The 56,086-nt window shown below is 40.0% G+C and carries 59 protein-coding genes (1 of these 59 cut by a window edge); 31 read left to right on the forward strand and 28 right to left on the reverse strand.

Annotated elements, in window-relative coordinates; genetic code table 11:
- Positions 1-60 precede the first annotated feature (60 nt).
- Positions 61-735, reverse strand: a complete 675-nt coding sequence (locus tag IQ264_RS02740; protein WP_193978361.1) for a DUF1361 domain-containing protein — start codon at positions 733-735, stop codon at positions 61-63.
- Between the two features lie 213 nt (positions 736-948).
- On the opposite strand from IQ264_RS02740, the gene psbA reads away from it, so the two are divergent.
- Positions 949-2,031 carry a photosystem II q(b) protein gene (gene psbA, locus IQ264_RS02745; protein WP_193978363.1) on the forward strand — a complete coding sequence of 361 codons (1,083 nt, stop codon included), beginning with the start codon at positions 949-951 and terminating at the stop codon, positions 2,029-2,031.
- Positions 2,032-2,304: 273 nt separating this feature from the next.
- On the opposite strand, the gene IQ264_RS02750 is transcribed toward psbA, so the two are convergent.
- Positions 2,305-2,961, reverse strand: coding sequence for a TetR/AcrR family transcriptional regulator (locus IQ264_RS02750; protein ID WP_413470328.1), 657 nt, complete (start codon positions 2,959-2,961; stop codon positions 2,305-2,307).
- A gap of 235 nt (positions 2,962-3,196) precedes the next feature.
- Between IQ264_RS02750 and IQ264_RS02755 the strand changes: the two genes are divergently transcribed.
- The 3 genes from IQ264_RS02755 to IQ264_RS02765 are packed head-to-tail and all read left to right on the forward strand — an operon-like array spanning position 3,197 to position 6,516.
- On the forward strand, positions 3,197-4,621 hold the full coding sequence (locus IQ264_RS02755) for an ABC exporter membrane fusion protein (protein WP_193978365.1): 1,425 nt from the start codon (positions 3,197-3,199) through the stop codon (positions 4,619-4,621).
- On the forward strand, positions 4,618-5,793 hold the full coding sequence (gene devC, locus IQ264_RS02760) for an ABC transporter permease DevC (protein ID WP_193978367.1): 1,176 nt from the start codon (positions 4,618-4,620) through the stop codon (positions 5,791-5,793). Before IQ264_RS02755 ends, devC begins: the two co-directional genes overlap by 4 nt.
- Before the next feature lie 15 nt (positions 5,794-5,808).
- Positions 5,809-6,516: a DevA family ABC transporter ATP-binding protein gene (locus tag IQ264_RS02765; protein ID WP_193978369.1), complete on the forward strand. Its 708-nt coding sequence runs from the start codon at positions 5,809-5,811 to the stop codon at positions 6,514-6,516.
- Between the two features lie 151 nt (positions 6,517-6,667).
- Here IQ264_RS02765 and hemJ read toward each other — a convergent pair whose 3' ends face one another.
- The 4 genes from hemJ to IQ264_RS02785 all read right to left on the reverse strand — a co-directional run bounded on the left by hemJ (position 6,668) and on the right by IQ264_RS02785 (position 10,595).
- Positions 6,668-7,234: a protoporphyrinogen oxidase HemJ gene (hemJ, locus tag IQ264_RS02770; protein WP_193978371.1), complete on the reverse strand. Its 567-nt coding sequence runs from the start codon at positions 7,232-7,234 to the stop codon at positions 6,668-6,670.
- Positions 7,235-7,506: 272 nt separating this feature from the next.
- Complete coding sequence (hetL, locus tag IQ264_RS02775) at positions 7,507-8,274, reverse strand: heterocyst differentiation pentapeptide repeat protein HetL (RefSeq protein WP_322744587.1); 768 nt, start codon at positions 8,272-8,274, stop codon at positions 7,507-7,509.
- Positions 8,255-9,109 carry an alpha/beta fold hydrolase gene (locus tag IQ264_RS02780; RefSeq protein WP_193978373.1) on the reverse strand — a complete coding sequence of 285 codons (855 nt, stop codon included), beginning with the start codon at positions 9,107-9,109 and terminating at the stop codon, positions 8,255-8,257. Before IQ264_RS02780 ends, hetL begins: the two co-directional genes overlap by 20 nt.
- A gap of 79 nt (positions 9,110-9,188) precedes the next feature.
- Positions 9,189-10,595, reverse strand: a complete 1,407-nt coding sequence (locus IQ264_RS02785) for a Rieske 2Fe-2S domain-containing protein (RefSeq protein WP_193978375.1) — start codon at positions 10,593-10,595, stop codon at positions 9,189-9,191.
- Between the two features lie 158 nt (positions 10,596-10,753).
- Between IQ264_RS02785 and IQ264_RS02790 the strand changes: the two genes are divergently transcribed.
- A complete protein-coding gene (locus tag IQ264_RS02790) occupies positions 10,754-10,957 on the forward strand; it encodes a hypothetical protein (protein ID WP_193978377.1) in 204 nt (67 codons plus the stop codon).
- Between the two features lie 117 nt (positions 10,958-11,074).
- Here the strand turns inward: IQ264_RS02790 and IQ264_RS02795 are convergent, their stop codons facing one another.
- Both IQ264_RS02795 and IQ264_RS02800 read right to left on the reverse strand, forming a co-directional pair.
- Entirely contained in the window at positions 11,075-11,224 is a 150-nt protein-coding gene (locus IQ264_RS02795; RefSeq protein WP_193978379.1) for a hypothetical protein, read from the reverse strand.
- A gap of 276 nt (positions 11,225-11,500) precedes the next feature.
- Positions 11,501-11,911, reverse strand: coding sequence for a hypothetical protein (locus IQ264_RS02800; RefSeq protein WP_193978381.1), 411 nt, complete (start codon positions 11,909-11,911; stop codon positions 11,501-11,503).
- Positions 11,912-12,106: 195 nt separating this feature from the next.
- On the opposite strand from IQ264_RS02800, the gene IQ264_RS02805 reads away from it, so the two are divergent.
- The 3 genes from IQ264_RS02805 to dprA all read left to right on the forward strand — a co-directional run bounded on the left by IQ264_RS02805 (position 12,107) and on the right by dprA (position 14,854).
- A complete protein-coding gene (locus IQ264_RS02805) occupies positions 12,107-12,895 on the forward strand; it encodes an SAM hydrolase/SAM-dependent halogenase family protein (RefSeq protein ID WP_193978550.1) in 789 nt (262 codons plus the stop codon).
- A gap of 55 nt (positions 12,896-12,950) precedes the next feature.
- Positions 12,951-13,613 (forward strand): DUF2301 domain-containing membrane protein, encoded by a 663-nt coding sequence (locus tag IQ264_RS02810; RefSeq protein ID WP_193978383.1) that lies wholly within the window; start codon positions 12,951-12,953, stop codon positions 13,611-13,613.
- Positions 13,614-13,699: 86 nt separating this feature from the next.
- Entirely contained in the window at positions 13,700-14,854 is a 1,155-nt protein-coding gene (dprA, locus tag IQ264_RS02815) for a DNA-processing protein DprA (RefSeq protein ID WP_193978385.1), read from the forward strand.
- 31 nt (positions 14,855-14,885) lie between these two features.
- On the opposite strand, the gene IQ264_RS02820 is transcribed toward dprA, so the two are convergent.
- Positions 14,886-16,838: a serine/threonine-protein kinase gene (locus tag IQ264_RS02820; RefSeq protein WP_193978387.1), complete on the reverse strand. Its 1,953-nt coding sequence runs from the start codon at positions 16,836-16,838 to the stop codon at positions 14,886-14,888.
- Between the two features lie 89 nt (positions 16,839-16,927).
- Between IQ264_RS02820 and IQ264_RS02825 the strand changes: the two genes are divergently transcribed.
- Complete coding sequence (locus IQ264_RS02825; protein WP_228061240.1) at positions 16,928-17,563, forward strand: hypothetical protein; 636 nt, start codon at positions 16,928-16,930, stop codon at positions 17,561-17,563.
- A gap of 267 nt (positions 17,564-17,830) precedes the next feature.
- Here the strand turns inward: IQ264_RS02825 and IQ264_RS02830 are convergent, their stop codons facing one another.
- The 3 genes from IQ264_RS02830 to IQ264_RS02840 form a co-directional block, all read right to left on the reverse strand.
- Positions 17,831-18,493: an EAL-associated domain-containing protein gene (locus tag IQ264_RS02830; protein WP_193978389.1), complete on the reverse strand. Its 663-nt coding sequence runs from the start codon at positions 18,491-18,493 to the stop codon at positions 17,831-17,833.
- A gap of 282 nt (positions 18,494-18,775) precedes the next feature.
- Entirely contained in the window at positions 18,776-20,872 is a 2,097-nt protein-coding gene (locus tag IQ264_RS02835) for a M3 family metallopeptidase (protein WP_193978391.1), read from the reverse strand.
- A 172-nt stretch (positions 20,873-21,044) separates the two neighbouring features.
- The gene (locus IQ264_RS02840) at positions 21,045-21,362 is read right to left on the reverse strand and encodes a carbon dioxide-concentrating mechanism protein CcmK (RefSeq protein ID WP_193978393.1); all 318 of its coding nucleotides are present in this window, start codon (positions 21,360-21,362) and stop codon (positions 21,045-21,047) included.
- A 222-nt stretch (positions 21,363-21,584) separates the two neighbouring features.
- On the opposite strand from IQ264_RS02840, the gene IQ264_RS02845 reads away from it, so the two are divergent.
- On the forward strand, positions 21,585-21,755 hold the full coding sequence (locus IQ264_RS02845) for a DUF29 family protein (protein WP_193978395.1): 171 nt from the start codon (positions 21,585-21,587) through the stop codon (positions 21,753-21,755).
- Here IQ264_RS02845 and IQ264_RS02850 read toward each other — a convergent pair.
- The 4 genes from IQ264_RS02850 to IQ264_RS02865 form a co-directional block, all read right to left on the reverse strand.
- A complete protein-coding gene (locus IQ264_RS02850) occupies positions 21,752-22,210 on the reverse strand; it encodes a DUF29 domain-containing protein (protein ID WP_193978397.1) in 459 nt (152 codons plus the stop codon). The two genes, IQ264_RS02845 and IQ264_RS02850, sit on opposite strands and share 4 nt — an antisense overlap.
- An 83-nt stretch (positions 22,211-22,293) precedes the next feature.
- Positions 22,294-23,304, reverse strand: a complete 1,011-nt coding sequence (locus tag IQ264_RS02855) for an NAD-dependent epimerase (protein ID WP_193978399.1) — start codon at positions 23,302-23,304, stop codon at positions 22,294-22,296.
- A 9-nt stretch (positions 23,305-23,313) separates the two neighbouring features.
- Entirely contained in the window at positions 23,314-25,491 is a 2,178-nt protein-coding gene (locus IQ264_RS02860; RefSeq protein ID WP_193978401.1) for a Tex family protein, read from the reverse strand.
- Between the two features lie 103 nt (positions 25,492-25,594).
- Positions 25,595-26,335: a DUF3891 family protein gene (locus tag IQ264_RS02865; protein WP_193978403.1), complete on the reverse strand. Its 741-nt coding sequence runs from the start codon at positions 26,333-26,335 to the stop codon at positions 25,595-25,597.
- Positions 26,336-26,518: 183 nt separating this feature from the next.
- Between IQ264_RS02865 and IQ264_RS02870 the strand changes: the two genes are divergently transcribed.
- The gene (locus IQ264_RS02870) at positions 26,519-27,139 is read left to right on the forward strand and encodes a hypothetical protein (RefSeq protein WP_193978405.1); all 621 of its coding nucleotides are present in this window, start codon (positions 26,519-26,521) and stop codon (positions 27,137-27,139) included.
- 96 nt (positions 27,140-27,235) lie between these two features.
- Here IQ264_RS02870 and IQ264_RS02875 read toward each other — a convergent pair whose 3' ends face one another.
- Positions 27,236-27,730, reverse strand: coding sequence for a DUF4385 domain-containing protein (locus IQ264_RS02875; RefSeq protein ID WP_193978407.1), 495 nt, complete (start codon positions 27,728-27,730; stop codon positions 27,236-27,238).
- A gap of 164 nt (positions 27,731-27,894) precedes the next feature.
- Between IQ264_RS02875 and IQ264_RS02880 the strand changes: the two genes are divergently transcribed.
- Positions 27,895-28,236, forward strand: coding sequence for a DUF433 domain-containing protein (locus IQ264_RS02880; RefSeq protein WP_193978409.1), 342 nt, complete (start codon positions 27,895-27,897; stop codon positions 28,234-28,236).
- The gene (locus IQ264_RS02885; RefSeq protein WP_193978411.1) at positions 28,205-28,540 is read left to right on the forward strand and encodes a DUF5615 family PIN-like protein; all 336 of its coding nucleotides are present in this window, start codon (positions 28,205-28,207) and stop codon (positions 28,538-28,540) included. The genes IQ264_RS02880 and IQ264_RS02885 overlap by 32 nt, the downstream gene beginning before the upstream one ends.
- An 18-nt stretch (positions 28,541-28,558) precedes the next feature.
- On the opposite strand, the gene IQ264_RS02890 is transcribed toward IQ264_RS02885, so the two are convergent.
- Entirely contained in the window at positions 28,559-30,004 is a 1,446-nt protein-coding gene (locus IQ264_RS02890; protein WP_193978413.1) for an alpha/beta hydrolase, read from the reverse strand.
- 58 nt (positions 30,005-30,062) lie between these two features.
- On the opposite strand from IQ264_RS02890, the gene IQ264_RS02895 reads away from it, so the two are divergent.
- Together IQ264_RS02895 and IQ264_RS02900 are read left to right on the forward strand one after the other, a co-directional pair.
- Positions 30,063-32,219: a DNA phosphorothioation-associated putative methyltransferase gene (locus tag IQ264_RS02895; protein WP_193978415.1), complete on the forward strand. Its 2,157-nt coding sequence runs from the start codon at positions 30,063-30,065 to the stop codon at positions 32,217-32,219.
- A 236-nt stretch (positions 32,220-32,455) separates the two neighbouring features.
- Entirely contained in the window at positions 32,456-34,177 is a 1,722-nt protein-coding gene (locus tag IQ264_RS02900; protein ID WP_193978417.1) for an adenylate/guanylate cyclase domain-containing protein, read from the forward strand.
- On the opposite strand, the gene IQ264_RS02905 is transcribed toward IQ264_RS02900, so the two are convergent.
- A complete protein-coding gene (locus IQ264_RS02905; RefSeq protein WP_193978552.1) occupies positions 34,172-34,750 on the reverse strand; it encodes a hypothetical protein in 579 nt (192 codons plus the stop codon). The two genes, IQ264_RS02900 and IQ264_RS02905, sit on opposite strands and share 6 nt — an antisense overlap.
- Before the next feature lie 16 nt (positions 34,751-34,766).
- On the opposite strand from IQ264_RS02905, the gene IQ264_RS02910 reads away from it, so the two are divergent.
- From IQ264_RS02910 to IQ264_RS02920, 3 genes are all read left to right on the forward strand, one after another.
- The gene (locus IQ264_RS02910; RefSeq protein ID WP_193978419.1) at positions 34,767-36,413 is read left to right on the forward strand and encodes an ABC transporter substrate-binding protein; all 1,647 of its coding nucleotides are present in this window, start codon (positions 34,767-34,769) and stop codon (positions 36,411-36,413) included.
- A 239-nt stretch (positions 36,414-36,652) separates the two neighbouring features.
- Positions 36,653-37,663, forward strand: coding sequence for an ABC transporter permease (locus IQ264_RS02915; protein WP_193978421.1), 1,011 nt, complete (start codon positions 36,653-36,655; stop codon positions 37,661-37,663).
- 304 nt (positions 37,664-37,967) lie between these two features.
- Positions 37,968-38,801 carry an ABC transporter permease gene (locus tag IQ264_RS02920; protein WP_193978423.1) on the forward strand — a complete coding sequence of 278 codons (834 nt, stop codon included), beginning with the start codon at positions 37,968-37,970 and terminating at the stop codon, positions 38,799-38,801.
- A gap of 56 nt (positions 38,802-38,857) precedes the next feature.
- Here the strand turns inward: IQ264_RS02920 and IQ264_RS02925 are convergent, their stop codons facing one another.
- A complete protein-coding gene (locus IQ264_RS02925) occupies positions 38,858-39,172 on the reverse strand; it encodes a hypothetical protein (RefSeq protein ID WP_193978425.1) in 315 nt (104 codons plus the stop codon).
- Positions 39,173-39,501: 329 nt separating this feature from the next.
- Between IQ264_RS02925 and IQ264_RS02930 the strand changes: the two genes are divergently transcribed.
- The 3 genes from IQ264_RS02930 (at position 39,502) to IQ264_RS02940 (ending at position 43,397) form a co-directional block, all read left to right on the forward strand.
- Entirely contained in the window at positions 39,502-41,049 is a 1,548-nt protein-coding gene (locus IQ264_RS02930; protein ID WP_193978427.1) for an ABC transporter ATP-binding protein, read from the forward strand.
- Positions 41,050-41,402: 353 nt separating this feature from the next.
- Positions 41,403-42,317: a COX15/CtaA family protein gene (locus IQ264_RS02935; protein ID WP_193978429.1), complete on the forward strand. Its 915-nt coding sequence runs from the start codon at positions 41,403-41,405 to the stop codon at positions 42,315-42,317.
- Between the two features lie 96 nt (positions 42,318-42,413).
- The gene (locus IQ264_RS02940; RefSeq protein WP_193978431.1) at positions 42,414-43,397 is read left to right on the forward strand and encodes a heme o synthase; all 984 of its coding nucleotides are present in this window, start codon (positions 42,414-42,416) and stop codon (positions 43,395-43,397) included.
- Here the strand turns inward: IQ264_RS02940 and IQ264_RS02945 are convergent.
- Positions 43,372-43,590 (reverse strand): hypothetical protein, encoded by a 219-nt coding sequence (locus tag IQ264_RS02945; RefSeq protein ID WP_193978433.1) that lies wholly within the window; start codon positions 43,588-43,590, stop codon positions 43,372-43,374. The two genes, IQ264_RS02940 and IQ264_RS02945, sit on opposite strands and share 26 nt — an antisense overlap.
- Here IQ264_RS02945 and IQ264_RS02950 point away from each other — a divergent pair.
- Positions 43,582-44,646: an NADH:flavin oxidoreductase/NADH oxidase gene (locus tag IQ264_RS02950; RefSeq protein ID WP_193978435.1), complete on the forward strand. Its 1,065-nt coding sequence runs from the start codon at positions 43,582-43,584 to the stop codon at positions 44,644-44,646. The genes IQ264_RS02945 and IQ264_RS02950 overlap by 9 nt on opposite strands.
- A gap of 293 nt (positions 44,647-44,939) precedes the next feature.
- Positions 44,940-45,317: a hypothetical protein gene (locus IQ264_RS02955; RefSeq protein WP_228061241.1), complete on the forward strand. Its 378-nt coding sequence runs from the start codon at positions 44,940-44,942 to the stop codon at positions 45,315-45,317.
- On the opposite strand, the gene IQ264_RS33365 is transcribed toward IQ264_RS02955, so the two are convergent.
- Genes IQ264_RS33365 through IQ264_RS02980 form a run of 6 tightly spaced genes read right to left on the reverse strand, consistent with a single transcriptional unit; the run spans position 45,314 to position 47,604 of the window.
- Positions 45,314-45,445, reverse strand: coding sequence for a hypothetical protein (locus tag IQ264_RS33365; RefSeq protein ID WP_265583017.1), 132 nt, complete (start codon positions 45,443-45,445; stop codon positions 45,314-45,316). The genes IQ264_RS02955 and IQ264_RS33365 overlap by 4 nt on opposite strands.
- Positions 45,445-45,645: a type II toxin-antitoxin system HicB family antitoxin gene (locus IQ264_RS02960; RefSeq protein ID WP_193978439.1), complete on the reverse strand. Its 201-nt coding sequence runs from the start codon at positions 45,643-45,645 to the stop codon at positions 45,445-45,447. The genes IQ264_RS33365 and IQ264_RS02960 overlap by 1 nt, the downstream gene beginning before the upstream one ends.
- Positions 45,646-45,676: 31 nt before the next feature.
- Complete coding sequence (locus IQ264_RS02965; RefSeq protein ID WP_193978441.1) at positions 45,677-45,919, reverse strand: type II toxin-antitoxin system HicA family toxin; 243 nt, start codon at positions 45,917-45,919, stop codon at positions 45,677-45,679.
- On the reverse strand, positions 45,916-46,125 hold the full coding sequence (locus IQ264_RS02970; protein WP_193978444.1) for a 2-oxoisovalerate dehydrogenase: 210 nt from the start codon (positions 46,123-46,125) through the stop codon (positions 45,916-45,918). The genes IQ264_RS02965 and IQ264_RS02970 overlap by 4 nt, the downstream gene beginning before the upstream one ends.
- A gap of 26 nt (positions 46,126-46,151) precedes the next feature.
- A complete protein-coding gene (locus IQ264_RS02975) occupies positions 46,152-46,346 on the reverse strand; it encodes a type II toxin-antitoxin system HicB family antitoxin (RefSeq protein WP_193978446.1) in 195 nt (64 codons plus the stop codon).
- 58 nt (positions 46,347-46,404) lie between these two features.
- Positions 46,405-47,604 (reverse strand): pentapeptide repeat-containing protein, encoded by a 1,200-nt coding sequence (locus IQ264_RS02980; protein ID WP_193978448.1) that lies wholly within the window; start codon positions 47,602-47,604, stop codon positions 46,405-46,407.
- Between the two features lie 214 nt (positions 47,605-47,818).
- Between IQ264_RS02980 and IQ264_RS02985 the strand changes: the two genes are divergently transcribed.
- The 4 genes from IQ264_RS02985 (at position 47,819) to IQ264_RS03000 (ending at position 51,296) form a co-directional block, all read left to right on the forward strand.
- On the forward strand, positions 47,819-48,610 hold the full coding sequence (locus IQ264_RS02985; protein ID WP_193978450.1) for a 3'-5' exonuclease: 792 nt from the start codon (positions 47,819-47,821) through the stop codon (positions 48,608-48,610).
- Positions 48,611-48,780: 170 nt separating this feature from the next.
- On the forward strand, positions 48,781-49,800 hold the full coding sequence (locus IQ264_RS02990; RefSeq protein ID WP_193978452.1) for an ABC transporter ATP-binding protein: 1,020 nt from the start codon (positions 48,781-48,783) through the stop codon (positions 49,798-49,800).
- A 53-nt stretch (positions 49,801-49,853) separates the two neighbouring features.
- The gene (locus tag IQ264_RS02995) at positions 49,854-50,738 is read left to right on the forward strand and encodes an ABC transporter permease (RefSeq protein WP_193978454.1); all 885 of its coding nucleotides are present in this window, start codon (positions 49,854-49,856) and stop codon (positions 50,736-50,738) included.
- Between the two features lie 186 nt (positions 50,739-50,924).
- Positions 50,925-51,296: a hypothetical protein gene (locus IQ264_RS03000; RefSeq protein ID WP_193978456.1), complete on the forward strand. Its 372-nt coding sequence runs from the start codon at positions 50,925-50,927 to the stop codon at positions 51,294-51,296.
- A gap of 69 nt (positions 51,297-51,365) precedes the next feature.
- Here the strand turns inward: IQ264_RS03000 and IQ264_RS03005 are convergent, their stop codons facing one another.
- Entirely contained in the window at positions 51,366-51,803 is a 438-nt protein-coding gene (locus IQ264_RS03005) for a peroxiredoxin (RefSeq protein WP_193978458.1), read from the reverse strand.
- A gap of 167 nt (positions 51,804-51,970) precedes the next feature.
- On the opposite strand from IQ264_RS03005, the gene IQ264_RS03010 reads away from it, so the two are divergent.
- The 4 genes from IQ264_RS03010 to IQ264_RS03025 all read left to right on the forward strand — a co-directional run.
- The gene (locus IQ264_RS03010; protein ID WP_193978460.1) at positions 51,971-52,381 is read left to right on the forward strand and encodes an Npun_F0494 family protein; all 411 of its coding nucleotides are present in this window, start codon (positions 51,971-51,973) and stop codon (positions 52,379-52,381) included.
- Between the two features lie 135 nt (positions 52,382-52,516).
- Positions 52,517-53,989, forward strand: coding sequence for a cobyric acid synthase CobQ (gene cobQ / locus IQ264_RS03015; protein ID WP_193978462.1), 1,473 nt, complete (start codon positions 52,517-52,519; stop codon positions 53,987-53,989).
- Between the two features lie 27 nt (positions 53,990-54,016).
- A complete protein-coding gene (locus tag IQ264_RS03020; RefSeq protein ID WP_193978464.1) occupies positions 54,017-54,253 on the forward strand; it encodes a 2Fe-2S iron-sulfur cluster-binding protein in 237 nt (78 codons plus the stop codon).
- A 270-nt stretch (positions 54,254-54,523) separates the two neighbouring features.
- Positions 54,524-56,086, forward strand: partial view of a hybrid sensor histidine kinase/response regulator gene (locus IQ264_RS03025; RefSeq protein ID WP_193978466.1) — the 5' portion only. The gene runs 591 nt beyond the window's last position; 1,563 of the gene's 2,154 nt are visible here — the first part of the coding sequence; the start codon lies at positions 54,524-54,526; the stop codon falls past the right edge of the window.

Raw genomic sequence — 56,086 nt, forward strand, 5'->3', positions numbered from 1 at the left:
CTTGTCCCCTTGTCCCCATCTCCCAATCAACCTAAATATTAAATTTGAATGCCTAGCAGTTTATAAACTAGAGATAGGTTTATGATGATTTATTTGTTTAAATCTTAGGACAATTCCCAAAGTTATTTGTTTCATGATCCAATATAAAATTGTCAAAACTATAAACATAGTAGACATGATTATGATTGGACGTTTCCCAAACAAATCATATATTAAACTATTGATTAAATCCGGGAATTCAGTGATTATGTGCCAACTGTTGAAACGAAGAAATCTTCCTAAATAAACACCTATGGCAGACAGGGCATGAATTACCAATTCAACAGTAACAACGTGGTTTTTTTGCCAACCCTTGCTTTTTAAGAATTTAGCTAAGTTAATTACAGACAACACATAAGCTGTAAAGCCAATGAGTGTAAATAGGAAATATTGGGGAAACAACACTAAAAAAATCATCCATAATGAATCATTTTCTTTAATGTTTTCGATTAAATGAATTAAATCAGTTAAAACATAAGGAGCATTGGGTAAAAAAGCCATAAAAACCACAAATCCTATCCCCCATAAAATGGGATTAAAAATATGTTGAAAAGCTGTAAATCGAGGTAAAATAAACAAAATTATACTTAAACCTAACGGTATCAAGGCTAAAAATAAATTCCACGCCATCCAATCGAAGTTTTCTAAGAAAAGTTGCCGCGCAGAATCAATTTCATTAGTAAGTATGGAGTTCATAATTTAACTTGTTCCCAAAAATTACTCATCTTAATTCTAGATCCCCTACTTCTTGAACAAGTTGGGCATCTGAACGGTTCTTATAAGTAAATTTTATATACTAAGCATATTGACAATGATATAACTATACAGTTATAAATACATACAGCACGGCAAACGCTGTGAACATTCATCAAAAAATAAAGCATTCATCTTTCAGGAGATATCAATTTCATGTCAACTTCTGTAGTCAGACCTACAGGTGATAACCTGTGGACTCGATTCTGCAATTGGATTACCAGCACCGAAAATCGGCTGTATATTGGCTGGTTTGGCGTGTTGTTGATTCCGACGATGCTAACGGCTGCGATCGCATTCATTATCGCCTTCATTGCCGCGCCTCCCGTCGATCTAGATGGAATCCGCGAACCTGTTTCTGGTTCTTTGCTTTACGGCAATAACATCATCACGGCGACGATTGTCCCAACTTCGGCTGCTATTGGCTTGCACCTTTACCCGATGTGGGAAGCCGCTTCTTTGGATGAATGGCTGTACAATGGTGGCCCATATCAGTTAATTGTCCTGCACTTTTTAATTGCGATTTTTGCTTATATGGGTCGGGAATGGGAGTTAAGCTACCGTTTAGGAATGCGTCCTTGGATTCCTGTCGCTTTCTCTGCACCTGTGGCGGCTGCAACTGCGGTTTTGTTGGTTTATCCGATCGGACAAGGCAGTTTTTCTGATGGTTTGATGTTGGGAGTTTCTGGCACTTTCAACTTCATGATTGTGTTCCAAGCTGAACATAATATTTTGATGCACCCATTCCATCAATTAGGTGTAATTGGTGTGTTCGGTGGCGCGTTATTTTCCGCGATGCACGGTTCTTTGGTGACATCTAGTTTGATTCGGGAAACAAGTGAGAACGAATCGGCTAATTATGGTTACAAATTTGGGCAAGAGGAAGAAACTTACAATATCGTAGCTGCTCATGGTTACTTTGGTCGTTTGATCTTCCAATATGCTAGTTTTAACAATGCGCGATCGCTCCATTTTGTCCTCGCAGCTTGGCCCGTTATTGGCATTTGGTTCGCTGCTTTGGGTATTTCTTCAATGGCTTTCAATCTGAATGGTTTTAATTTTAACCAATCAGTTCTTGATGCTGAAGGTCGGGGGATTAATACCTGGGCTGATATTATTAACCGGGCTAGTTTGGGTATTGAGGTAATGCACGAACGCAATGCTCACAATTTCCCTCTGGATTTGGCTGCTGTTGATATGCAACCTGTGGCTTTAGCTGCACCTGTTATTAATGGTTAATTCCCTCTTTTTTTAAGCAGTTTCCCTTTTTAATTTGTTGCCCTGACTCTTGGCGGTTGCAGCTAACAGCTAAGGTCAGGGCTTTTTTTTAACCACAGAGAAGCAGAGGACACAGAGAGAGGAAAGAGGTTGTTTAGATTTTTTGGCTGTGTTGAATATATTGAATTTTTAACGGCAAATGAAAGCAGATGAACGCAGATAAACGCAGATGAAATTTTTAGATTGTCTACTTTTGCAGAACTTTATCCCTAACTTAAAACTCAAAGATTTTCTTCAGTCTTTACAACCGGAGCAACAGGAAATTAAGTGGGTTAGGCTGTCGATTATGCGATCGCTCTCCATTGGAATAATCTCATTTCCGTGTAGCACTTCTTGAGACAGGGTGAAATGAATTAATGCTCCTAAAAATATTCGGGCTGTGGCATCTGGATCGGGAATTTTTAACTCTGGATGATTGGTTAAATATTGAGTTAATGTTTCTAATCCTGGTTTAGCAATATTATTTACAAAAGTTCTCGCTAAATTGGGAAATCTCGCTGATTCTCCAATCACTAACCGCACAAAAGTCATGTACTCTGGATCGTTAGACATCTGATAGATTAATGCAGTGGCTAATTGTCGTAAAAGTATTTTTGGCTCTTCACATAACGACAAACTTCCCATGATTAGCTGAAATTTTTTTTTCGCTAATTTCTCTACTAAGGTCACGAATAATTCTTCTTTGTCCTTAAAGTGGCTGTAAACTGTGGCTTTGGAAACTCCCGCTGTCTTCGCTACTCGATCCATACTAGTTGCGGTGAAGCCTTGCGCTAAAAACTCTTGCATCGCTCCTCGAAGTATCTGCTCTCTCTTATCGTTGATTTCTTCTATTGGTGCGGCTTTACTGACTTTTTTACTCATCCGTTCCCCATTAATTTTGCTTATTTGCATTATTCATCATCCCACCTTGTTCATTATCTACAGGACTTAAGCAAGTATCACATTAATGGATTATCCATAATTCCGCCTCCGGCACCCTTCCCCGTTTACGGGGAGGGGATGGGGGTGGGGTTCTTTATTATGAAATTTTTCCGGGGTACTTGACTCTATTATACTGAACCGTTTAGTATAGCAGTAACAAAACTAAACGGTTTAGTTCTTAAGCTAATCATGTAAGAGGTGCCAAATGCTCGTAGATTCGGGTAAACCCAAGTCTGGGTTAGGCTGGCTAGAAAAATTACTCCCTAAAAATGCTTTGATCGTGGCTACCGCAGCTACTTTGTTAGTCAGTGGGACTAGTGCTTACACAATTTGGCGGTTGCAGTCTTCCCAGTCGGAAGCTTCCCAAGCGCCAGTGGTGGTAGTTCCCCAAATCAAGGTAGTGACGGCTTTGGGACGCTTGGAACCGCAAGGGGAAGTTTTGACAATTTCTGCGCCAGCGTCGGCGGAGGGTAGTCGGGTTGAGCAACTGTTAGTGAAACAGGGAGACAGAGTGAAGGCGGGACAGGAGATTGCGATTTTGGATAGTCGCGATCGCCTAGCTGCATCTTTATTAGAAGCGCAAGAGCAAGTAAAAGTAGCACAGGCTAATTTAGAGAAAGTGTTAGCGGGAGCGAAAAAAGGCGAAGTTGAAGCCCAAAAAGCGACAATTGCCCGAATTTCCGCCGAAAGAGAGAATGAAATAGCCGCGCAAAAGGCGACAATTGCCAGAATTAATGCGGAACGGGAGAGCGAAATTGCGGCGCAAAAAGCCACAATTGCTCGAATTAATGCGGAACGGGAGAGCGAAATTGCCGCACAAAAAGCCACAATTGCACGCTTAGAAGCGGAACTTAGCAATGCTCAAACCGAGTATAAACGCTATGAATTGTTATATAAAGATGGGGCAATTTCTGCTTCAGCTAAAGATAGTAAAAGTTTAACCCTAGCGGCTGCCCAAGCCAGAATTAAAGAGGCGCAAGCTAATTTAAATAAGATTGAAGCATCGCAGTTTGAGCAATTAAAAGAAGCGGAAGCTAACTTAACCAAAATTACTTCATCGAAAGCGCAACAATTAAAGGAAGCAGAAGCTAATTTAACTAAAATTACTGCGGGGAAACAAGAACAAGAAAATGAGGCGAAAGCAACTTTAGAAAGAATAGCCGAAGTTCGTCCAGTAGATGTAGAAATTGCCAAAGCCGAAGTTAGTCAAGCTGAAGCAACAGTGAAAAGGGCGCAGGCAAATTTAGAGACTGCTTATGTGCGATCGCCCCGTGATGCCCAAATTTTAAAAGTTCACACCAAAGCCGGAGAATTAGTTAGTAACGAAGGCATTGTAGAACTGGGAGAAACCAATAAAATGTATGCAGTTGCCGAAGTTTACGAAAGTGACATTAACAAAGTCAAACTTGGGCAAAAAGTGCGAGTAAAAAGTGATTCAATAACTGAAGAATTGCCCGGAACAGTTGAGCAAATTGGCTTACAAGTCAAAAAGCAAAATGTAATTAACACCGACCCTTCAGCAAATATAGATAACCGAGTAGTAGAAGTAAAAATAAAACTTGATGATGCAGCAAGTCAAAAAGTTGCCGGATTGACTAATTTACAAGTAAATGTGGAGATTGAATTATGATCGGTTTTATCCAACAAATTCGCCGCCGCACACCCCTTGGTTGGTTGCAATTAACGAAACAAAAAAGCCGTTTATTGGTAGCAATTTCGGGAGTAGCTTTTGCCGATGTTTTAATGATGATGCAGTTAGGATTTCAATCAGCTTTGTATGAAAGTAACACCAGATTGCATCAAAACTTAAATACAGATTTAGTATTAATCAATCCCCAAGGTCAGAATTTGGTTAATATGTCTAGTTTTCCCCGCAGGCGTTTGTATCAAGCAATGAGTGTAGAGGGAGTAAAATCAGCTGAGCCATTATATGTAAATATTGCTACTTGGAAAAACCCAGAAACCCAAAAGGAAACTAGAATTTTAATCTTAGGCTTTAATCCCAATAAACCTGCTTTTGATTTGCCAGAATTACAGCAAAATTTAAATAAGATTAAAATGCCAGATACGATGTTATTTGATGAAGCATCGCGGGGAACATATCAGGAAACAATTGCCAAAGTTGCCCAAGGTGAAACAGTTAACACTGAGTTAGAAAGACGCACCATTCACATCAATGGATTATATAAAGTTGGTGCTTCTTTTGCTGCTGATGGCAGTTTAATGACTAGCGATCAAAACTTTTTGATGTTATTTCCCAAAAAGTCAGCTTCTAGCGTTAGTATTGGCTTAATTGACTTAGAACCTGGTTACGATCCTCAGCAAGTTGCTAAATCTTTAAAAGCTTATTTGCCGAGTGATGTCAAAGTGTTAACGAAGCAAGAGTTTGTCGAATTTGAAAAGAATTATTGGTCTACAAATACTGCGATCGGGTTTGTATTTAGCTTAGGCGTAACAATGGGGTTTTTGGTAGGCGTAATTATTGTCTATCAAGTTTTATCAACTGATGTGAACGATCATATTGGAGAATACGCCACTTTTAAAGCAATGGGATATAGTCATGCTTATTTTTTAGGTGTGGTATTTGAAGAAGCGGTAATATTAGCAATTCTGGGATTTATTCCTGGGGTAGCTGTGTCTTTGGGAATGTATCGCTTAACCCGAATTGCGACTAATTTACCCATGTATATGACCGTTGCTAGAGCTTTGCAAGTGCTAATTTTAACTATGATAATGTGCGGTATTTCTGGCGTAATTGCAACGCGGAAATTACAAGCTGCCGATCCTGCTGATATGTTTTAATTACGGGTTGAAAAAATGTTACAATCACCAGTTATTGATATTAAGCACCTCGATCATTTCTTCGGTCAAGGTCAACTGAGAAAACAGGTACTTTTCAACATTAATTTGGAGATTCAGGCGGGAGAAGTTATAATTTTAACTGGCCCTTCTGGATCGGGAAAAACTACTCTTTTAACTTTAATTGGCGGACTACGTTCTGTACATGATGGTAGTCTTAAAGTGTTAAATAAAGAGATGTGTAATGCTTCTGCAAAAGAGTTAGTTGAAGCGCGTCGTCGGATTGGTTATATTTTCCAAGCACACAATTTACACAAGAGTTTAACAGCACAACAAAATGTGCAAATGGGGTTGGAGTTACATCCTGAATATTCGGTGGCGGAAATGCGATCGAAGTCCGCCCAAATGTTGGAAGTTGTAGGGTTGGGAAATCGGATCAATTACTACCCGGAGGATTTATCTGGTGGACAAAAACAACGGGTAGCAATTGCGCGGGCTTTAGTCAGTCATCCGAAGATTGTTTTGGCTGATGAACCGACTGCTGCTTTAGATAAAAAGTCGGGTCGAGATGTGGTAAATTTGATGCAAAAGTTGGCTAAGGAACAGGGTTGTACTATCTTAATGGTGACTCATGATAATCGGATTTTGGATATTGCCGATCGCATTGTTCACATGGAAGATGGACAGTTATCTAATGCTAATTTGCAGTTAGTTACTGCTGGGTAATTGAGATTTTTTTTTGAACCACGTTCGCGTAGCGGTGCGTAGCACTTAGACACGAAGGACACGAAGGAAGAAGAAGAAAGAATAAGAAGAAAACTATTTTCTTTATCTGTGTTTATCTGTGTTCATCTGCGGTTAAAAAAAGATCTCAAACCTAAGACTTAGCTGCTAAATCCATCTTACTTTCATTTTGTTGGCGAATTTTGGCATAAATTTTATAAATCGCCACAATCACCAAAGTTAACGCTATCAGGCTAGCAATAGCTGAATTTACTGGTAAGCTTTGTTTGAAAACAGCTAACAAAACGATCGCCAATAACAACACAGTCGGAACTTCATTTAAAATCCGAAACTGTTCGCTTTTCCAAGTAGATGTTCCTGCGGCTAACTGTTTCATAATTCGACCGCAGTAAAAATGATAACCGATTAAAACGGCGACTAAAAGCAATTTAAAATGTAACCAAGGACTTTTTAAAACATCGGGTTCTGTGAAGAGAATTGCGATCGCCATTGCTGCTGTCACTACCATTCCTGGTGTAGTAATAATGTTGAAGAGGCGTTTCTCCATTATTTCATATTGTTGCTTGAGAATTGTTTTTGCAGGTTCGGGTTTTTCCTCTGCTTCAGCATGGTAAACAAACAGACGCACTATATAAAACAACCCAGCAAACCAAACAACAATTCCTATTAAGTGAAATGTTTTAAACCAAAGATAAGCCATGACTCATTTCCTGCAAAAGTCTCGACCCAACATTTTAGCATTGTGGGAGGTGTTGCGATCGCACTCTATGTAATATCAAATCGCCGATCCCCCTAAATCCCCCTTAATAAGGGGGACTTAAACCAAATTCTTGCCCCTATTAAGGGGGACTTAAACCCAATTCTTGCCCCTATTAAGAGGGACTTAAACCCAATTCTTGTCCCCCCCTTATTAAGGGGGGTTAGGGGGGATCAAGCATCTGTAGCAAAATGACTAATGACTAATGATAAGTATCAATCATGAACAGAACCATCTGGCATAATTGCGCCTGTTAAATTAGCATCAGTTAAGATAGTTCTGGTTAAATCTGCGCCTAATAAATTAGCTTTTTGTAAATTCGCTCCTGTCAAATCAGCGTAGCTCAAATCTGCACCTTGCAAACTAGCTTCACTGAGATCTGTTTGATAAACTTGCTCCTTTTTCCAAACTGCTAAATTAGCGCGACAAAGTTTAGCACCATCCAATTTAGCTTGACTTAGTTGCACTCCATTTAAATGAGCATAACTGAGATCTGCATCACTCAAAATCGCACCTTTTAGATCGGTGATTTGATGTGAAGTAGGACGAAGATCGGCTTCAAACAAGATTGCTTTAGCTAGATTTGCATTACTCAAATTACAACCACACAAACAAGCTTTAGCAAAATTTGTTTGTTCTAAGTTCGCTTTAATTAATATTGCACCACTTAAATCTGCTTCGCGCAATTGTGCTAGAGAAATATCAGCTTCAGTTAAATCTGCACCCCAAAGAATTATTTCACTTAAATTTGCTTGACTGAGGTTAGCTTGAACTAGATTTGAGTGTCCTAATCTAGCTTCGCGCAAGTCACTATTGCTGAGGTTAGCACTGTGAAGATTAGCACTCACCAAATTAGCTTCCCGCAAATCAACTCCAGCTAAATCAACTTCAGCAAAATCTCTTTCTGCTGCTTCATACCGTCTCAGCAGTTCATCAACATTCATAATTTTTATACTTTTACCTTTATGTGCGTTTTGTATCATGACACAATTTTATTAAAAAAGTTCTAATAGTTTGATTAAACTTTTTTGGTTCAACTAAAAATGCCCAGTGATTTCCCGTAACTTGGGTAATTTGCAAATTTTTAAGATACTTTTTATAGGGTTGTAATTGCCAATCAAAGCGATTTACACCTTTTTCTGGCTGGATAAACAAACTGGGAATATCGATCGCACTAACAAACCCCGGTTCTAGCATTACTTCATCAAAAATACCATTTCGCGCCGCAATTGTAAATTTACTTACCCAAGTTCCATCAGCTTTTTGCACCAGACTTTCTTGAAAAATTTGCTGTTGTAAAGGAGTCCAACCTTGATATTGATTTAATAATTTTGCCTGTGCGACAGCTTGTTCATAAGTAGCAAATGGCCCCATACCTTTCAAAAAAGGTAAAACTTGATATAACATGGGAAATGTTAGCTTAACTAAGCTGGGAAATTTCCAAATAAAAATCGGATCGACTAAGATTATACTGCGAAAACGTTGGGGATTTTGTCTTGCCCAAATCGCCGCTAATTTCCCAGTCCAAGAATGTCCTAAAATATGAGCACTTTGCCATCCTAACTTATCCATTAATGCTTCTAAATCGGCGATCGCACTCACAAAACTATAATCCTTTTCCGGTTTACTACTCTCCCCATGTCCCCGCATATCCGGCGCAACCACATGAAATTCATCAGCTAAATCATCACCCAAACTAGACCATACCAACGCATGATCCGCTAACCCATGCAACAATAACACAGGTTCTTTTCCTGAGTTCCATTCTAAATAAGAAAGTTGAATTTCTGGAGTTGATAAAGTTTGACGCACTGGCATTTTTACCACTTTTCTTAGTTCGTTGTAACGACTTCAGTCGGTTTATTTAAAAGTATACGACTAAAGTCGTCACAACAAACTACTTATTACCCTTTTCCAGCATATTGCGTGGTGGTATATTCTCACCTTGGTAAAATCGTTTTTCCAACTTACCAAGATACAACCAAACTGCACCAAAAGCTAGAGTTAATAAAGTTAACAAAGCTGTTGGTAAAACCGCTTTTTGATTCAGTAAAACTGCGATAATTGGTGCGATCGTCCACGCGATCGCAATACCAACCCCTAACCCCAATCTAACTTTCTGAATGTTCGCCAAAGCAGTCCGACAACTATTACATTTAGTTGTGTGCGAGTGATACCTATCTAACAATTCCTCACGAGACAAAGCCGGAGGCAAACTAGTATTAGGAAATGGATCGACACTATATTGATTCACCCATTGCCGCAACTCAAACACAAAACTATCTGCTTTTGTTGGCAGATAAAAAGCCTTGGTAAAATTCTCACTTCCCGCTTCTTCTAAATAACGTTCTTGATGATGCAAGAAAATTTGGTCATCCTCCAAAACGCGATTTTGTCCCAAATGAGAATACCAACGCGGAGTCAACTTAATAAATAAACCAGGCAACTTCGAGGAAAACTTAAAAGGAAAAATCGCAAACAATCTACATTCGCCTTTGCGAATTGGAGTAGCATAAACTACAGTCAAAGTTCTACCAAACTGTTTAGAAGTTAAGTCATGCCACATCAAATTCGGCGCAATAAAAGTAGTATCTTGCCTTCCTAAAGTACCCTTTCTTGGCCCTTCTTGCCAAACACCTTTAAAGCCATGTTTACCAGACTCAGTAACTTCTAATTCCACTGGGCTAGCATTACTCCGATTTCCCACCGTGCGATGATGAGTGTAAGGAACATGACTCGCATCCAAGACATTTTCTAACAGTGTCAAAGCATCATAAGGCAAATCCCGAAAAGTATTAATACAAATCCATTCATCAGGATTCTCTTCTATTGCTTCCACAATTGGAACTTTGGTTAATGCTGCATTTTCCGCTTTTCCCGGATAAACAAACAACATTCCTTGCTTTTCAATTGTCGGTAAAGAAGCAACACAAGCCCTTTTAGAAGTTTGGGCTTTACTATCAGCAATTTGCTGAGGAATGCGCTGACAATCGCCATTTCCCGCAAAAGCCCAACCGTGATAAGGACATTCTAATAAACCATCTTCAGCAACTCTACCTTCAGAAAGACGCGCCAAACGATGGGGACATTTATCATCAAAAACTCTCCAAGTTGAAGTGTTTTTATCCCACCAAATGACAATATCTCTTCCTAGCAGAGTAAACGGTGTAGGTTGCGACTTGTCCAAGTCTGCGACATAATGCACGGGATACCAAGCTTCTTGCCAGTCGAAGCAGTTGGGATCTTTCCCACCCGCAAGCATTTCTGCTGTTGTATTCTCAAGTGTTGGGGAAGTTGTCACCATACTTTGCGTCTCTACTCATTTCCACCTTCTTAATTGTGACTTTTATCTTAAATTTTTGCTGCTCATGTCCCCTGAATGCTAAGTTTATAGCTGCCCATGCTTAATTTATTGAAAATTAGTAATATAAAGACACAAGCTAAAGAATATAGGAATACAAAATGAATCCATGCCCTAAATGTGGTGGAATTATTAATGTCAAATTGTTAAAACGGCGGATTGATGCTCCACCAATATATTCTTATACCTGTGCTGATTGTGGTTATTCTTTACAAGAACAAGAGTTAGAAAATAATGATGGTGACAGACAAGCACATTACCGAATGAGTATGCCTGAAGATATAAAAATGTACCTTCCCGATTAATGAAATCTAAAATGCAAAATCCAAAATCTCAAATCAAAAGACCCCGTTGTATTGAAGGTAACGGGGTCTTTTGAAAAAGAAAACTTTGGTAGGCATAACCTACCCTTTTGAATTTGATTACAGTTGGCGCATTTCTGCTTCCAACATCTGCACCAGATGGTTATCTCCCCTAGCTCTGGCAACTTCCAGACGATGTTCGAGTCTTCTTTGGATGTTGGCGCGATGGACATCAGCGACTCTTTGTAGATCTTCACGTTTTCTGTTCATTTTGGACTCTTTCTTTTACTTAACTGCTGTATGTTCTATAGCCTTATTATAACTAAAACTTGGAAAACTGTATCTTAGTTTACAGAAATTTATTTACTGGTTCTTGCGAAACTAATTTCTCACAAAACAGCTTTTCACCCAATTGTAGGATGCCAATCAAAGCAGGCTGTGCATTGAAAGTTTTAAGCGATCTATATGCACCAACAAAAACTGGATACTGCTTAAATCAGAGAATGCCCTGAGATGTGGTTGTGAGGGCATTCTGTTAGTTTATTGCTATCTGCAAAGTTCTTTGTAGATTACATCGGGATCGATCGCAAATATATTTGGATTCTTGGAAACATAAATTGCAGAACCATTTTTAAGTACTAGAGTCGGCGGTTGGGTTGCCTTTGGGTTGTAAGCTGAAGTGTTGCTTATGCGATCGCCATAAGGTGATAATCGATTCCAAATCGAAGGAATTGCTGAATTTGAGCTATTGACTTTTGGTGAACGGCAGATACTATCAGCCAAAGACTTGTCACTCGATACTAGTCCCAAGTCTTTATTACGGAAACCAATCAATCTTGCTTGCCCATCTATGTTGCGTAGGAACAGAAAGTTGAGAGAACGCTGTTGAGCGTTAGCAATCGTAGCAGTCAAACCAATCAAAGCACTAATAGCAACCAATCCAAGTTTAATTCTCATTTGACTAAAACCGTATATCCTGTGCTTAGTGTTCCCAATTAAACAGCGTTGCTAACGAAATTATTCGTATGATCTCCAACACTTGTGGTGGAAAACCCTACTTTTGGGCACTGGGGACTGCCATCGACTAGGCACTGGGATTTCTGATGAACTAAGCACTTTAATTCCAATACCATCGGAAACGATATGAAATTAATGAATAAACAAAGAATTGTTACTCTGTTAACTGATTTTGGTTTAAGCGATGTCTATGTTGGAGTGATGAAAGGTGTAATTGCCCAAATTAATCCAAGTTTAAAAGTAATCGATTTAACTCATGAAATTCCTCCACAAAATTTGGCTGCTGGTAGATTTTGTTTAATGAATGCTGTGCCTTATTTTCCCAAAGAGACTGTACATATTGCTGTGGTAGATCCAGGTGTGGGAAGTAATAGACAAGCAGTAGCGATCGAGTTTGCTGGCGGTTTTTTAGTTGGCCCAAATAACGGTTTATTTAGTGGTATTATTAGCCAAAATCCCGTTATTTCAGCAGTTGAATTAACTAATTCTCAGTACTGGCGCACTGCTTCGCCTAGCACAACTTTTCATGGTCGAGATATTTTTGCCGCAGTGGGAGCACATCTGGCTAGTGGTGTTTCTTTAGAGGAGTTGGGAACAGTAATTAATCCTGAAAGTTTGGTAAAATTGGCAATCGCTGAATGCCGAGAAAAAGAGGGAATTGTCGAGGGTTGTATTCAGTATATCGATCGCTTCGGCAACCTAATCACCAATATCCCAGGTAATTTAGTAATCGGCAAAACTTGGAATGTGGAAATTGCCGAAGTAAGCATCCCAGGTAAAAAAATTTACAGCGACAGTCCGATAGGTAGTTTAATTGCTTTAGTTGGTAGTCATGGCTGGGTAGAAATTGCGGTTAATAATGGTAATGCTCAGTCAAAGTTACAACTAAATTATGGAGATGGGGTAAAGATATTACTGAATTAATGAATCGTAGATACAATTAACTAAAGGTGTTCTCTGAAGTTTAGCGGTTGAAAATATGACTCAAGTACTAGATGCGTCTGAAGCGAGAGTTTATCAAGGACAATTTGGGGAGTTTACAATTACTCAGAGCGATCGCACAGGCGTAATCATCTATCGTGCCAGCTTAATCATAGCAGCTTTAAGTTTTGCCACTGCTACTTGGTTAGTTCTGGTTCAAATTAATAACCCAATTACCCTCAATTTAGTAACCCTTTTGTATGCAACCTTTTGTATAGCTTTGGGAGTTAGTTTATTCACAATTCATATTTACATGGCAGCTTTGCATCGCACATTACAAATTTTTTGGGGAATCGGAGTTTTCACTTCCATTGTATTAGCTATCCAAAGCCAACAACCCCTAGCCTTGTATATTTATCAGCATCCATTAACCATCTTGGGAGTCGGATTTCTCTTTGCCGCTTTAACAGGAATTTATTTTAAAGAAGCCTTTTGTTTCAACCGTTTAGAAACCAAAGTCCTGACACCAATAGTACCTTTGTTATTAGTAGGACATCTCTTTAACTTGATTCCCCCAGACATCGAACAAGTTTTATTAGCGATTTGGGCAGTTTTGTTTGTAGTATTTGCTGGGCGAAAAATCCTGCAAGAAATTCCCCAAGATATTGGTGATAAAAGCGTTTTTGAATACTTGAAAAACCAGCCTAAAGCCAAAGCTTGAGGAAAGTGGAAATTTTGCTTTAAGATGTATTTGCCAGCAAGAATCATGGGATAATCAAATCAGAAGCGAGTAATTTATTTTAAGTAGTGGAAGAACGGGTATTTTGGTTAGCTTGGTCGCAAGTTTCGGGAGTCGGCCCAATTTTGCTCAAACGACTGCAACAGCATTTTATTTCCTTGTCAGCAGCTTGGGAAGCAACTCCAAATCAACTCAGGGAAGTGGAGGGATTTGGTAATAAAACAGTGCAGGCGGTGGTGGAAAAAAGGTCAAAAATTGACCCCGAAAAACTGCTCAAACAACACTTAGAAAAAAACCCTGATTTTTGGACACCAGCTGATGCCGAATATCCCCGTTTATTGTTAGAAACACCTAACCCACCACCAGTACTTTATTACCGAGGAAAAACCCAACTTTCCGAAAACCAAGGTATCACACCCACAGTTGCTATTGTTGGTACTCGTTCCCTTTCCGAATATGGTAAACGTTGGACGAGAAAAATTAGTGCCGCTTTAACTAAACAAGGATTTACCATAGTTTCCGGCATGGCAGAAGGCATTGATACCGAAGCACATGATGCTTGTTTAGAAGTAGGTGGACGGACTTTAGCAGTGTTAGGAACTGGTGTGGATGTGGTTTATCCGCCTAGTAATCGCAGTTTGTACGATCGCATTTTAAATAACGGTTTAGTATTAAGTGAATATCCTGCCGGAACTCAACCCCATCGGACTAGTTTTCCACCCCGAAATCGCATCATTGCAGGTTTAAGTCGAGCAGTATTAGTAATGGAAGCGCCCAATAAGTCTGGAGCTTTAATTACTGCTGATTTTGCCAAAGATTTGCAACGAGATATTTATGTCTTACCTGCTCGATTAGATGATTATCAATTTCATGGTTGCTTAAAATTATTAAACAAAGGAGCTAACGCAATTCCAGTTGAATTCGATCAACTTTTAACCATGTTGGGAGCAAAACCTGTAGCAGACAAAGAAGATTTTTCATCCTTACCATTATTTAATCAACCGCAAATTGATCGATCGCAAACACCAATTCAACCACCAACTCCTGAATTAGAACCAGATTTACAACAGGTTTTCCAAACTCTTACCACAGAACCTTTATCCTTTGATCTAATAGTGCAACAAAGCGGTTTAGCGGCGAGTGTTGTTTCCAGTGCATTGTTGCAATTAGAATTAATGGGATTAGTAACTCAATTGCCAGGAATGAGGTATCAGAAATGTTAGTCAGTAGTTTATTTAACTTGTACCTGAAATTTTATGGAATTTGCCAAATTTTAATAGTTTTATCCCCACTACCGCTAACTAACAACTTCCCATTAGGACTAAAAGCAACAGCAAAAACAGGGGCGGTATGTCCCTGAAGATTAGCTAATTGCTCTCCAGTCATCAAATTCCATAACTTAATAGTTTTGTCATCACTTCCACTAGCTAAAATTTTACCATTTGGGCTAAAAGCAATAGCATTAATATCAGCAGTATGTCCTCCTGTAAAAGTGCGTAATTCACGTCCTGTATTTACATTCCACAACTTAATAGTTTTATCATCACTACCGCTAGCCACTAATTGTCCATCAGGACTCAAAGCAATAGAATTAATATCCCTTGAATGCCCTTTTAAACTGCGTAGTTCCTTCCCTGTTCGCCAATCCCAAACTTTCACAGTTTTATCCACACTACCACTAACAAGAGTGCGATTATTAGGGCTAAAGGCAACAGAAAGTACAGGAGCAGCATGACCTGTCAAAGTACGAATTAGCTGTCCGGTTTTCAGGTTCCAAATTTTGATAGTATTGTCATAACTACTACTAGCAATATTTTGATTGTCAACACTAATTGCTACTGAATTAATCAGAGCTTTATGACCCGTCAAATTAAGTAATTGTTTCCCATTTTTTAAATTCCAAACCTTAACAGTTCTATCCTTACTACCACTAACTAAAGTTTTTCCATCGGGACTAATAGCAACTGAATAAATTAAATCAGAATGACCCTTAAGGGTGCGGATTTCTTTACCTCCATACAGTTGCCATAACTTAACAGTTTTATCATCACTACCGCTAGCAATTGTTTTGCCGTCGCGACTAACAGCCACAGTATTTACTTCATCAGAATGCCCTGCTAAAGTGCGGGGATTAATAGAATTTTGCCAAAACCAATAACTACCTCCTGCTAATAGTAGGAAAGCAGTTCCACATCCAGCAATTAAAGCTTTAGTTTGGCGATTATTTCTCGGTTTTTCAATGGGTGTGTTGATGATTGATGCTGGTGGCTCAGTCAGTTGAGTGACATCTTGATTATTTTGTTTGATTGAAGTTGGTAAATTCTCAGAATGTAAATCTTGCCAAACTTCATCTGCTGATTGATAACGCTGTTGCAGATTTTTTTGCAACAGTTTATCTAGTACATAACCTAAATTATCATGAATGGGTCTGGGCAAATATTGCTGCCAATTTTTTGTCCATTCATAACCGCTATTCACAAACAAATTATGGGGGCTATTTTGAGTTAATAACCTAAAACAAGTGACACCCAAACTATACAAATCACTGACTGGATATGCTGTACCATCTTGCATTTGTTCGACGGGGGCATAGCCGAGAGTGCCGATGTGAGTACCTGGTTGACTCATGGTAGTTGCTGTTAAATGTTTGGCGATGCCAAAATCAATTAACACTAACTTGCCATCAGTGCGACGACGAATAATATTATCGGGTTTGATATCGCGGTGAATTACTTTTTGTTGATGTACAAATTGCAGGACTGGTAAGATATCAATTAACAATTCCCGGATTTTTTGGTCGCTAAAAGTGCCTTGTTTGCCCAACTCCTGCAACAAGTTATCTCCTTCGACAAATTGTTGCACTAAATATAGAAGTTTATCTTCTTCAAAATAGGCGAAAAGCGTAGGAATTTGGGTATGTTCTCCTAATAATTGCAGTTGCCTTGCTTCTTGCTGAAACAGTTCGGTAGCTTTTTTAATTGCCCAACTACCCTGTGCTTGGGGTAAAAACTGCTTGACAACACAGCGCTCATTGAGTTTATCTAGATCTTCAGCGAGGAAAGTTCTGCCAAACCCTCCGGCACCGAGTAGCTGAATTACACGGTAACGGTTACGCAGGGGCGCGAGTTTTGCCCCACAACTTTGGCAAAACTCAGTCCCGTCAGGGTTTTCAGGCTTATGGCAATCTGGATTAAGACAAGAAATCATACTTTCGACAGACGCACTCTCCTCTGTTAATAGTAAATCTTCTTTCAGGACAGTCGGAGTGATTTTGGAGTGATTACTGAGTATCTGCTATGAATAGCAAGTTAATTAAGAAGGGCAAAAATCTACTACTCACAAGCATCTTAGCTGGTATTTGGTTGGGAAATGGTTCAGCAATGGCACAACAAACTAGACCAGCAAAACAAGTTTCTGATGCACAGGTAAACGCGATGGTGGAGGCTTTGCGAAAAGCTGCGCCCCCAAACCGTGAGAATGACGGGATGTACAGTGATTGGCAAGTTTTACCGGGTACTCTTGCTGGCTGGACTAAGCGATGTGTGGGAAGGCAAATGACTCCTGCTGAGTTTGAGTCCGATTCCGCAGCCGCAAGAAATACTGTGGCTTGTGTTGTCCGACGAGAGTTTGGCAGAGTTTATGCCACTGCTGGCAATGAAAGTACTGCGGCACGCAATTTCGCTTGTTGGTGGATGACTGGGACTGAGAATGGTTGCGCTAGTGGGGTAAATGCGGCTTACGCGCAAAAGGTGCTGGGTTTTTATCAGCAACAGGCGCGGACTAATGCCCCAACGCAGAAACCAGCTGCTTCTGGGAGTAAACCTGCTACTAGACAGACTCCCGCACCTGCGGCGACTCCAACGGCAGAACCTACTACCCAAGGAACTGAGGAACCTGCTACTCCAAAACCAACTTCGATAAATCAACCTTAACAGGAAGGGATTAGGGACTGGGGATTGGGGATTGGGGAAAATTTTGAGTAGGGGCAATTTATGAATTGCCCCTATTTAGTTTTGAGTTAGGGAGAGAGTTTTTAGCTTGGGTTTTTCAATTCTCCTCTTTTCCTTTCTTTTTTCTAGGTTAAGTTTTACTGAGAGCTTTTTTAAATCACTTTCTACTTCATGCTTTTGCGAAATTCATAAAAATTTTCCTGATCTTTTTCCAGGTAAAGAAGCACGGCGGAGTAGTTCATAACACATTTATGATCTTTTTTGTAAGACAATACAAGTCACAGAAATATCTCGGAAAAGCCATAAACTATATCGCAGCGAATCTACCCACCTGAGCGGTTGATAAATAGGTAAGAGTAGTCGAATTATCATGACGAGTAAATATAGTATTGGTTTGATAGAAGTTGATTTAACTAAAGTTCCTCCCTCGACAATTTTACCCTGAATCATTTTTAGATCGGGAAAAAGATTACTCAATTCTTCTATACTGGGTCGGAACATTGTATCTATTGGATCTCGATGGTAGGGATATTGATAGGGAACTGTCACAAATAGATAACCTCCATCTGGGATAATAGAGCTAATAATTTTACAGAGTTCCTCTTTGTTGGTTATATGTTCAAGTAAATTAGAACACAACACAGACTTAATGTTCATTTGCGAAATTTTTTCTAAAAATAGAGGGTTGTATAAATCTCCTACTAGGTCAATTCCTACATCATTTTTTATGTCAGTATGAATTATAGAATATCCCTTTTTTCTGGCTGGCTTAAACAAAAAATCATCTATCCAAGGTTGTTCTTTTTCTCGGAAATATTGGTTTTCACTCCCAATGTTCAACAGCGGAAATACATGATCTGGCGTTATAGAATAAATAATGTTTCCTAGCCAGCTTGCTTCTTCTCGTAACATAATGATTTGATACTACTCTGTTGTACTTGTGGTGGAAAAACCTGGTTTTGGGGACTGGGATGATTGAGGGGGAAGGGGAAAAGGATAAGGGGTAAAGGAAAGATGCTTATACCAATTACCTAAATGTTTGCTACAGATGCAAGGGAAAGGGCGGGTTTTGACTTTAATCTTATTCATGAAAGTATCAAAGATTTTGGTTAAACCCGCCCCTACCCTTATGTATTAATCATTTGTGTAAACGATATTACCCTTCTCCTTCTTTAGCATCTGCTTTCTGCCTTTTTAGCTTTTCAACCCAGTGTGTCTAAGCAATGCTTCGGTGTTGGGTTCTCTGCCTCGGAAGGCTTTAAATACTTCCATTGGATGTTTGCTACCGCCTAATGCGAGGACTGTTTCGCGGAACAGTTGTCCGGTTTCGGTGATGGCGGGTTCGTTTTCTAAACCTGCTTCTTCAAAGGCGGAGAAGGCATCGGCGCTGAGGACTTCTGCCCATTTGTAGCTGTAATATCCAGCGGCGTAACCTCCGGCGAAGATGTGATTGAAGGCGCACAAAAATGCGTCTTCGGGTAGGGGTGGGATGACTGTGGTGGTTTTGGCGAGGCGGTTTCGGACATCGGTGACATTTTCTGCGCCTCCGGGTTGATAGCGATCGTGCAATTCGATATCCAAAAGGCTAAAGTGAATTTGGCGCAATGTGGCGCTACCACTCATGTAGTTGCGTGCGGCTAGGAGTTTTTGGTAGTAATGTTCGGGCAAAGGTTCACTCGTTTCGTAATGTTTTGCCATGTTGAAGAGGGTGTTGCGATCGTAACACCAATTCTCCATAAATTGGCTGGGCAATTCTACAGCATCCCATTCAATATTATTGATGCCAGCTGCTCCGGGATAATCAACTTTGGTGAGCAAATGTTGTAAACCGTGACCAAATTCGTGGAATAAAGTTTCCACTTCCATAAAAGTCATTAAACTGGGTTTACCATCCACTGGCGGAGTTTGATTGCAAACTAAATAAGCCACTGGTAAACGAGTTGTTTCTGTGCCAGCTTCCATAATTTTTGCCCGCACAATACACTCATCCATCCAGGCACCACCGCGTTTTTCTGCGGGGCGACTGTAGGGGTCTAAATAAAAGTAGGCGATGGGCTTTCCTGTCTCATCAGCTACTTGGAAATAACGCACATCTTCATGCCAAACTGGGGCAGTACCATCGGCAGCAGTAATAGTTACGCCAAATAGCCGTTTTGCTAAAGAAAACAACCCATCTAATACTTGTGGCAATGGAAAATAAGGGCGCAATTCTTCAGCGTTGAACGCAAATTTCTCTTCCCGTTGCCGTTCTGACCAAAAACTAATATCCCAGTGTTTCAAATCGTTAGCTTCTGGGGCATTTTTCGAGGCAGCAAAAGCTTTTAATTCTGCCAAATCTTTAACCGCAGCATCGTAACTAGGTAGACGTAATTCTTCCAACAATGCTTCTACAGCATCGACATTAGGAGCCATTTTTTTGGCTAAACTTAACTCAGCATAACTGTTAAAGCCAAGGATACCAGATTGCTCTTTTCGTAGTTCTAAAATGCGTTCAATTAATGGGTAATTGTTTAGTTCGCCACTGGAAGCACGACTAATAAAAGTCCGATAAAGTTGTTCTCGTAAATCGCGCCTGGTGCTATGTTGCATGAAGGGAACATAGCTGGGAAAATCTAAGGTAATGCGCCAAGGGCCATTTTCTGGAGTGGCGTTTTCTGCTCCCTCAGCACGGGCCGCTTGAGCAGCTAAACTAAGTAAACTGGGAGGTAAACCATCAACTTCTTCTTTAGTTGTAAGGGTTAAACTAAAGGCTTTGGTGGCATCCAAAACATGGTTGGAAAATTTGGTTCCCAGTTCGGCTAATTCTAATTCAATGGCGTTGAAACGTTCTTTTTGTTCGCCTTCTAAACCTACCCCAGAAAGTTCAGCATCTTTAATTGCTGATTCAACAATTCGCTGTTGTGCTGGTACTAATTTATCCCAATCTTCGCTTTGGCGCAAAGCTTTAAAGGCTTCGTAGATGGGTTTACTTTGGTTGAGTTTGTTCCAAAATTGCACAACTATTGGTTGGACGTTTTCGTAAGCTTGGCGCAGTTCGGGGCTGTTTTTTACACCCATTAAATGACTAACTACTCCCCAACTCCATCTTAGGGGATCGTTCAAACGGTCTAAGGGTTCAACTAAACCACTCCAAGTGGGTTGGACATTAGCTTCTAATTGGGCGAGTTCTGCTTCTAGTTTAGTTAGTAATTCGGCAAATGCTGGTTCTACTTGTTCGGGCTTAATGGCATCAAAGGGAGGTAATCCTTTGCCAATTAAAAGTGGATTATCGGTAATGGTATTGGCAATCATGGTTTAGTTGTTACTTTGTTACTACAGTCTCTTTTTTTAGGTTAACGTAAATTTAATTTAGCGTTGGCAAAAAATAGGGTAAAATAAAATATTTCATGTTTATAGTTAGTGGTTAGCAGTTAGTAGAAATTTTGACTAAAGGCTAACAACTAACGGTTAAAAACTAATTTTGTCAAGCCCGAAGATAAGCTTCAACTTCCCGACTGTTGTGAATTGGTAGTACAGTCTCGACATTGGCATCAGGGCGAGGAATTACGTGATAAGAAAGTAATAATTCTTCTTCTGTATTGACTGTGGCTACTGCTCTTACCCCTGCTTCCACAGAGGTTGTGACCTCGGCTACATCTCCTCGGACAATGAGTGTATAGCGGGCGCTGCTGACTTTCTCCATACCGACAAGTGTCACACGGGCGGCTTTCACCATCGCATCTGCCACTGCTAAAGCTGGAGGAAGACCCTTGACTTCAACCATACCGACCGCTGCTGGCATCGTAAGACTCCCAAAATAATTAAGGCATACTCGAATTTAATTGTACTTTGAATGATCTACTAAATTAGCAAGTAAATTTCTTGGGCTGTTCAGCGTTTAAATGGGGTATGAGGGGGACAGGGAATAAATGATTTAAATTAACAGCAGCTTATGAGAGTAAGAAGTTTTTATTAACTGTTACCGTTGCTTAGTAAAATTATCGTTAATTTAGTACATTTAATTATGATAGAAATTTTACCGGAAGCTTATGAAAATGGCAAAGATTTAGCGGTTATGGAAACTAATTTGCCTTACAACAATTTTCCTTCTGTTTGTGGTTATATGTGGGAAGATATTTTGAGCGATCGCTTTTATCCTGGTGAACCAAGTATTGAGTTAGAGGAAGAGTTTTAGATAGCTTCTGGTAAAAATTCTGAGTCAAGTATTTCATCAATAGAATAAGGACAATCAACAGGAAAGGTATTGATTGGTAGTTTAGTTTCATTACTCGCAGCTTTTTTTCCCCGATGATAAGACTCAGGTACAACTTCACTTAAATATGGCTGAAGACTAGGACTATCTGTTAACAAGTCTAGGATGCGGTTTCGTTGTTCATCAATTGTATTTTGCCAAGAACTACTTCGCAAATTAGACTGATATTGCCATTTGAGTAAGTGTTGTAATAATACCTCTAAACGGCTTTTTAATTCGCGGCGATCCGACTTTCCCAAGCTTTCTATTTCCTCCACTACTGCTTCCCAATCTACCTGAGAAAATTCTCTGGCATTAATTAATTTTACTGTCTGTTCAGTCCAAGCTACAAAATCGGTTTTATATAAACTGAGTGTGGTTTTTGAGATGGAATTCATTTGCTAATTCTCTGGTAAAAATTCCGAATCAAGTATTTCGCCTGTGGAATGGTGCGTTACTAACGCACCCTACAAATATTAATTTAAACTTTGTAGTAAGAGCGATACCATTTCACAAAGTTATCAATTCCAACTTCGATCGGTGTGCTAGGTTTAAAGCCTACATCATTAGCTAAGTCGTCTACGTCTGCGTAGGTTGCTAACACATCTCCTGGTTGCAAAGGTAGCATATTTTTTTCGGCTTTCATTCCTAAACAATCTTCTAATACTTCAATGAACCGAATTAATTCTACAGGTTGATTGTTGCCAATGTTATAAATTTTGTAAGGTGCTTTACTGGTGCTGGGATCTGGGTGTTCTCCTGACCATTCGGGGTTGGATTCAGGGATTTTATCTAAGGTGCGAACTACCCCTTCGGCAATATCATCAACATAAGTAAAATCTCGCCGCATTTTACCATAGTTAAATACATCGATCGGTTTGCCTGATATAATCGCTTTGGTGAAGGTAAATAATGCCATATCTGGACGACCCCAAGGGCCATAAACGGTGAAAAATCGCAGTCCAGTTGTAGGTAAATTATACAAATGACTGTAAGTGTGAGCCATTAATTCATTAGCTTTTTTTGTAGCAGCATAAAGGCTCAATGGATGGTCTACGTTATCGTGAGAAGAGAATGGCATTTTGGTGTTTGCACCATACACAGAACTGCTGGAAGCAAATACTAAATGTTTGAGATTTTGCTGGCGACAACCTTCTAAGATGTTGATAAATCCGACTAAGTTACTGTTTACATAAGCATGGGGATTTTTTAAGGAGTAACGAACGCCTGCTTGAGCAGCTAAATGTGCCACGCGCTCAAATTGATGCTCGGCAAATAGGTTTTCCATGCCTTCGCGATCGGCTAAATCTAACTTATAAAAAGTAAAGTTTGGTCTGCCTTCTAATTGTGCTAATCTGCCATATTTAAGATTTACATCATAGTAATCATTGATGTTATCTAATCCGATTACTTCATCTCCTCTATCAAGTAATTTTTGAGCAACAAAAAAACCTACAAATCCTGCTGCTCCAGTAACTAATATTTTCGCCATATATTCTCCTTATTTTCTGCCAGCACTGGCTTGATTAACGGCTTTCATTGATAAGCTAATTCGCTTCAATTTTTCATTTACTTCCATAACTTGAACTTTCACAACTTGTCCTACTTTGACTATTTCTTTAGGATCTTTGACAAAGCGATCGGCAAGTTGGGAAATATGCACTAATCCGTCTTGATGCACGCCAATATCTACAAATGCACCAAAGTTAGCAACATTTGTGATAATTCCTTCTAATTCCATACCAACTTTTAAGTCGGAAATTTCTTTGATTCCTTCTTTAAAGGTAGCATATTTAAATTCGGCACGGGGGTCTCTTCCGGGTTTTTCTAATTCGGAAAAGATGTCGCGGAGTGTGGGTAATCCAACTTTATCAGTGACATATTTATTCAGGTTAGTTGTTTTGAGTTTTTCGGCTATTTGGGTGATATTATTGAGGGGTACGCTGAGGTCTTTGGCGATCGCTTCTACCACTCCATAACTTTCTGGATGTACTGCTGTATTATCTAAGGGATTTTCGCCACCACGAATTCTTAAGAAACCTGCTGCTTGTTCAAATGCTTTTGGCCCTAATTTTGGCACTTTTAAGAGTTGGCGACGATTTTTGAATGCGCCATTTTCGTTGCGGTAACTAACAACATTTTTGGCAACTGTTGGTGTCATTCCAGAGACAAAAGTTAGTAGTTCTTTGGATGCTGTATTCAAATCTACGCCAACATAGTTAACACAACTTTCGACAGTTTCATCTAACTTTTTCTTGAGCAATTTTTGGTCAACATCGTGTTGATATTGTCCGACACCGATGGATTTGGGATCGATTTTTACTAGTTCGGCTAAGGGATCTTGTAAACGCCGACCGATGCTAATTGCTCCTCTTACGGTAATATCAAGATCGGGAAATTCAGAAATTGCCACATCGGAAGCGGAGTAAATTGATGCGCCTGATTCATTTACTATAACTTTAATTGGTTTGCGATCGATCTCTTTCAAAACTTCGACAACAAATTCATCTGTTTCACGAGAAGCTGTACCGTTCCCGATCGCAATTAATTCAATGTTGTACTTTTGTATTAAACTTTTTAAGGTGTTAGCTGCTTGGGTGCGTTGTGCGGCACTTTGATGGGGGAAAATTGCTTGATATTCCAAAAATTTGCCAGTTTCGGAGAGGACAGCAACTTTACAACCTGTGCGAAATCCGGGATCGATCGCTAAAGTTGGTTTCATTCCGGCTGGAGAAGATAACAATAACTCTCGCAAATTACCTTCAAAAGTTTGAATCGATTCTAAATCGGCAAAAGCTTTCTTTTCAGTACGAACTTCTGTAATTAAAGAAGTTTTCATTAACCGATTGAAAGCATCTTTGAGCATTTCTTGGTAAAATTGTTTGATTTGAGGAATCTTAGTTTTAATGTTTTGCGATTCCAGGTAAGATAGAACAAAAGAATCGTCAAAAGCTAGGTCTAAATCTAAAATTCCTTCACTCTCACCTCGCAACAATGCCAACATATTGTGAGGCGCAATATTTCTTACCCGAATTTGGTAATTGCGATACATTTCAAACTTGGTGCTTCCTTCGGGATGTTCTTCTTTAATCCGCGAAACAAGCACACCTTCTTCTAAAAAGTATTCGCGCAAATAAGCACGTAATTCTGCTTTTTCGGCAACTTCTTCGGCTAAAATATCCGAAGCACCTTTGAGCGCATCTTCGGCAGTTTTGACTCCCTTTTCTTCGGAAATATATTTAGCGGCTTCTGTTTCTAAAGGTACAGGTTTCGCGTTGCGATCGTTCAAAGATTTAATAAATTCTGCTAAAGGTTCTAAACCTTTTTCTCTAGCAATTGTGGCGCGAGTGCGGCGTTTAGGTTTATAAGGAAGATAAAGGTCTTCTAATTCATTTTTTTGTAAAGTAGATTCGATTTTAGTTTTTAATTCATCAGTAAGTTTACCTTGGGAAGCGATCGCATCTAAAATACTCGCCTTCCGTTCTTCTAATTCTGTCAAATAAGTAAAGCGATCGGAAATGTTGCGGAGTTGAATTTCATCGAGTGCGCCAGTGCGTTCTTTACGATAGCGTGCAATGAAGGGAATTGTCGCACCTTCAGCGAGGAGATCCAGTGCATTTTGCACTTGCGAAGGTGCGATGGAAAGTTCTTGTGCGAGAAGTTGCGGAATGTTCAACATTGAATCTATTCAGCCGTTACCAGTCAGATAACTTTTTGGTCATCCTCTAGGGTAACAAATGTTTGGCAAATTCTCACTTAATTAAGATTATTTACGATTAATCTTAAGACTTGGCAAAAGTCCACTCTAAGGTTTTGATTGGTGCAACTTGCAACGCTTGTGTTAAAGCGTCGTTGTTTTCAAACACTACTTGATTTAAGTAAGTTGCTTCCACATTAACAGTAAAGCTTTCTTCTTCAAAAGGCCAAGGTTTTACATCCACAGTTTGATCTTGTTTTTGAATTACATCATAACGTCGATCGTTGCCATCTTTGCCAATTTCTAAATAGCGTTCACCTGCTGGTAATTGACGATTACAAAGGATGAGGGAAAGACGATCGCACAATTGGAAAAAGGCATAAGTTTCTGCTGCTTCTTCTTTGCTAATTCCTAATTCTTTCCGCCATTGCTTTTGCTGTTGTAATTGTTCGTCAAGAAAGCTATCTATTTCTGATGATTTTCCCCGATTTCCTTCACTTAAAAAGCTAACGTGCATCGAAATTAACATTGCTACCCAACGTCCGCGATAGCGGGAATTGTTAATTAATTTTCGCATTTTTTCTATGTCTTCTCCTTTAGGCACTCCTTTGAGCAGCATAAAGTCTAAAGGTGTGCCAACTTCTGTTAGGTGATTGCCTTCCCATTCTTTTTCTAAATCATCATGATGAGAAATTGCTGCTACTGTTTCTACAATGCGTCTAGGACGATCGCTTTTTCGCCAGTTACCAGCAATTTGTGCCGCCAATAAAGCGTGAGCACGATGATAAATTATTTCCCAACCTTTCTCATGTTGGTTAGCAATCATAGATTTTCTTAGCTCCTTGTTTATTTAGCAAAGCTGCAACTGTAAAATTATAATTGCTGGATTTTTAGGACAACCTCTGTTCCAAGAATGATTTTTTGTTCGCCAAACAAGCAGGAACTTTTATAGTAAATAAAACTCATAACTGCTAGCACATTTTTAGTCAACCTATCTCAGGAAATAGCTATGAATCTGAAACTGCGAATTCTTGCATCATTTAACTGTCTGTTACCAATTGCTACTTTTACTCTAATTACAGCTACAAAGACTGTGGAAGCACAAACAACAGCTTTAGATTGTTTAAAAGAAGCAGCAAACTATTTTGATTCGGCAATTTTTGGTAGCTCAATTACCAAGGAAAAAGCAGCAAACTTAGCGGCAGAATTATGTCGAGAATACCAAACTCCAGAAACTTTAACTTGTGCTAAGGAGGCTCATAAATTTTTTGATGGTGCTTTATTTGGTAATTTCAGTAATGAGGAGAGAAAAGAGCGATCGCTAACGTTAGCAGTAGAATTATGTAAGATAGCGGGAACTAAGCAAAGTGTAACTTGTGCAAAAGAAGCACAAAGCTTTTTGGATAGTACTTTTTTTGGGATTTTGAATAATCAGGAAAAGTCTGAGCGATCGACAACTTTAGCTGTAGACTTATGTAGAATTGGCGGTACAAATGAAGCCGTAACTTGTGTTAAAAAAGCATATCCCGAATTTGATCGAGTTCTATCTGGTTCAGATTTAAGCATGAATGAAAGACGAATGCAAGCTGTAGAAAGAGCAGTTGAATTTTGTCGTCAAGGAGATTGGTAGTAGTAGAAGGCAGAAGGCAGAAGGCAGAAGGCAGAAGTTAAGAAAAACAATGATTTGGTGCTTTTTATGTTCTAACCTTTACTTCGCTTGCTATCATTATTCGTTTTCATACAAGTCTTTATGTTTTTGTAAAAGCTGTAAATATTTATCATTGGTTTTTGCCAATATCCATTTTTCTTTAAATATTGCCGCAGATTCAGCTTTTACTGGATCGACTTCATTGGGGAGGATATTTTTTCTCGCTTCTAATTGAGCTTCTGTAGTACTTTCTTTTTGCGGATTTTTCTGATACTTTCTGCCACTTTTATGATTAGCATATCGGCGAGAGCGAGTGTAACCCATTTGGAGAAACTTTCGCGCCATATCTGCACCAACAAAATCATCTTGTTCCAAATAGTCAAGGAACATTTGGTAGATTTTTTCGCTGGATTCTTTGGCAATTTCTGGAGTTTTGAAGCGCCAATAGGGAAGAATTTCTGATTTATAAGGTTCCACTAAAAGCACTCCTTGTTCGCCTTTACCAACTCGGTAAAGTTCGGGGGAGGAGCGAAAATTGAGGTTTTTAAAATCCAAATTATAATCAAAAGCCATTATTTTCACCTATTCCAAAAGTTGAATTTTTATTTATTTGCGGAGTGCGATCGCTATCATTCCCGTATATCACTAATCAATGATAACCAAATTTGTTAAAAATAGCCAAAAGTGCGATAATTAAATATGTTTGAAAATTACCGATCGTCAGCTACTAAGCAAACATGACTATTCAACCGATAATCTCCGAACATATTGAAATAACTCCTGGTGTTTGTGGCGGTAAACCTCGTATTGCCGGACATCGAATTAAAGTGCAGGATATTGTTATTTGGCACGAACGAATGGGAATGTCTCCCGATGAAATTGTATCGCAATATCCTACAATTACTTTGGCTGATGTGTATGCTGCTTTGGCATATTATCACGATCACCTACAAGAAATTAGACAACAAATAGAAGAAGGTGAAGCCTTTGCTAGAGAGATGGAGGCTAAAACTCCGTCTTTACTTCGACAAAAATTAAGGGATCGAAATGACACAAACGATTCGATTTCACTTGGATGAAAATGTTAATAGTGCGATTGCAGATGGTTTACGAAGGCGTGGTATTAATGTAACAACTTCGCCAGAAGCAGGACTGATCGGCGCTTCTGATGAGGAACAACTAACATTTGCCTTGTCCCAAAGTCGGGTAATTTTTACTCAGGACGATGATTTTCTACGGCTTCATCAAGCTGGAATTGAACATTCTGGCATTACATACTGTAAGCAAAATAGCCGATCAATTGGGGATATTTTGCGCTTTTTAATTTTAATTTGGGAGTGTCTTGAAGCGGAGGAAATGCGCGATCGCGTGGAATTTATTTGAGGAGTACTTTATTAATAACTACCCAGCTAAGGGAAAAGCAGCAGCAAGTGTCCAACCAAAAAATAAAGTGCTTCCTAAAGCATAAGTCCAAGCATCGTTAACTTGAGCCGCAGCAAAAGCAAGAACTCCGAAAACTAGGGGAAAGATTGGCAATAAAAGATAGATAAAGCTGAGTGATGGTACTAGGGAAACTGCTACAATTAAACCTGTAATTAAGAGAATACTTTGGCAAAACCACCAAGCTAATCGTTTACCTGTCCCTACATTTTGTTGTACGATTTCAGATGCTAAAAACCAAGGTAAACAAGCTAAAGAAAGTATAGGCCAAACTAACAAACGTGAAGGAATTAACCACCATTGTAACCAGACTACTTGCGCCATTGCACCAAAAGCAAGCCAAAGTAGTGCAAATAGTCCTAAACCCAAGTATAAATTTTGTATTTTAGGACGGGGAAATTTCCAGATAGTAATTATCCAAATTGTACCTGCTAAAAAGAACCAAACACCCAAAGCGCCGCCTACTGATAAACCGCCTAAACTTTGCAGTTCGATCGCACTATCCAAAGCAGAAAGCAAACCACTCGCCACAAAAGGTGCGACCAACAACCCCGCAAAACTTCTCAACCAAGCGACTTTTTGATGATTATTATTAAAATTGAATTTTGGAGCAATTGCAGCTAATAAAATTAACCATCCTAATAAGTGCAAACCATAAAAAATCATTCTGCGATCGAGATAATTACTATTACTTTGCAACCCAAAAGTTGCATCTAACCATTTAAGCGCTGCTTGGTGACTCTCATCCCGAAACAAAATTGTAATATGTTCGGCATTGGGAACAATAATTAATTCTCGTCCCTTTCCCGTCGCCAAATTTTGATTTTCTCCCCCCGCTGCTTGCAACAATTTCTCTGCATTCGCCACAAAACCCGGTTCCCAACTACCCGCTTGAAGCTGAAGGTTGCGCGGTGTCGCAGGTGTCACCCCTCTACCTGTGGGAGAAACCGCCACCGTCGCCGCAAAATTTTGAGAATCTTTAATTGCAGCAGAAATTACTGCGCTGCTACCCATAGAATGACCCAAGGAAGCTAAACGCGACGCATCTATTTGGGGTTGTTCCAACAAAACAGCAGTCGCAACATCAATATATTCTTGAAGTGAACCAAATTTTAACGGTGTGGCATTAGCACCATGACCACCAAAATCCCACAATAATACACCATATCCGGCGTGCGCTAATGTGTGCGCGTAACCTAACATTAACTGTTTAGAACCTGCGAAACCATGCGCCACCAAAACACCAGGAATTTTGTCTTGGTTTTTCGGCGCAACGTATAGCATGGGTACGTTATCACGGGAAAAAGAACGCACTAGTAGTCCATTTTGTGCAGTCGCTACACCCCACCAAGAAAAGGCAATCAATAATAGAGCAATTGTTAGTAAAAATATACGTTTGCGATTCATCCAAATTTCCCTAGTAGAGTTATTCTTATTCAAAAAGATAGCTGATTGAGGCAAAGCAATGACTAGTTTTAGTATCAGCGATGAACTGCTGTTTCGCCTGGAAGAACCGGGTGCGATCGAAACTTGTTGTCTGCAAAGTGCGATCGGTAAAAAATTACCCAATGCTCTCTACGTACACATTTCGGCAATTGAAAAACTCGACCCTTTATTGCGTCTTCATTACGATCGTTTCCTCTTGATAGTAGGCACACAAATTGACCAAGCAAACATAGTTAAATTTCACACAAACGAATCAAAAATATCTTTCCTATATTATCCTGAATTTGACACAGATCCCCATCCCGCTTTACACACTAGTATCCAAGTTGACTTAAAAGATAACAGCATTAACTATCGCAATTATTTTACTGCTGATAATCCGCCAATTCTCCACCGCAAAGAAACTTTTGTTACAGCAGAATATCCTAATTACGCAGAATTTGCCGAATTGACTCGCCAAGAACAAATATTAGGACTTCTTGACAAAACCAATTTTATTGGCACGCTCAAAGGTTGGCAGCAATGTTTAGACGAAAAAGGTGTAGAAATTCGCAACCATCGCCTTTTTATTATTACAGAATACGGCGAAGAATTAGAATTTTCTGATTTGAATTTTTCTAAAAATTTTAATCATCCATCCCCAGTTACCTTTCCCCCCCAAATTCAACGCCACCGAGCCGCAATGATGCGCCGAGATATTTCTCGTCCGGTACGTTTAGCTTTAGAAGCAAACATATTTAATCAAGATACCACCTTTTTTGATTATGGTTGCGGTTATGGCGGTGATGTTAAACGCATTGCCGAAAATGGTTTTATCAGCAATGGATGGGACCCGTATTACTTTCCAGATAATCCGATAATTCCCGCCGATATCGTCAATATTGGCTATGTAATTAATGTCATTGAATGTCAAAAGGAACGGCGAGAAGCTTTACTCAAAGCTTGGGAATTAACTAAACAAGTTTTAGTTGTTTCTGCACAGGTGTTAATTGATGATGAAAGGCGCGGTCAAGTTGCATATAGCGATGGATTTATTACTCGCAAAAATACGTTTCAGAAGTATTACCAACAAGAAGAATTAAAAGTTTATATTGACCAAGTTTTAGAAGTAGATTCTATTCCCATTGCTTTAGGAATTTACTTTGTTTTCCGCGATCCAACTCAAGCAGAAGCTTTTCGTGCTTCCCGTTGTCGATCGCGCCTCTCCACACCCAGAGTTAAATACATAGATAAACGCTTTGAAGACTATCAAGAATTACTTCAACCTTTAATGGCATTTGTCACCGAAAGAGGTCGTCTTCCCTTACCAGGAGAATTCCCCCAAGAAACCGAATTAAAAGCTGAATTCGGCAGAATTAGTCGTGCTTTTCAAGTAATTTTACAAGCTACCGATCGACAGGAGTGGGATATGATTACCGAAAAACGTTACTCAGATTTACTACTTTATCTAGCACTACAGAATTTTAATGAACCTCATAAATTAAAAGATATCCCTCCAGTTATTCAAAGGGATATCAAAGGACTTTTTGGTAGTTATAGAAAAGCCAAAGAAACCGCAGAAGGAATGTTATTTAGTATAGGAAATTTAAGCATTATAGCTAAATGCTGTGAAGCTAGTAACATCGGTAGTAAACGCGCTCATGCTCTGTATGTTCATGTTTCCGCTTTGCCAGAAATCGACTATCGTTTGAGAATTTACGAAGGCTGCGCTAGCAGAACTCTTGGTCGCATGGATGGCGCAACTTTAATCAAATTTCATACCAAAATACCCAAAATTTCCTATTTATTTTATCCCAATTTTGATACAGATCCCCATCCAGCTTTACACACTAGTATGCACATTGATTTAAGAGATTTGCACGTTAGTTATCGTGATTATGCTGATTCAAATGATCCTCCACTTTGGCATCGAAAAGAAACAGTTTTAACTCCTGATTATCCTGATTATGAAAAGTTTGTCAAACTCAGCCAACAAGAAGAAAATTGGGGATTATTTGATGATTTAAATAGTATTAGAACGCTTAAAAGTTGGCAACGTTGTTTAGAAGAACATTGTGCTGAAATTCGCAATTATCGATTGTATTGGCAGAAAGATGCTGACCCTTATCGGTTAAAGTTGGCGCAAGCAGCTAAAGAGGCGCGTTATCGAAAAACCAGGGGAAAAGATAAAGTATAAAATCACATTTGGTTAAAATTTTACATACAGAGCAATGTATTGTGCTAGAACATGGTGTAAGAAAGCTACCAGGAAATAAAATTTTTACAGTTAGCCCAAATAGCGAGATAATAGAGATATGCTTTTTGGGGCATCTTACTTATTTAAGACTCATCAATTTACACAGCAAAATTTTTCAATCTGATTCAATTATTTGGTTTACTGAATTTCATTGCCTCAAAAATTCATAGTTAATTATGAAATTAAAAACTAAAACTCTGTTAACAGTTGCTCTCACACTAGCTGGATTAATTAGTGTATTATACACTGTTTCATCAACTATTTTACTAGGAAGCCTTGCTCAAGCAGAAAAGGAAAGTAGCCATCAGACAGTGGAAGGAGTTTTAAACATCTTCACTCAAAATCAGGAAAACTTCAGTTCTCGCTATGATGATTGGTCTGCTTGGGATGATACTTACACTTTTATCAATGATGGCAATAAGCGTTACATAGAATCCAATCTTGTCCCAGCACAATTAGCCAACTTAAAAGTAAATTTAGTGTTATTTATTAATAAGTCAGGGCAGCAAATATTTGGCACAACTTTTAATATTTCAGAGCGAAAACTGCAACCAGTTCCCCAAGACTTCAATCAACATTTAACTCCAAATAGCTTATTAGTTAAGCATCAAAATAGCAATAGCCAATTAAATGGCATCCTTATTGTCAATCAGATGCCAATGCTAATTACCTCTAAGCCAATTTTAACCAGTGAAGGTCTAGGCCCGATCCGAGGAACTCTCATATTTGGTCGTTATTTAGATCAAGACAATATCAAAAAATTGTCACAAATATCACGGCTACCTTTGACAATTCAGAATTACAATGACCCACAAATGGCAAGTGATTTCCAAACAGCACGTTCTTTTTTGTCTCAGGAAAAGTCGATTTGGGTGCAGCCACTCAACCAAGAAACTATGGGTGGATATGCACTATTAAAGGATATCTATGGTCAACCAGCACTACTGTTGCGGGTAGATATTCCCCGCACAACTTATCAACAAGCGAAAACTAGTCAGCTTTATTTAATTATTTCTTTAGTGATAGTAGGAATAGTTTTTACTGGTGTAACGTTATTACTTTTAGAAAGATTGGTTCTCCGTCGCTTAATCAACCTGAGTCGGGAAGTAAAAAATATTGGTACAACAGGAGATTTATCCCGACGTATTTCAGTTGTGGGAAAAGATGAGTTATCTAGTTTATCTGAGTCAATTAATTGGATGTTGCTAACTTTGGAAAATTTATTAAAAGATTTGCGTTCAGAACGGGAAAAATCTGAACGCTTGTTACTGAATATATTACCTTCTCCGATCGCCGATCGCTTGAAACAAGAAGAAAGTAATATTGCTGATTCTTTTGGCGAAGTTACGGTTTTATTTGCTGATATTGTCGGCTTTACTAAACTTTCCGCACGGATCAGTCCCCAGGAATTAGTTGATTTACTCAACCACATATTTTCGATGTTTGACAAATTAGCTGAAATTCATCAACTAGAGAAGATAAAAACAATTGGAGATGCCTATATGGTAGCAGCCGGAATTCCCCACCATCGAGTAGATCATGCAGAAGCGATCGCAGATATGGCGCTTGATATGTTGCAAGCACTAAAGCAGTTTAATAAAGAAACCAATCAAGATTTCAATATCAGAATTGGGGTGAATACTGGGCCAGTAATAGCTGGAGTAATTGGCACCAAAAAATTTATTTATGACCTTTGGGGAGACACAGTTAATATTGCTAGTCGCATGGAATCTCAGGGGATTCCAGGTTATGTTCAAGTTACAGAAAATACCTACGATATTTTAAAAGAAAAGTATTTGTTTCGAGAACGTGGTTTAATACATATTAAAGGTAAGGGAGATATGCTAACTTACCTACTTATGGGAAAAAAATTAGTTGAATTGATGAAAATATCATAATAAAGCCTTTTTATTTAAAATAATCCAATGCTCAATTCCCTTTTTTGTGGGTTGTCCTGATGCGGTAAAAGTCCAAATTTCTCTTTTATTTTGCGGGCCGTAACTAATATGAATGGGGCGTTCTGAACCATAAAAATAAAGTGAATCAAAGGGCAATTTTTGTGCTAAAATCCAGTCGATAACGCGATCGCTCTCTTCCCCCCAAATCAAAAAATCGCAAGCAGCACCCAACCTCTGACAATAATACTTCCCATTTTTATTAATTTCATGAGCTATATGCTGGTCAATTTCCGGCGCAACTCGACCGTTTTTTAAACCTGTTTCTGGGTCTTTTTTGGCTAAATATTTTTTCAAATCTTTTGAGCAAAAACCGTAAGTAAGACGAAACTTTTCTACTCCAAAATAATCTATAATTGGCTCTAAAATAAACTGTGTTAAAGCATCTATCGCAGGTAATGTTTCTGCTAAGTTTTCGGGAAAAGGATTGATTTTATCGGCGTATTTCTGATAAGTTTGTGTACAAGTACAAAACTCTTCGAGAGTGAGGTATTTTCCTAGTTTAACTTCTTTCATATCTTTAGAAATTAACATGATCGATTATAAAAGACGACGGTTATTTTTTTTAGGGGCGGTTTGTGCGATCGCACTCCTCCTAAACAACTGTAAAAGTGCGCCGAATAGCGATCGAACTACCACCACCACTTCCCCAACAAATCAACAAGTATTAGTTTACGGTTCGGGAGGTTCGCCAGTAAACCTAGAACCGGGAAATATTACTGATGGTAATTCGCTAATTGTGCAACAACAAATTTACGATCGCCTCTTAGAATTTAAACCAGGTACTACCGATTTGCAACCGAGTTTAGCTACATCTTGGTCTGTTTCTGCTGATGGGAAAACATGGACTTTTAAACTGCGTCCGGGAGTTAAATTTCACGATGGTACAAATTTTGATGCCCAAGCAGTAAAGTTTAATGTGGAACGTTGGTGGGATGCCAAAAATCCCAACGGTTATCGCAATGCTGGCAAAAGTTATGAGATTTGGCAGCAAATATTTGGCGGTTTTAAAGGAGATCCGAATTCCTTATTACAAAACTTTGTTGTAGTTGATAAATCTACAGTTCAATTTGTTTTAAAACAACCTTTTGCAGCTTTTCCTGCTGCCATTGGATCGGGATTTTTTGGCATAGCTAGTCCCACAGCAATTAAAAAAGCTGGTGCTAATTATGGTACTCCAAATGCGTTAGCGGTAGGAACTGGGCCCTTTATATTTAAAGAATGGCGAACAGGCGATCGCGTTACCTTGGCAAAAAATCCTAATTACTGGCAAAAAGGTTTACCCAAAACCAATCAATTAGTAATTCGTTTTGTCAACGATCCCGCAGCAAGATTAGCGCAACTTCGCGCCGGACAAATTGATTTTACCGTCGATCTTGCGCCCGATCAAATTAAAGAAATTCAAAGCGATCCTAATTTAGTTGCTGTTCCCCGTCCCTCTTTTAATGTTGGCTATTTGGCGCTGAATACCAGTTATAAACCTTTAGCAGATGTGAGGGTGAGACAGGCGATCGACCTTGCCATCAACAAACAACAAATTGTTCAAGCATTTTGGGGAGACTTAGGCGAAACATCTCCCCATTTTATCCCATCCATATTAAGTTGGGCGCAATCAAAAAACCTGACCAAAACCGCACCTAACCCGCAAAAAGCCAAAGAATTACTAACACAAGCTGGCTATCCAAACGGATTTGATTTAGAACTTTGGTATATGCCAGTTTCCCGTCCTTATTTTCCCACACCAAAACCAATTGCTGAAGCTTTCGCTGCCGATTTAAGTGCGATCGGCATTCGAGTTAAACTTAACACCAAAGATTGGGCTGCTTACATTGCCGATCGCAAAAAATCCCCAGGCTTTCAAGCATTTATGTTAGGTTGGACAGCTGATTATGGCGATCCCGATAGTTTTTATTACCCCCATTTTGGCCCTGGTGGAACTGTAGATATAGGAAATTGGAAAAACGACCAAGTTATCCAACTTTTAAACCAAGGTCGGGCGACAGGAAATCAAGCAGCAAGAGGGAAAATTTATGCTCAAATCGATGAAATTTTACATCAAGAAGCAGTCCGTTTACCAATAGTACATTCCCAACCATTATTAACAAAAAGAAAGAATATTGAAGGTTGGATTCCTAGTCCTTTAGGTAGCGAAAATTTTACCAGAATTGAAAAGAAGTGATAATTAAAAATTACCAAAGCTAGGAATGGGCAGGTTTTAACTTTTACATTATTCATAGTGATTTCCATCTTTTGGCTAAACCTGCCCCTACCAATTTGGATCGATTATTTGTGTAAACAATAGAACAAAAAATGTTATTGTAGGGGCGGGTTTAGCAAATAATACTTGGAACTCACAAAAAATATCTCAACAAAACCCGCCCTCTACCATGCAATAGCGATCGAGACTGAATATAAACCATGTTTAAATATATTTTAAAACGGTTACTTAATCTGCTTCCAGTTCTTATCGGAATCACTCTTTTAGTATTCACATTGCTGCATTTAATTCCCGGAGATCCAGCAGTGGTATTATTAGGAGAAATAGCGACACCAGAACAGATAGAATCCCTAAGACAGCAATTAGGATTAAATCAACCATTGCCAATTCAATATTTTCACTTTTTGTTCAATGTAATTCGCTTCGATTTTGGCAAAAGTATTATTAGTGGTATTCCGATTATTGATGAAATTACAACCCGTTGGCCTGCGACATTTGAATTATCAGTAGCAGCAATGTTAATCGCCTTAATTTTAGGAATTCCCGCCGGAATTTTTGCTGCTGTTCGGAAAAATAGCTGGTTAGATAACCTATTAATGAGTAGTTCTTTAATAGGAGTATCTTTGCCTGTTTATTGGTTAGGATTATTGCTAATTTATCTATTCGCCGTCAACTTACAATGGCTACCTCCTAGCGGCAGAATTAGTGTTGACGTAGGGTTTAACTTTAAACCAATCACAGGTTTTTTTGTTCTAGATTCCCTTCTCAAACTAGATATCAAAACCTCACAAGATGTCCTATCTCATTTAATTTTACCAGCCATAACATTAGGAACCATTCCGTTAGCAATCATCGCCAGAATTACTAGAAGCGCCATGTTAGAAGTGCTATCGCAAGATTATATCCGCACTGCGAGAGCAAAGGGAGTTCCTGAATATTTCGTTATCTTAAAACACGGCTTAAAAAATGCTTTTCTACCAATTAATACCACTATTGGGTTACAATTTGGTACTTTACTTGGTGGGGCAATTCTTACAGAAACAATTTTCTCATGGCCTGGGATTGGTTCTTGGATTTATGAGGGAATTTTAGCGCGAGATTATCCAGTTGTTCAAGGAGGAGTAATTTTTGTGTCAGTAACTTTTGTGTTGATTAACTTGTTAGTAGATTTATCATATACTTTTTTAGATCCCCGAATTCAGTATAAGTAATAAAGTTCGTTGTAGGCGCTTTAGCGCGATTCCCACTCTCAGTGGGAACAACGGACGGAAGGTTCGTTGTAGGCGCTTCAGCGCGATTCCCACTCAAGTGGGAACAACGGACGGAAGGTTTGTTGTAGGCGCTTCAGCGCGATTCCCACTCAAGTGGGAACAACGGACGGAAGGTTTGTTGTAGGCGCTTCAGCGCGATTCCCACTCTCAGTGGGAACAACGGACGGAAGGTTTGTTGTAGGCGCTTCAGCGCGATTCCCACTCAAGTGGGAACAACGGACGATTTGTATCATATCTTCTTATTATGCAAAAATTTTGGGAACGTTTTCTACAATCTACTTCCGGTAAAATTGGTTTAATTTTAATCATTTCGATCGTATTATTTGCCGTTTTAGCGCCAATTATTCATCCTTACGATCCGGCTACAGACCGGAATTTTGCAGCACGTTTAAAACCTCCTAGTGCTGAACATTGGTTTGGAACTGATGGATTAGGAAGAGATATTTTAGTATTAGTTTGGTATGGAATGCGAACTTCGCTTACTGTTGGGTTAATTTCAGTAGGAATAGGGTTAATAATTGGGTTACTTTTAGGATTAATTGCGGGTTATTTTCGGGGGAAAGCTGATACTTTGATTATTTGGGTAACAGATATACTTTTGGCTTTTCCTTCTATATTATTAGCGATCGCGATCGTCACCGTCACAGGCCCAAGTTTACCCAGCGTCATGTTAGCAGTAGGAATCGTCCAAATCCCCATTTATATTCGCTTAACTCGTAGCATGGTACTCTCATTAAGAGAACAAGAATTTATCCAAGCAGTAAAAGCATTAGGCGCATCTCCAAATCGGATTATTTTTAATCACATTTTACCCAGTACACTTTCACCTTTAATCGTTCAAGCAACACTATCAATTGGTACAGCAACCTTAGAAGCAGCGGGATTAGGATTTTTAGGATTAGGCGCACAACCACCAACACCAGAATTAGGCACAATGTTAGCCGATGCCTTCAAAGGAGGCTACTCTTTAACCTATCCTTGGACAACAATTTTTCCCGGTTTATTTATTACTTTAACCGTCCTCGCTTTTAACCTTTTAGGAGACGGTTTACGCGATAGCCTCGATCCCCGATCTTAAAAAACTCCTTCTTCTCTTTCTTCGCGTCCTTTGCGTTCTTTGCGGTTCAAAAAAAACTAATCCAAGTCAAACTGACCAACCGTAACCGCACAAAACGCAAACGCCAAAACAATCGGAATCGGACATTTCATCACGCCACTAGCAATTGTCGCACTAATTGTTACTACCACAGCAGCGATCGCCCAAATTCTTTCTTGCGGACTCAAACCTTTTTTATCTTTAATTACTCTTAATTCTTGGCTAGGAATTGGTTCCGGCATTACTGCGCCGGGAGGAAAAGCCCAATAAGTATTTTTGCCGTCAACAACCAAATCTGTCCAACCGTTATCTTCGCACCATTGGTTAACCCATTCATCGGCAAAATGCTTCATTTCAATTCCTCCTAATCCGGCAATAGAGTTAAGTTATTTAGCGATCGCTAACAGCACTCGACCATTAGCGAACTAAAATCAGAAATGTTAACTTCCTTTAAGTAGTTGGAAAACTGTTACAACGCTGTCTACCAACGTTGTGTTCTGAACAGGTTAGCAAAAGCTCGACTTATCTAAAAGTAAAAGTTACCAAATTTAATGAACGGATTACCGAACCTGAAGAAAAAATGAGAACCACAACGATTCAGGTAAAGAAAAGTTACCGTCGAACAGACTAAAATTTATAGACCATGAAATACTGATTACTTCTACGTAATTGAGGTATACCCATGACTGCCACTACTTCCAATTTAATGATAGAAGTCACGAAGCCACCGAAATTAGAAGTAATTAGCATGACCAAGCGGTTTGGTAACATGACTGCATTAGATAATGTTTCAATTACTCTTAAACCGGGGACATTCCATGCTTTATTGGGAGAAAATGGCGCAGGTAAAAGTACTTTAGTCAAGTGCATTATGGGCTTTTACACTGCTGATAGTGGGCAGGTATTAATTAATCAACAACCACATAAAATTACCAATCCTCGTGATGCCCATAAATATGGCATCGGCATGGTATATCAGCATTTCACCTCCATTGCAGCAATGACTGTGGCAGAAAATTTGGTACTTTCTTCTGTAGAAGGCTCAAATCTTATTAATTGGGAAGCAGAATACGATCGCCTAACCTTATTCATGGCTTCAGCACCTTTTCATCTTGACCTACGCACACCCATTTACCAATTAGCCGCCGGACAGAAACAGAAATTAGAAATACTTAAACAGCTATATCTCAAAAGTAAGATTTTAATTTTAGATGAACCAACTTCAGTCTTAACTCCCCAAGAGGCAGATGAAATTTTAGGCTTATTACGCCAAGAAGTAATAGCGGAAAAATTAAGCGTATTGATGATTAGTCACAAATTCCGCGAAGTCACCGCTTTTGCTGACGAAGTAACAGTATTACGCAAAGGAAAATTTGCAGGTTGCGGGACAGTAAAAAATCTCTCCGTTTCCGATATGGCTGAGATGATGATGGGCGAAAAACGCGAATCTCAACCAATTAAAAAACAAGCGACTGTTGCCAAAGTTCCGGTATTAGAAGTTATAAATTTGCATACTAATAAAGATAATGGATTAGAAGCTATTTGCGGAGTAAATCTCGTAGTTCATGCTGGGGAAATTGTCGGAATTGCAGGGGTTTCTGGTAACGGACAAAAAGAATTAGTCGAAGTATTATCGGGTCAACGTCCGGCAACTGCGGGTGAGATTTTAGTGAACGGGAAAAAGTACAAAGCTACTCGCGCCGAAATGTACAAACATCAAATTTTCTCCTTGCCAGAAGAACCGTTAAAAAATGCCTGCGTGCCTAACATGAGTGTGGCAGAAAATTTGGCGCTACGGACTTTCGATCGCCCTCCCCAAGCTGTAGGCGGTTGGGTGTTAATTAACAAAATCATTCGTCAATTTGCCCAAGGTTTAATTAAACAATTTTCCATCAAAACACCCTCACCAGATACCCCAGTAGTTAACCTCTCTGGTGGCAATGTCCAACGCACAGTTTTAGCTAGAGAACTATCATCAGAAAAAGTCCAATTATTGATTGTCGCTAATCCCTGTTTTGGCTTAGATTTTGGCGCAGTAAGTTTCATTCACGACCAAATTGTAGCTGCCAGAAATCGCGGCGTAGCTGTTTTATTAGTCAGCGAAGATTTAGACGAAATCCTCAAAATTGCCGATCGCGTCCTCGTGCTCAGCGAAGGTAAATTTTTCTACGAAAGTGCGATCGCCGATGCTAACGTCTTAGAAATTGGTCAACGCATGGCAGGACACTGAAGAAAGGCAGAAGGCAGAAGGCAGAAGGCAGAAGGCAGAAGAAAGGCAGAAGGCAGAAGGGGGAAAGGTTTGAATTTTGAGTTTTAAATTATTCTCCCCCAACCCTTGTACCTTCTGCCTTTCTTCTGCCTTTACCCTTTTCTTCTTTCTTACCTTCTGCCCTCTGCCTTCTGCCTTCTGCCTTTCTTCTGCCTTTCCGTTAAGAAATATAAACCCTGAAGAACTGAAAATTACCTAAAGCTTTTGGGCAAAACTCGATCCCGTAAGTAAAGTGTTAACTAATGCCTTAGTTGGATGCGGTTGAGTGTTCACTCAGCCATAACTTAACACTAGGAGTTGGAGAAGGTAGAACGATGACTGAATCTGTGTTGCAGCAGGATCGAAGTAATTCCGCGATCGCCCCAGTAGACATTATCCGTCGTTTGGTGTGGAAGATTGCGATCGCCACCTTCCTGTTAATGGCGGTGGGAAGTGCGACACGGGTAATGAACGCCGGATTAGCTTGCCCCGATTGGCCTTTGTGCTATGGTCAATTAGTGCCCAGTCAACAAATGAACCTGCAAGTTTTCCTCGAATGGTTTCATCGGTTAGATGCGGCTTTAGTGGGAATTAGTACGATCGTCCTAGTGGGATTATCCTGGTGGTATCGCCAACAGATACCCAAATGGTTGCCTTGGGCATCTTTATTCGCCCTCTTCTTAATTATTTTCCAAGGCATTCTCGGCGGTTTAACTGTTACTCAACTCTTGCGATTCGATATTGTCACCGCACACTTGGGAACGGCACTGTTATTTTTTGTTACCCTGTTAGTAATTGGCACCTCACTATTGCCCTACAAAGGCACAAATACCGCGAAAAAATTAGCCTGGATCAGCTTAGTTGCTGCCTTTTTGATTTATTTCCAAAGTCTTTTAGGCGCGTTAGTAGGTTCGCAATGGGCACTACATCAATGCTTATCTGACTCTAGTTTATGTACAGTGATGAATAATCACATTGCTGGGGTTGTTCCCGCAACTTTGGGAGTTTTAGCAGTGGTAATTATGTCATGGCGAACCGCCGGACTGCACCCAAATTTGCGATTTTTAGCTAACATTTCTGGCGCTTTGCTAGTCTGTCAAATTGCTTTAGGGGTGGCGACTTTCCGGTTACGTTTACAAGTCGAACCATTAACAGTAAGTCACCAAGCAATAGGCGCAGCTTTACTCGCAACACTGGTAATTTTCAGCGTTTTAGCATGGCGCGATCGCCAGTTAGTAGCAAATGGATAATTGGCGATTGGTAGTTGGGAAAAAGTTACAATTTATACTTTCCCAATTACCCATCACCTGTTAGTAATTAGTAATTATCAAAGGACATTAGAATTCATGCAAGAACTTATTGCAACTGGGGTTTCTCGTCAGCATCAAAACTTTAAAGAAGTAATCCAAAGCTATTACCAATTGACGAAACCCCGGATTATTCCACTACTATTAATTACCACAGCAGCTAGTATGTGGATGGCATCAAATGGCAGAGTCGATCCCTTTTTGTTAGTAGTAACTTTACTAGGGGGAACTCTCGCAGCAGCATCAGCCCAAACCTTAAATTGCATTTACGATCGCGATATTGACTATACAATGGAACGCACCCGCAAGCGTCCCATTCCTTCGGGAAAAGTTCAAACGCGCCATGCACTTATTTTTGCGATCGTCCTTGGGGTTTTATCCTTCACCTTGCTAACAGTTTTCGCCAATTTATTAGCCGCTTTGTTAGCAATGTCCGGCATAGTTTTCTACATGGCAGTTTACACCCATTTACTCAAACGTCATACTACCCAAAATATCGTCATTGGTGGTGCTGCTGGCGCTATTCCCGCTTTAGTAGGATGGGCAGCGGTAACAGGTGATTTAAGCTGGTCAGCCTGGATGTTATTTGCCATAGTTTTCTTGTGGACACCCCCACATTTTTGGGCATTAGCATTAATGATTCGGGAAGATTACGCCAAAGTTGGCATTCCGATGTTACCCGTAATCGTAGGAGAAGAAGAGACAACCAGGCAAATTTGGATTTACACTTTAATCATGGTGGCATCAAGTTTTCTGCTAATTTATCCTTTGGGAACAGTGGGAATAGTTTATGGTGCGATCGCAACAATTTTAGGCTGGAAATTCATTCAGAAATCTTGGCAATTATTACACAATCCCAGTGATATTCCTTTAGCACGATCGACCTTTAAATACTCCATCATCTACATGATGCTGTTGTGTTTAGGAATTGTCGTTGATACCTTACCTGAAACTCATGCTTTAACCGCAACTTTGGCGGGCAGTTTACAAACCATAATTAGCGCCATTCCAATTTTGCAGTAGTTGTAAAATTAGGAATTAAATTAAGATAACCCGCCTTTGGTTGCGGGTTTTCAATTTTTCTGTAGCCATCTTTACTGCTTTCGTAGAACCAAAATCCTTCCGAAGGTAGACCGAGATTATGAACCATTTCGGCGTTCAAGGCTTTTAATAAAGAAGTACTTCTCTGAGTTAGAAATTCCCAACCATGCCCCATTTATTTGAGCCATTTCATCAACGTGGCGTTACTTCTCGGAATCGCATTGCAGTTTCTCCCATGTGTCAATATTCCAGCCAAGATGGATTTGCCAATGACTGGCATTTGGTTCACCTCGTCAGCCGAGCCGTAGGAGGGGCGGGGTTTTTGATTACTGAGGCGGCAGCAGTAGAGCCGGAAGGAAGAATCACACCGCAAGATTTGGGAATCTGGCAAGATGCACATATCGAAAAGTTGGCACGAATTGTCGAGTTAATTCATGGTAACGGTGCGATCGTGGGAACTCAACTGGCTCACGCAGGTCGCAAAGCCAGCACCTCTCCACCCTGGGAAGGCGGAAATGTGATTCCCGAATCCCAAGGAGGATGGGCGGTAGTTGCGCCCAGTGCCATTCCCTTTAAGCCCGATCGCCCCGATCCGATCGCACTGAGCACCGAAGCCATCCAAAAGCTAACTCAATCCTTCGTAGCTGCGGCTAAACGCTCCCTAACAGCCGGATTCGACTTAGTTGAGATTCATGCTGCTCATGGCTACTTGCTCCATGAATTTCTCTCTCCCTTGAGCAATCATCGAACCGATGAGTACGGTGGAAGTTTTGAGAATCGGATTCGGTTTTTGTGTGAAGTTGTGCAAGCGGTGCGAGATGTTCTGCCCGATCGAACTCCGCTTTGGGTGCGGATCTCTGCTACCGATTGGGTGCCTAATGGTTGGGATATCGAACAAAGTGTGGAACTGTGCAGTAAATTAAGCTCTTTAGGCGTGGATCTAATCGATTGTTCATCGGGTGCCATTGTGCCAGGTGAACAAATTCCAACAGGTGCAGGCTATCAAACTCCTTTTGCCGATCGCATCCGTCGAGAAGCAAACATCGCTACAGGAGCAGTTGGCTTGATTACCTCACCCGCACAAGCAGACCATATCATCCGTACAGGTCAAGCAGATATAGTGTTACTGGCTAGAGAAATGTTGCGCGATCCTTACTGGGCAATGCGGGCGGCAAAACAGTTACATCAATCAGTCCCATCTCCCGTTCAATATCGTCGCGCTTGGAGTTAATTTACAAATTCGTTTATCATCTGCGACTAAAAATACAATTTCAGCGATAGTTATGATGATTCGATCGATCGCCATTTAGTAATAACTAACTTGGGCAAAACAGCCAAGAATAATTACAAAATGTTCATTAAATCTATCCACCAAAAGAGGGAATTTAAGTAATAACTTACGACAAAAGAATCTCCATCTAGAGAACGGTTTACTCCTGAATTAGATCAAGTAGAAATAAGATATTAAATCTCATGGAGTTGTATTCTATGAAACTAAATTATTTTACAAAAGTAGCACGGAGAATGGCTACAGTTCTGTTTTGTGTGTGTGCGATCGCCTTCACTTGGCAAGGTGCATTCCTCACCAACAGCGCCGCCATCGCTGCACCTGTAACAAGCTTAATTGCAGTAGCAGATAATCCCAGTGAATTTGCTGAAGCACATAAGGATTTTGTCAGAGATGCAGCTGACAAAGTGAAGAAAACCGCAAATGAAAATGCGAAAAAAGTTGATGAATCAACAGACAGCGGTAGTTTCATTGAGCGGAAAGCAAAGAGAGATCGCGATCGCATCGAACAAACAGCTGATGAACACGCAGCAAAAACTCAAGAAGCGATCGACAAATCAACCAATGTTTTTGAGCGCACTGTTGAAGGCATCAAAGACGCTTTTAGCAACTAGAAGCTAAATACTATTCGTAGGGTGCGAAGCGTGACAACGTAACGCACCATTTCAGCATATTTATTTAAATCCCGATAAAGTAGATGTTCAACTTCCTTAGCAGTGAGACGACGGATGCGACTACTCATTAAACATTAACCTCTGCAACGATCGCCTCTGCTGGTAAGTCGATCGCATCAGGTTGTAAATAAAGTTCAATAGCTTCACGAATATTTTCTAAAGCTTCCTGTTGAGTCTCGCCTGCGGAAGTACAACCAGGTAATTCTGGACACCAAACCGCATAATCTCTCGTTTCTGGATCTGGTTCAATGATGACGCGCCATTTCATTAGTTTGGTTCCTTAAGATGATTGGTAGCTTTTAGGAAAATAGCTGCGCTAGTAACTCTTCACGAGTTATACCAGCATGAGTTGCAATATCTCGCAGTATAGCTTTAAGCGTACCTACTTTAATAGGATCGTGTGCCGGAACTGTAACATGATGTTCACCATTTTGTTGAGTAGTTAAACGAATGTGACTACCCGTTTGATGGCTAACTTCATAACCTAAACGAGCAAGAACTTTAACTAACTCTTCACCAGACAAGTCTCGTGGAAGTTTCACGAAGCAAATACCTCATCACGGACTATATGTAAACGAATGACTTTAGGGCGATTTTTTTCATCAGTAAAATGACAGCGAACAGCATCACGAACCATTTCTCGTAAAGTTTCTAAATTATCAGCTTGAGTGAAAATTGATTCGCCTAAAGCTTGAGCATTGTACCCGCCGTCTGGATCATCTTCTACTAAAAATACAATTTCAGTCATAGTGGGATTATTTGAGCGATCGCAATTTAATAATAACGGAAAATGCCATTAACCTCTGCAACGATCGCATCAGGTTGTAAATAAAGTTCAATAGCTTCACGAATATTTTCTAAAGCTTCTTGTTGACTTTCTCCTGCGGAAGTACAACCAGGTAATTCTGGACACCAAACCGCATAATCTCCCGTTTCTGGATCTGGTTCAATGATGACGCGCCATTTCATTATTTTAGTTCCTGTTGCGAGTATTATTAAATTCTAATAGCTTAGAACTTCTAATAGCTTAAAACTCCTCTAGTTCTTGTTCAAGCTTGCTTGAATATTCAAATTCTTGATGTCTACTTGAATCATAAACTGTGCCATCAGGCATAGTTGCTCCCCTCAGATTAGTTCTGTTTAGAATAGCACCGCTTAAGTTAGTATCACTCAAGTCGGCATAATTTAAATCAGCACCACTTAAGTCGGCACCGCTTAAGTCAGCACCACATAGAATTGCTCGTGAAGCAGTATCTTTTTGATAGGTTCTCCCCAGGTCAGTATTTCTCATATCAGCACCACGTAGGGAGGCATTCTTAAGATTTATAACTCTTAGGTTAGCGTTACTTATTTTCGCATCGCTGAGATCAGCATTACTTAAATTTGCACCAGTTAAGTCGGTATCGCTTAAGTTAGCACCAATCAAACAACTCGCTTCTAAATTAATTCTTCTGAGATCAGCACTACTCAGATTTGCTTCACTTAGGTCTGTACATCTTAGATCTGCCTCTCTCAATTCAGCACCAGTTAGGTCTGCGTTTCTTAAATTTGCTCTAACCAATTTGGCATTATTTAACTTTGTGCGTCTCAAAATTGCTTGATTTAAATTTGCCCAATTCAACTCTGCATTTTCCAAACAAGCATCACTAATATCAATCGCAGTTAGTTCACCATATATCAGCTTTGCATAAGCTAAATTAGCAAAAGTAAGCTTTGTACCTCTGAGATTAACTGCATACAATATTGCCTCTTCTAAACATGAGCGTGTCAGGTCTGCTTCATCTAAATTTGCTTCGCTCAGGTTTGCCTTAATTAAAATAGCTCCTTCCAAGGTAGCTCTTGTTAGATGTACCCTTGTTAAATTAGCCTCTTTTAAGATAGTAGATTTTAGGTTAGACCTTGTTAGATCAGCTTTTGCTAAGTCAAAGTTGCTCAAATCAACTGCACCAAGATTTACTCCTGAAAAATCTCTCTTGCCGCTTAGATATTGCTTTTGAAATTCTTCTGCTGTCAATCGTTCCGAAGTCTCTATAAAAAACAGATCTGCGATATCACAGCGAAAGTGATTACACAAGACAGCAGCCGTGTTACAGTCAATCCGGTCAAATTCCTCCTTATAAAGTCTGCTTATCGCATTGATGCTTAGATTAGTCTCTTTAGCAAGCTGTGATTGGGACAGACCGTGTTTTTCTATTAACTCTTTGAGCCTACAGCGAATCTTTTTCATCTTTGTCTCTATTACTGATGTCAGTCTACTATCTACACTAGCGAATATAGCATTCGCTAGTGTAGTATGCGCTAGTAAATTAAAATTACTCTAGTGTTGACAAAAGCAATGTTAATCAACTAAGCTCAATTATGTTGGTAGGCTAAACAGCCAAAAAAAATGCCCCCAAGCGTAATAGCTGGTAGGCAAACTTGTTTTTTTTACTTTTTTTATTATGAACCATTTCTCATCCAAGTTCTCTAAAGCTGGGCTTCCCGTACCCGAACAGGTTTTAATCATAGATACGGAAACTACAGACCTTGAACATAAGCAAGGACAAGTAGTAGAAATTGGAGCAATCCTTTATTCAGTGAAGCATCAAACTACTATTCAGCAATTTTCTACGGTTCTTCGAGCAAATAGTAATCCAACAGAACATTTCAACAGAATTAACCCAGAGGCATTAAGCGAAATAAAGGTTAAACAAGCTGCATGGGGAGTATCAATAGTTACTGCTATGGCTGAACAAGGGGATTTTATTGTAGCCCACAATGCTAAATTTCATAAGAATTGGTTTGGCTCTTTTGAAAATGGAAGTAGCGCTTTACCTCTTCTATTAAACTCTCAAGGTAAACCACTTTCATGGTTATGTACGGATGAAGATTTTTGCTGGCCTCGTCAAACCAAGTACGGTAGATCTTTAATAAGTTTAGCAATAGCACATGATATAGCGGTTTTTGAACCCCATAGAGCATTGAGTCAATGCCAATTAATTGCAGATCTTTTTAATCGCATGGAAAACTTACAGGCTATGTTTGAAAAAGCCTTAAGACCTAAAGCACTTTTTCGCGCTCTTGTAGATTATAAAGACAGAGAGCAGGCAAAGTGTGTAGGCTTTAAATGGATACCCGATCGAAAGAGTTGGGAGCGAAAAATGGCTATTGAGGATGTTAAAGAACTTCCTTTTCCAGTAGAGCTAATAGCACTATGCAATGATTGGCCTATGCCACAGCAACAATTAAAGTAGTTGTAGCACTAATTTTTTAATTCGGAAAAATGCGATTTCACCTTCGTCTATCTCATGAGCTAGCTAAAGGTGCGATCGCATTTGATTAACGCACAGCTTCCTTAACTCACAACTCAACCCCGCTACAATAAAATGTAAAGATTGTTGCGAATTATTAAATTGGGACAACTATGGCTCCCGCAGTGATTATCCAAAATCTCCAAAAAAGCTACGGCAACACCAAAGCCGTGAAGGATGTATCCTTTCAAGTAGAACCGGGAGAAATCTTTGGTCTTTTGGGGCCAAACGGTGCAGGCAAAACTACTACAATTAGATGTCTGTGTACCTTGGCGATGCCAGATGCAGGCAAAATCGAGGTTTCCGGCATTTCGGTGATTAACAACCCCAAGCAGGCGCGTCAACGCATCGGCTACGTCGCCCAAGAAGTCGCCCTCGACAAAATTCTCACCGGAAGAGAACTGTTGCAACTGCAAGCCGCACTCTACCATTTACCGGGTAAGTTTGGCAAAGAACGGATCGACGCAATGATCGATACTTTGGGTTTGCAGGAATACGCCGATCAAAAATCTGGCACTTATTCCGGTGGTATCCGCAAGCGGTTAGACTTGGCAGCAGGATTATTGCACAAACCGGATCTTTTGGTTTTGGACGAACCAACGGTAGGATTAGATATCGAAAGTAGAGTGGTAATGTGGGATATCTTGCGTCAGTTGCGCGATGCGGGAACTACGGTGTTGCTCACTAGTCACTATCTGGAAGAGGTTGATGCTTTAGCCGATCGCGTCGCCATCATCGATCAAGGTGTGGTCATCGCTTCCGGTACGCCTTCGCAGTTGAAGGATCGCGTGGGTGGCGATCGCGTTACTCTCCGCATCCGTGAGTTTTCCCCAATGGAAGAAGCAGAAAAGGCTAAAGATATGTTGAAATCTCTGCCTTTTGTGCAAGAGGTGATTATTAATAACGCTCAAGGTAATTCTTTGAATTTGGTGGTAACTCCGCAAAATGATGCTTTAATTGTGATTCAGCAAGCTCTACAAGCGGCTGGTTTGCCTACTTTTGGAATTGCTCAATCTCGCCCTAGTTTGGATGATGTTTATCTGGCGGCTACTGGTAAAACTTTGATGGATGCTGAGTTGGCGGCTGTTAGTAGTCGGGATTTGAAGGCTGAGAAAAAGCAAAGTATGAAATAAGATTTTTTTTTGAACCGCAAAGGACGCAAAGAACGCGAAGGAAAGAGAAGAAAATGAGTAGTACTTTAAGTCCGAAGTCTAATGTTAGTTTTGAGTCAGAGAAGGTTTCTGAAGGGAGTTCTTCTGGGTTTTTGGGGGAGTTTGTTCAGGAAACTTTGGCTTTGACTCGTCGGTTGTTTATTCAGTTACAACGTCGCCCTTCTACTTTGATTGCTGGGGTGATTCAACCTCTGATTTGGTTGATTTTGTTTGGGGCTTTGTTTCAAAATGCTCCCAAGGGTTTGTTTGGGAATGATACTAATTACGGTCAGTTTTTGGCAGCAGGTGTGATTGTTTTTACTGCGTTTAGTGGGGCGCTAAATGCAGGGTTGCCTGTGATGTTCGATCGCGAATTTGGGTTTTTGAACCGTTTGTTAGTTGCACCTTTGGCTAGTCGGTATTCGATCGTTTTTGCTTCGGCAATCTTTATCATTACTCTTAGTGCTGTTCAGACGATCGCCATCATTGCTACTAGTGCTTTTTTAGGTGCAGGTTTACCTGATATCCTGGGTTTGAGTGTGATTGCTACAATCATTCTTTTGTTGGTTTTGGGTGTCACAGCTTTAAGTTTGGGTTTGGCTTTTGCTTTACCCGGACACATCGAATTAATAGCAGTGATTTTTGTAACTAACTTACCTTTGTTGTTTGCAAGTACGGCTTTGGCTCCCCTTTCTTTTATGCCAAAATGGTTGCAATTTATCTCCTCTCTCAATCCCTTAAGTTTTGCTATTGAACCCATTCGTTATCTCTATTTGCATAGCGATTGGAGTCTTGGTAGTGTAGTGATGCAAGCTCCTTGGGGTAATGTATCATTAGGTGGAACACTTCTAGTACTTTTATTGCTTGATGTGGCAGCATTTTTAAGCATTCAGCCTTTATTACGTCGGAGATTTGCTTAAATTAATCTGTAAGATCATGTCCGCTTGATTACTTATGAAACAAGAGAAAACCCCACCCCCGCCAAAGCGATGCTTTGTCTCCCCTCCCCGTTTACGGGGAGGGGATTAAGGGGTGGGGTTTGATTACTGTGGGAAACATAACTGATTATCTGAACTTCATGTTAATTAATGAGGAGGAAATTTTAAATGTCATTTAAGTATCTCAGCAAAATAGCTTTCGGTTTATTAGCAGGAACTACTTTCTCTATATTGCTATTGCCAGAAGCAACTTTTGCTCAAAATTTGAATACCGATCCCAGTCAAGATTTTCAAAAAGATGGCGATCCCCTTACTGGTGGAACTGGTCAATCTTTCAGCGTTTTTGATTTAATCCATCGCTCTAATTTGGGGTTAAATCGATCGATGGAAGATGTGAACAACGAACAAAAGGAAAATCTAGATGATGCGGCTACTCAGTTCCGCGCTAGACAACGCCAACGTCTGCAAGTTCCCGATCAATTGATCGATCGCGTAAACCCCAAAACTCCTAGTGAAAACACCACAACACCAAATCAGTGAACTATACTCAGATCCCCAACTTCTCCAAGAAGTCGGGGATCTCGCTGGGATATTTATCTACACCAAAAACTACAAACCAAGTGTTGCTAAAATATCGCTAGCATGAGTTGCAGTATTCACCGCAGCGTCAACATGGACGATTTTGCCACTACCATCAATTACATAAGTAACACGCTTGGCATAACCACCACCATCAACATCGTAAGCTTTGATAATTGCTCCATCAGTGTCAGCTAAAAGGGGAAAATTTAGATTGTATTTTTGGGTAAAGGCTTGGTGCGAAGTTTCATCATCTTTGCTGACTCCTAACACCACCACATCTTTCCCTTGGTAATCTGATTGAGCATCACGAAAACTACAAGCTTGCTTGGTACAGCCAGGAGTATCGTCTTTTGGATAAAAATACAACACTACTGTTTTCCCAGCAAAGTCAGATAGTGAAACAGTATTACCATTCGTGTCTTTGGCTGTAAATGCTGGTGCATCCGTACCGACTGCTAAAGCCATGATTTAAGCTTCCTTCTGAGTAATCAATTGTTTCTCAATCTGGATTTTACATGATTTCACATTTCTCATCAGGAGTAAATTTTTTAGCTTCGGTAACTGCTCCAGACAAAAAAGACTTATGATAATAAATAAACATTGAGCGATCGATCCTCAACTCCAAATTATCAATGAACTCGCTAAAACAAAAAGCAACTAATTCTCTTTCGTATTCTCAAAAAACCATTGAACGTGCAGAGCGATCGCTCCGAGTATCCCCTTTCCGAATGCTATTGTTTACAACCATGCGTTCGCGCAGTGTAGATTTTCAAGAAATTGCTGGTGCTAATGGCAGCAAAAACCAATTCACACAACGCCAACTCTCAGAATTGATCGCAGATAACTCATTGCTGTGGCTGATTCAAGTCGGAATTTTGCGCCGAGAAGTAGATGGACAAGGCATTACTAATAGCTTTCGTCTCACACCTCTAGGACATGAAATCATCGATAAATTATCTACTCAAGGTGACGAAATACCCCCAGCTTCTTGGCGCGATCGCATTTATCAGTTTTTCACTCGCTGGCTAAGATTGCCTCTTTAAAATAACTCAAACTTTTTAATTTGGACTCTCTCGTACTTATGGCAATAAGAAAATTTAATTAATTTCTGAAAGACCTAAATATAAAAGAATCCCAGTCCCTAGTCCCCAGTCCCCAGTCCCTAATCCCCAAAAATTATGAAAGCAATTATGGTTGTGGGCACTACCTCCCACGCAGGAAAATCACTCCTAACAGCAGCACTCTGTCGCATCCTCTCCAGACGTGGCTGGCGTTTAGCACCCTTCAAAGGTCAAAATATGGCTCTCAACGCCTACGTCACCGCCAATGGCGGCGAAATTGGACACGCACAAGCAGTCCAAGCTTGGGCAGCTGGCATTACTCCCGCTGTAGAAATGAATCCCATTCTACTCAAGCCCCAAGGCGACATGACCTCTCAGGTAATTATTAAAGGCAGAGCTGTAGGTAGAGCCACAGCTTTAGAATACTATGAACAATATTTTCAACCAGGTTGGCAAGCAATTACCGACTCTTTACAAACTTTAGGTGCAGAATACGATTTAGTAATTTGTGAAGGTGCTGGTAGTCCGGCGGAAATTAACTTGAAACACCGCGATTTAACTAATATGCGGGTAGCTCGTCACTTGAATGCTAATACAATTTTGGTTGTAGATATCGATCGCGGTGGAGCCTTCGCCCATGTTGTTGGTACATTACAATTATTAGAACCAGAAGAACGAGCATTAATTAAAGGCATAGTTATCAACAAGTTTCGCGGACAACGCAGCCTTTTACAATCAGGTGTGGAATGGTTAGAAAAATACGCAGGCATTCCCGTGATTGGCGTGATTCCTTGGATTGAACACGATTTTCCCGCCGAAGATTCCTTGGATTTATTCGATCGTCCTACCAAAAAAACTAAAGGTGATATTACAATTGCCGTAATTCGTCTCCCCAGAATTTCTAACTTTACTGATTTCGATCCCTTAGATGCAGAGCCTACTGTTAATCTTAAATATGTTAGCCCCAAACAAGATTTAGGTCATCCTGATGCTGTAATTATTCCCGGCACAAAAGCTACAATTGCTGACTATACCATTCTGCAACAAACAGGAATGGTAACAGCAATTAAAGAATATGTAGCGTCCGGTGGTACAGTTTTGGGAATTTGCGGTGGTTATCAAATGTTAGGTAAAGTTATCGCCGATCCCGAAGGAATTGAAGGTAATGATTCTCAACGTTGTGAAGCATTGGGCTTATTACCTTTAAGTACATTAATTACACCGCAAAAAGTCGTCCGTCAGCGTCAAGTAACATCTAATTATCCCCAATTCGGTTTACCTATTTCTGGTTACGAAATCCATCAAGGCCGCTCTCGTCAATTAGAAAGTCAAGGAGTTAAACCTTTATTTGATGACCCTTATTTAGGTATGGTTGACTCCACAGAATCGGTTTTGGGAACTTATTTACATGGTATTTTTGATAATGGCCCTTGGCGACGCGCTTGGTTAAATTTATTGCGCCAACAACGGGGTTTACACGCTTTGCCCAATGGTATTTCCAATTATCGAGAACAACGGGAAGCTATGCTAGATGCGATCGCAGATGTAGTAGAATCTCACCTCGATTTAAAACCGATTTTACCCAGTTAATTAACACCAACAAATCACCAATAACCAATGACCAAAATTATTTTTCTTCCCGATAATATTACCGTAGAAGCTGAAGTAGGAGAACCATTACTAAAAGTAGCAAACCGTGCTGGAGTGGTGATTCCCACAGGTTGTTTAATGGGTTCCTGTCACGCCTGCGAAGTCGAATTAGATGAAGAAAATTTCATTCGTGCTTGCATCACCGCAGTTCCCCCAGGAAAGGAAGAATTGACAATTAATTTATTTGTCGATCCCGCTTGGTAAACTTAATTGATTATCTGCCTTGATTTGTAGTTAAAACGCCTACCGAAAACTTTCCTTTCGGTAGAGAACTATTGTTTTAATATTCGTTGCTATATTTGATTTTTAACTAAAAAGAATTATACAATTTCTCAAAATCCTCTATCTTAGGAGAGATTCTTCTTAAAAAAAGTAGGATTAAATGTAAGAAATCGTGCATATATGTATATAGGGATACTAGATTTAATTTTTGCAAAAGCTTATTAACCTCTGAAACTGCTATTCAATCGAAATATGCACGACATTCTAATCAATCTATTTGGCTCTGGCTCGTTCATTCCTCATGGTCACTGTTATCTTTGGAAACCAGGCTTAGTTTGGTTGCATTTAATTTCTGATGCCATAATTGGGGTTGCCTACTATTCCATTCCCCTGACGTTGTTTTACTTCGTTCGCAAACGACAAGACTTACCTTTCCACTGGATATTTTTGTTATTTGCAGTTTTCATTATTTCCTGCGGTACAACCCATTTTGCCGAAATTTGGACGCTTTGGTATCCTACCTACTGGTTATCTGGGGCGATTAAAGCTGGAACTGCCCTAGTCTCAATATATACAGCTTTAGAACTTGTGCCTCTGGTTCCGAAAGCTTTAGCATTGCCTAGCCCTGCTCAACTAGAGCAAGCGAATCTGGCATTAAAAGGGCAAATAGAGGAACGCCTCCGAACTGAAGCAGAATTAAGGCAGTTTCAAAATGAACTCGAAGCAAGAGTAGAGTCACGAACAATGGAACTGGTGCAAGTCAATCAGCAACTACAACAGGAGATTGAGGAACGTCAGTGTGCAGAAGCAGCTCTGCGCGAACAAAGGTTTTTGTTGGAAACAATTCTGAAGTATGCTGCTGATGCGATTATTGTGTGCAACGCTGAAGGGAAATTAACTTTTGCCAATCCTGAAGCAAGGCGACTGGCACAGCAAGACCCAAATGACACAACTCTTGACCTGGATCTGTTTAACTGGGGAACTGCTCACGATGCAGATGGCAAGCGGATTACCTTAGAAGATTATGCAATTTCCAAAGCCCTCCGGGGAGAAGTCAGCTATGCGATCGAATCCCGCATGGTACGTGACGATCGCAGCTACTATGATATTCTGGTTAGCGCCGCACCATTGCTCAATAATGAGCAAATTGTGGGAGCGGTGGCAAGCTTCATCGATATTAGCGATCGCAAACGCGCCGAAGCCGAACGAGAAGAACTGCTAGCACGGGAAAAAGCCGCACGGGAGCAAGCCGAAGCCGCAAATCGGATTAAAGATGAGTTTCTTGCCGTGTTATCTCATGAGTTGCGATCGCCTTTAAATCCGATTCTCGGTTGGGCAAAGCTTCTGCAATCTGGCAAACTCGATCAGGAAAAGACGAAGCAAGCTCTAGCAACAATAGAGCGCAATGCCCGGTTGCAAAGTCAACTAATTGAAGATTTGCTCGATGTTTCCCGGATTTTGCAAGGAAAATTGGTGTTGTACCCCCAGCCAATCAAACTGGTTAACACTATTGAAGCTGCGATCGAAACGGTCAGACTTGCCGCCCAAGTAAAGGGGATTGAGATTCAAACAATTTTTCATCCTGATGTCGGAAAGGTTATAGGGGACTCCGCCCGTTTGCAACAGGTGATTTGGAACTTGCTCTCCAATGCCGTGAAATTTACACCTTCTGGAGGAAAGGTAGAGATTGAGTTAGCACAAATCGATAATTATGCTCAAATTCAAGTCAGAGATACAGGCAAAGGCATTACTCCAGAGTTTTTGCCATTCGTATTTGAGTATTTCCGCCAGGAGGATGGCTCGACAACGCGCAGA

It is taken from the genome of [Phormidium] sp. LEGE 05292, assembly GCF_015207735.1.
GTDB lineage: Bacteria > Cyanobacteriota > Cyanobacteriia > Cyanobacteriales > Aerosakkonemataceae > Floridanema.

Excerpts from the sequence above, each read along its gene's own strand:
- IQ264_RS02740 (WP_193978361.1), bottom strand. The coding sequence starts at position 735 with ATGAACTCCATACTTACTAATGAAATTGATTCTGCGCGGCAACTTTTC.
- psbA (WP_193978363.1), top strand. The coding sequence starts at position 949 with ATGTCAACTTCTGTAGTCAGACCTACAGGTGATAACCTGTGGACTCGA.
- IQ264_RS02750 (WP_413470328.1), bottom strand. The coding sequence starts at position 2,961 with ATGCAAATAAGCAAAATTAATGGGGAACGGATGAGTAAAAAAGTCAGT.
- IQ264_RS02755 (WP_193978365.1), top strand. The coding sequence starts at position 3,197 with ATGCTCGTAGATTCGGGTAAACCCAAGTCTGGGTTAGGCTGGCTAGAA.
- devC (WP_193978367.1), top strand. The coding sequence starts at position 4,618 with ATGATCGGTTTTATCCAACAAATTCGCCGCCGCACACCCCTTGGTTGG.
- IQ264_RS02765 (WP_193978369.1), top strand. The coding sequence starts at position 5,809 with ATGTTACAATCACCAGTTATTGATATTAAGCACCTCGATCATTTCTTC.
- hemJ (WP_193978371.1), bottom strand. The coding sequence starts at position 7,234 with ATGGCTTATCTTTGGTTTAAAACATTTCACTTAATAGGAATTGTTGTT.
- hetL (WP_322744587.1), bottom strand. The coding sequence starts at position 8,274 with ATGATACAAAACGCACATAAAGGTAAAAGTATAAAAATTATGAATGTT.
- IQ264_RS02780 (WP_193978373.1), bottom strand. The coding sequence starts at position 9,109 with ATGCCAGTGCGTCAAACTTTATCAACTCCAGAAATTCAACTTTCTTAT.
- IQ264_RS02785 (WP_193978375.1), bottom strand. The coding sequence starts at position 10,595 with ATGGTGACAACTTCCCCAACACTTGAGAATACAACAGCAGAAATGCTT.
- IQ264_RS02790 (WP_193978377.1), top strand. The coding sequence starts at position 10,754 with ATGAATCCATGCCCTAAATGTGGTGGAATTATTAATGTCAAATTGTTA.
- IQ264_RS02795 (WP_193978379.1), bottom strand. The coding sequence starts at position 11,224 with ATGAACAGAAAACGTGAAGATCTACAAAGAGTCGCTGATGTCCATCGC.
- IQ264_RS02800 (WP_193978381.1), bottom strand. The coding sequence starts at position 11,911 with ATGAGAATTAAACTTGGATTGGTTGCTATTAGTGCTTTGATTGGTTTG.
- IQ264_RS02805 (WP_193978550.1), top strand. The coding sequence starts at position 12,107 with ATGAATAAACAAAGAATTGTTACTCTGTTAACTGATTTTGGTTTAAGC.
- IQ264_RS02810 (WP_193978383.1), top strand. The coding sequence starts at position 12,951 with ATGACTCAAGTACTAGATGCGTCTGAAGCGAGAGTTTATCAAGGACAA.
- IQ264_RS02820 (WP_193978387.1), bottom strand. The coding sequence starts at position 16,838 with ATGATTTCTTGTCTTAATCCAGATTGCCATAAGCCTGAAAACCCTGAC.
- IQ264_RS02825 (WP_228061240.1), top strand. The coding sequence starts at position 16,928 with ATGAATAGCAAGTTAATTAAGAAGGGCAAAAATCTACTACTCACAAGC.
- IQ264_RS02830 (WP_193978389.1), bottom strand. The coding sequence starts at position 18,493 with ATGTTACGAGAAGAAGCAAGCTGGCTAGGAAACATTATTTATTCTATA.
- IQ264_RS02835 (WP_193978391.1), bottom strand. The coding sequence starts at position 20,872 with ATGATTGCCAATACCATTACCGATAATCCACTTTTAATTGGCAAAGGA.
- IQ264_RS02840 (WP_193978393.1), bottom strand. The coding sequence starts at position 21,362 with ATGCCAGCAGCGGTCGGTATGGTTGAAGTCAAGGGTCTTCCTCCAGCT.
- IQ264_RS02845 (WP_193978395.1), top strand. The coding sequence starts at position 21,585 with ATGATAGAAATTTTACCGGAAGCTTATGAAAATGGCAAAGATTTAGCG.
- IQ264_RS02850 (WP_193978397.1), bottom strand. The coding sequence starts at position 22,210 with ATGAATTCCATCTCAAAAACCACACTCAGTTTATATAAAACCGATTTT.
- IQ264_RS02855 (WP_193978399.1), bottom strand. The coding sequence starts at position 23,304 with ATGGCGAAAATATTAGTTACTGGAGCAGCAGGATTTGTAGGTTTTTTT.
- IQ264_RS02860 (WP_193978401.1), bottom strand. The coding sequence starts at position 25,491 with ATGTTGAACATTCCGCAACTTCTCGCACAAGAACTTTCCATCGCACCT.
- IQ264_RS02865 (WP_193978403.1), bottom strand. The coding sequence starts at position 26,335 with ATGATTGCTAACCAACATGAGAAAGGTTGGGAAATAATTTATCATCGT.
- IQ264_RS02870 (WP_193978405.1), top strand. The coding sequence starts at position 26,519 with ATGAATCTGAAACTGCGAATTCTTGCATCATTTAACTGTCTGTTACCA.
- IQ264_RS02875 (WP_193978407.1), bottom strand. The coding sequence starts at position 27,730 with ATGGCTTTTGATTATAATTTGGATTTTAAAAACCTCAATTTTCGCTCC.
- IQ264_RS02880 (WP_193978409.1), top strand. The coding sequence starts at position 27,895 with ATGACTATTCAACCGATAATCTCCGAACATATTGAAATAACTCCTGGT.
- IQ264_RS02885 (WP_193978411.1), top strand. The coding sequence starts at position 28,205 with ATGACACAAACGATTCGATTTCACTTGGATGAAAATGTTAATAGTGCG.
- IQ264_RS02890 (WP_193978413.1), bottom strand. The coding sequence starts at position 30,004 with ATGAATCGCAAACGTATATTTTTACTAACAATTGCTCTATTATTGATT.
- IQ264_RS02895 (WP_193978415.1), top strand. The coding sequence starts at position 30,063 with ATGACTAGTTTTAGTATCAGCGATGAACTGCTGTTTCGCCTGGAAGAA.
- IQ264_RS02900 (WP_193978417.1), top strand. The coding sequence starts at position 32,456 with ATGAAATTAAAAACTAAAACTCTGTTAACAGTTGCTCTCACACTAGCT.
- IQ264_RS02905 (WP_193978552.1), bottom strand. The coding sequence starts at position 34,750 with ATGAAAGAAGTTAAACTAGGAAAATACCTCACTCTCGAAGAGTTTTGT.
- IQ264_RS02910 (WP_193978419.1), top strand. The coding sequence starts at position 34,767 with ATGATCGATTATAAAAGACGACGGTTATTTTTTTTAGGGGCGGTTTGT.
- IQ264_RS02915 (WP_193978421.1), top strand. The coding sequence starts at position 36,653 with ATGTTTAAATATATTTTAAAACGGTTACTTAATCTGCTTCCAGTTCTT.
- IQ264_RS02920 (WP_193978423.1), top strand. The coding sequence starts at position 37,968 with ATGCAAAAATTTTGGGAACGTTTTCTACAATCTACTTCCGGTAAAATT.
- IQ264_RS02925 (WP_193978425.1), bottom strand. The coding sequence starts at position 39,172 with ATGAAGCATTTTGCCGATGAATGGGTTAACCAATGGTGCGAAGATAAC.
- IQ264_RS02930 (WP_193978427.1), top strand. The coding sequence starts at position 39,502 with ATGACTGCCACTACTTCCAATTTAATGATAGAAGTCACGAAGCCACCG.
- IQ264_RS02935 (WP_193978429.1), top strand. The coding sequence starts at position 41,403 with ATGACTGAATCTGTGTTGCAGCAGGATCGAAGTAATTCCGCGATCGCC.
- IQ264_RS02940 (WP_193978431.1), top strand. The coding sequence starts at position 42,414 with ATGCAAGAACTTATTGCAACTGGGGTTTCTCGTCAGCATCAAAACTTT.
- IQ264_RS02950 (WP_193978435.1), top strand. The coding sequence starts at position 43,582 with ATGCCCCATTTATTTGAGCCATTTCATCAACGTGGCGTTACTTCTCGG.
- IQ264_RS02945 (WP_193978433.1), bottom strand. The coding sequence starts at position 43,590 with ATGGGGCATGGTTGGGAATTTCTAACTCAGAGAAGTACTTCTTTATTA.
- IQ264_RS02955 (WP_228061241.1), top strand. The coding sequence starts at position 44,940 with ATGGCTACAGTTCTGTTTTGTGTGTGTGCGATCGCCTTCACTTGGCAA.
- IQ264_RS33365 (WP_265583017.1), bottom strand. The coding sequence starts at position 45,445 with ATGAGTAGTCGCATCCGTCGTCTCACTGCTAAGGAAGTTGAACATCTA.
- IQ264_RS02960 (WP_193978439.1), bottom strand. The coding sequence starts at position 45,645 with ATGAAATGGCGCGTCATCATTGAACCAGATCCAGAAACGAGAGATTAT.
- IQ264_RS02970 (WP_193978444.1), bottom strand. The coding sequence starts at position 46,125 with ATGACTGAAATTGTATTTTTAGTAGAAGATGATCCAGACGGCGGGTAC.
- IQ264_RS02975 (WP_193978446.1), bottom strand. The coding sequence starts at position 46,346 with ATGAAATGGCGCGTCATCATTGAACCAGATCCAGAAACGGGAGATTAT.
- IQ264_RS02980 (WP_193978448.1), bottom strand. The coding sequence starts at position 47,604 with ATGAAAAAGATTCGCTGTAGGCTCAAAGAGTTAATAGAAAAACACGGT.
- IQ264_RS02985 (WP_193978450.1), top strand. The coding sequence starts at position 47,819 with ATGAACCATTTCTCATCCAAGTTCTCTAAAGCTGGGCTTCCCGTACCC.
- IQ264_RS02990 (WP_193978452.1), top strand. The coding sequence starts at position 48,781 with ATGGCTCCCGCAGTGATTATCCAAAATCTCCAAAAAAGCTACGGCAAC.
- IQ264_RS02995 (WP_193978454.1), top strand. The coding sequence starts at position 49,854 with ATGAGTAGTACTTTAAGTCCGAAGTCTAATGTTAGTTTTGAGTCAGAG.
- IQ264_RS03000 (WP_193978456.1), top strand. The coding sequence starts at position 50,925 with ATGTCATTTAAGTATCTCAGCAAAATAGCTTTCGGTTTATTAGCAGGA.
- IQ264_RS03005 (WP_193978458.1), bottom strand. The coding sequence starts at position 51,803 with ATGGCTTTAGCAGTCGGTACGGATGCACCAGCATTTACAGCCAAAGAC.
- IQ264_RS03010 (WP_193978460.1), top strand. The coding sequence starts at position 51,971 with ATGAACTCGCTAAAACAAAAAGCAACTAATTCTCTTTCGTATTCTCAA.
- cobQ (WP_193978462.1), top strand. The coding sequence starts at position 52,517 with ATGAAAGCAATTATGGTTGTGGGCACTACCTCCCACGCAGGAAAATCA.
- IQ264_RS03020 (WP_193978464.1), top strand. The coding sequence starts at position 54,017 with ATGACCAAAATTATTTTTCTTCCCGATAATATTACCGTAGAAGCTGAA.